Raw genomic sequence first — 57,671 nt, forward strand, 5'->3', positions numbered from 1 at the left:
ATAATTTCTGATTTTTGGCTACCTTAACCCACCGTCTAAAGCCAGTGGGATTGCGGTAGCCTTATTTCAAATCCATACTGATATACTCCCGCTTCGCAATGTAACGACCGGTCGTCTCCAACTCTTTTAACACATTTTCATGCTGTTTAGTCCAGACGGTAATATTCGACATACGCTCCCTCCTTTTTACATACCTTCATTTAAAACCCACCGTTCTGATATGCTCTTGCGATCACATAAGATGGCTCATAAAATGCACTGCAGTTATAATTGTCAATCACATTACAGAGTTCATTATTGTAAACTCGAAGAATCCCATCTACATAATCTTCCCCAAGCTGTAATGTATCTATAATCAACCTCTTATAAACTTTTCCCATTTCCAAAGGTGTGGGGATAATCTCCGCCAGTTCTCTGTCAACATCCGTGATGTCATAATCACCTTCCTGAAGATGGTATTCTTCAATCCAATCATCTTCAACTTGCAGCGGATTTTCGCAGTGTAGTACATTTGCCACACTAATCAGATGTTTTAATGCATCTCTTCCAATTGTATTTACCACATATTTATTCTTCTGATGAAGCTTTCTCGCCACGCGCTCTATCATATAACAGATAAAATAGAGGTCGTTGTCTGTTATCTCTTCGTCTGGAAAATATATATTCATCATAACGTTTCACTCCTTTCAAAATGTAACGTCTTCAACGCGTCCTCTGTACAAAACACAATCTGATGTGTTGGATATTTAAACTTAATAAGTTCCCAGAACGCTGCCTTAGAAATCTTGCCGGACATATAGTCTTCTACATAATCCCAAATCTGATCGTCTGCCATAGGTCCTTCTACAATATCAAATGCATGCTCGATTCCTCTGCGGCAATTCACTACAAATTGCAGCCATTCTTCTGTTGTTGTCTCAAATTGAAGCACTTTTAAACTTTCATTTTCTGTATAAGAATAGCTATTGATAATGGATGCACCTTTTTTAGTCAATGCCCAACGCGTTGCCTGTCTTTTTATATTTGTACAATAAAATCCATACCCAAAATCTTTATAATATCCGTTAATCAAAATCTTAGGTTTTGATACTGTTACATTACTTCCATGAAATAAAATGTTATTCTTCACGAACCATGCTCCCCTGCTATAAATATTTTTTTGCAAAAAGCCTCATCTTATATGATAAGGCTTTTCTACTATACTACCTCTACTTAATAGTATAGCAATTTTTCTATTAATGACAACTTGTTTTTCTCAGACTTTTTCCATGTCTTCATTGATTTTAATACTTCCAGAAATCTTCGATTTTTTCCAGCTTTTTCTTGTAAATTCTTCCAGAAAATGCCAGATGTGGAAGTTCATAGAACTCACATTTTTTCGAACAGATCGGACGGTACAATGGATCTGCTGCTATGATATCTGCATCTTTTAAAGCTTCTTCCATGTCTTCCTCTCCAAGAACCTTCCGGCTTGTTCGAAACAATAAATCTTCCGTCTCCTGTAACGGGCATAATACATGAACTGATATTCCATATTTCTGTTCAATAGCCAGAGCCAGTGACTCTGTCGTGACCGGTTCACCGATCAGCATAACTTCTTTATCGTTTTTGCCGCTTCCCGGCTGCTCCTTATCCAAATTTTCTTCACGTAATCTTTTATATGGGTATCGTTCTTTCTTCTCCAATGCCTGTACGATTTCTTCTGTAAATGTTCCTACCGGCGTCCCAACTACATATGGCATTTTATATTCTTTTTCCAGATATTTTGCGGTGCGCAATCCCACGGAAGATACAACAAGATTTACTTCTGCTTCCAGTGCATGGCTCAATACTTCAAGATCATCTCCCATCGCCCAGGTTGATAACACCTTCCAGCCACATTTTTCCAGATTTTTTTTCATATATCCGGCACGGCTATATGCTCCAAAATCAAGTGGCGTGACACCAAGAAGATTAACCGTATGTGGCTGTATATTTTTCTCTTCGCAAACTGCCTTTGCAGACACAAACTGCCTTGCAATCTGCTCCAGAGCTAGTCCTGCACCATATACATAGTCGTGCATACCATTGGTCGGTACAGAAAATGTAGGAATCCCAAGTTCCTGTTCCAGCACTTCTGCCAGTGCCGGAAAATCCGTTCCGTTCATATATGGAATCGGCGATCCGGCAAGTGCAATAAACCTCGGTTTTAATTCCCGTGCTGCATCCATGATATCATTCAGGAACTTTTCATCATTTCCCATAATCGCATCGATTTCAGTAAGTCCCGAGATGTAGATCAGGCTGTCCTGGTCATACCAGCGGATCTCATCATGTGTATTATAAGTAGAATTACAGCCGGACGGATCATGCATCACTGTCATACCGCCCAGTTCATAAAGTGCAGAACAGACCCCCGACACATCCGCCGTGTAAATTGGTATCATTTTGTATGTCTGTCTCATATGCAGCTTTCGCACCCCCATCCTTTTCGCACAACCAGATCCTCCACTTCTTTTTCTTCTTCGTAAGCCCGGATCATAAGTTCTGCCATTTTCCGGATTCCATCAAATCCATACCACCCTGCACCTTCAACTACATTCACAAAATATGGGCTCTGGGTGAACCATGCTGCTTTTTGTCCCAGTGCCAGCATTTTTCCTTCATGATTTCTTGGAAGCACGCGCATCTTTGGCTGAATGGTCGCGCGAAGCTCCAGTTTTGGCGCATGTTTGCTAAGCCAGTAAAATTCCTGTTCTTCCTCCGGGCTTACACCATCCAGATAAACAGCTTCCACACAAAATCCATGTTCTAAAAGATATTTTGCCAGTCCAAGCGGTCTCGGATGCATGAGATAGTCGATGACGATTGGTGTATCTCCAACAACTTCTCTTACTTTTTTAATAGTTTCTTCGCAAGCTTCAACCTCTTTTTCGTAATAGGATTCTTTTTGTGCATCTATCAACACATTTAATGTCTCTATCTGTTCTTCAGACGTCTGAATTATCTTAGATACCAGTGTCTTTTCCAGTATCTCTGCCAGTCTTTCCATCTGCTGCTTTATCTCTTCATAATCAAAACTTGCCGGCATATAAATGTGTTCTCGTCCCAGTCTTTTTGCCAGCGTCTGCGCCCCGTATTTTGCTGTCGGATAGATAGAAAGAAATATATTTGCTTCACCAAGTTTCTCATACTTGTTCCATGTATCACAAGTCGTAATCTCTCTGAGTTCACAGCCACATTTTTTCAAGAATCGTTTGATGTCAGAAGTTTCGTCCAATGGGAAATTATGTCCAAGCAACGTGACGATATGTGGATCTGCTTTTTGCACTTTTAATGGATCATACATTGCTTTTCGCAGTTTCTGATCTGGTGTCAGACCAGTTTTTTGCATGATCGGATCCATATAACAGCGTACAAATGCAATTCCCGGGAAACGCCTGTCAAGTTCCTCATAGACCATCTTAAGATCACAGCCAAGAAAATGATGGAGGCACACGGTAAACAAGAGCACTGCTTTTGGTTTTCGTTCCAGTTTCTTTAATACATCTGTGACGCCTTCAATTGTGATATTCTCCAGATTCCCGTTCAACAGATCGTCTTCTTCGATGATCACGTATGAAAAACGATCTGCCGCATTCATCTCGGCCGCCGTCAATACAACACCACGCATACAGTTATCTGCACAGACATATATCTGAATGGTCTCCGGCATCAACATTCCGGTGTGTACAATATTCCAGTTTCCATGAACCGGAGAGTTAAACTCCAATCCCGGATGAAATGGTGCCGGATAGGACGCATCTTTTATTCTGATCATGGCTCCTTCCGGGGTTACATGGTTTTTCTCCATTTCCGTCTGTCCTACTCGTTTTAACATAAATTCCCTCTCTAAATTCTTTCCCACTACATTTCACATTTTGTTCAAAAATGCCCCGGCAGCTTAGTTCTTACATATCGCCAGAACCGCCTCACTCAGAGCACGGTATTCATCTGCCATCTCACTGTCAGGATAACACTCCATCAACGTTTTTTTCTGCTCTTCAGCTGACATTACAAGCTCGCTTCTGGAGAGGTACCCAATAGTACCACTATGGAAATCTTCTGCCAGTTCCTGCACTTTTTCTTCTTCTCTTGGCACATTTCTCCGATTCAGAATAAATCCGCCAAGTTTTGCATATCCGCGATTCTGGAAGCGTTCCAGCGCCATTGCAATGTTCGCTCCGGCATGAATGGACATATTTTCTCCCGAAGTTACAACAAATACATAGTCTGCATACCCACTCCGCATAGGCATGGAAAATCCGCCACACACTACATCGCCAAGTACATCGTAAAGGACTACGTCCGGTTTGTAGACTTCATATGCTCCGGTCTCTTTTAGTTTCTCCAGTGCAGTGATAATTCCGCGTCCTGCACAGCCAAGTCCCGGGGTCGGTCCTCCTGACTCCACACAGACAACTCCTTTGTATCCGATTCTTGTAATCTCTTTCAAAGTCACATTGCCTTTTTTCTCATTATAGATATCCAATACTGCCGGCATAGGTTCTCCATCGCGCAAGGCAATCGTAGAATCTGCCTTTGGATCACAGCCAATCTGCATAACTGATAATCCTTTTTCAGCCAGTGCGACCGCCATATTGGATACTGTCGTAGATTTTCCGATACCGCCTTTGCCATAAACTGCAATTTTTAACATGATAATTCCTCCGGTTTGGTGATGACATTGGAGTAAGCAGTCTTTGCCGACACTCCCTTAAGACGCCCTATTTTTCCAGAAAGCGCACTGATCACATCCTGCGGTGCATCAATCGCAATACTGATAATATGGATTCCTTTTTGACGGTACGGGATTCCCATTCTTCCAATAATATATTTTCCAGACTCATGCAGATATTGATTCAACTGCTCCGTCGCCTCCGGGTTTTCTACAATAATAGAAATCACTGCTACTCTTGTTTCCATACTTTCTCTCCCTGCTCTTATTCTAAGTAATCTGATCTTAGCAGATTCTCGGCAATAATTCTCCGCCTGGCTGTGGCAATAATGCCTGGGTTCCAATCTCCGTCATCATTACGACTTTTCCCGGCTGTTCTTCTGTAATTTCACCAATAATAGCAGCATTTTCTGAATATGGGCACTGACGCAATGTCTCCACAATCTTCGCTGCTTCTTCCTTCGGTGCAATGATGACCATAGTTCCTTCACATGCAAGATACAATGGTTCCAGTCCCAACATGCCACAGACACCCCTTACTTCCGGCTGAACCGGAATATTGGCGCTGTCAAGCTGTACGCCTACCTGGCTCTGCTTCGCAATTTCATATAATACAGTTCCCACGCCGCCACGTGTCGCATCACGAATAACATGCAGATCGTGTGTCCTGTTCATCACTGCTTCCACCGTCTTCCAAAGGGGTGCACAATCACTCTTGATATCGGCCTCAATTCCCAAATCTTCTCTCTCAAGCAGGATTGTACAGCCATGGCGTCCGATATCTCCTGTTACAATAACCGCATCACCGGGTTTCGCAAGCTCGCCGCCGACTTTAACTCCATCTTCAATCTGTCCCATTCCTGTTGTTGTGATAAATACTCCGTCCACCTGCCCTTTTCCGGCTACCTTTGTGTCACCGGACACGATGTGAACACCTGCTTCTTTGGCTGTTTTTCCCATTGCTGACGCAATTTCTTCCAGTTTGTCCATTGGAAATCCTTCCTCAATGACAAATGCACAGGTCAGATACAGTGGCTTTGCTCCCATACACGCCAGATCATTGACTGTTCCGCAGATAGACAGTTTTCCGATATTTCCTCCTGGGAAAAATGCAGGTGATACGATAAATCCATCGGTAGACACTGCCATTTTTCCAACTGGCGGATTTAACACAGCCGCATCATCCGCAGTCAGATCCGGATTTGCAAAATGTGCCGCAAATATGTTATCGATTAATTCTGATGTCTGACGTCCTCCGGCACCGTGTGCCATGGTGACTGTCTGATCTTTTATTCCATTATTCATAATATATCACTCCCAGCTTTTTATTTCATTTTCTCTGCTTCGCCGTACATATAGTACGCGGAACATGCACCTTCTCCTGACACCATGCATGCGCCAACCGGATGCTGTGGTGTACAGACCTTACCAAATACCTTACAATCAGAAGGTTTACATTTTCCCTGAAGAACATCTCCGCACCGGCATGCAGGATTTGCTTTTCCCTGAATCGGCGGAATCTTGTATTTCTTCCGTGCGTCAAACGCGCTCCATTCCTCTTGAAGTCTCATTCCTGAACCTTTGATTACGCCAAGTCCTCTCCATTCACTATCACAAGGTTCCATCATCTCTTCTACCAGCTTCTGCGCCTGTGGGCTTCCATTCTCTGTTACTACACGCGGATAACAATTTACAAAAAATGGCCTGCCTTCCTGAAACCGTGCCAGTGCCACTGCCAGCGCTGTCAAAAGTTCTTTTGCTGTAAATCCTGCTACCACACCGCTGACTCCTTCTTTTGCCAGTTCTTCACACAGCTTCGTCCCGGTGATCGCATTAACATGTCCCGGATACAGGAAAATGTCTGCGCTTCCCTTCAATGCTTCATATGCCTGCGGCATCGTTTTATTCGCTGTCAGAATCGAGTAGTTCGTCAAGCCCTCTTCCCTTGCTTTTTTCACAGAAAGACAAGCAGACGGAGTGGTGGTCTCAAATCCGACTGAAAGGAATGTAACCTGCTCCTTTGGATGTTCTTTGGCATACTCCTTCGCATCTACTGGAGAATAGACAATACGGATTTTCGCACCCTTTTCTCTTGCCCCGGCAAGACTCATATTCGTTCCCGGTACACGTACCAGATCACCAAATGTACAGATTGTCACTTGCCTTTCCAGTGCCAGATAAATTGCTTCGTCAATGAATCCGACCTGTGTTACACAGACCGGACACCCCGGTCCCGAAATCAGTTCCACCTGTTCTGGCAAAAGTTTCCGGATTCCAAGTCTGAAAATCTCATGTGTATGGGTTCCGCACACTTCCATGATCCGCACCGGAGGACCATCATAGCCTTCGATGATCTCTCTGGCTGTTTTCTTTTTTTCTTCCATTATAATAAATCCTCCATGAGCTGATCTGTCTCACTTTCATCTTCATCCGTAATCTTCGCGATTGCAACTCCTGCATGTACCATTACATAATCTCCCGGCTCCAGTTCATCCAGAAGTTCCGCAGAAACCTCCCTCTTTGCTCCATCAGCATCTACCACTGCCATGCCTTCATTTATTCGCACTACCTTTGCTGATAATCCAACACACATGCTCTTAACCTCCCATAATCTATTCTTTTTATCTTTCAAGATCTGTTTTTACTTTACATTTTTACTATCTGTCTGCTTCTTTTTATTCAGATATGCCATGCCGTAAACTGCCTGGCCAAGCCCGATACCGCCATCATTTGGTGGAATCAGATGATGCCGCAATACCTGGAACTTTCGATTTAAAAGTTCCTTTTCCACGAGTTCCAGCAATAGACGGTTCTGAAATACGCCGCCACTTAACGCCACCTGATTACATTTCTTCTGCGTTCGTACATTTTCGCAGGCAGCGCAGATCTCCATTGCAAGCAACTGATGAAATATATACGCAAGCTTTCCGACATCTTCCCCTTGTCTTCTGCCCTCGATCATCTGCCAGACAATTGCATTCGTCTGCAAGAAAATATGTTCATGCTCCTTAACATCTGTATGCTTACCATTCTTAGCATTTGGGGCATTCTTGACATTCTCGGCATTTTTGGCATTTTTGGTATTTTCCTTATTCTTTGCCTCATGTTCTTTCTGCCATGCCTCTGCTGCGAATTCCAGTGCCATGGACGCTTCCCCTTCAAATGTAGAGCTTTTTTGAATCCCCAGGATCGCACTTACTGCGTCAAACAGCCTTCCTGCACTTGTAGACTCAATTGCATTCAAATGTCGCTGTGCCATAGTAAGAATCACATTTGCTTCTGGTTCGGTACATAATTCCAATTCTTTTATGATATTTTTTGCGTTTTCTTTCTCCCTCACAAGTCCACCAATGATGGAGACTGCAATACGAAATCCTTCCTGGGAAGCAATGTCTCCGCCTACATGCCAGAATGACTCAATACTGCCTATTCGTTTGAAATGTTCATAATCTGCGTACAGAATCTCACCGCCCCAGATAGTACCATCCGTTCCATATCCGGTTCCATCAAAGGAAACGCCAATAACTGGACCTGCGCAGTCATTTTCCGCCATACAGGATAAAACGTGCGCATAATGATGCTGCACTTGTATCATTGGCAGCTCCATTTCATGCGCCACCATTGTGGAATTGTACTTCGGATGCAGATCTGCCACTACAAGCTCTGGCTCTACTTCCAGCAAAGCAGTCAGTCGCGTGATCGTCTCCTGAAGCGCTTTCACCGTCCGAAGATCTTCCAGATCTCCTACATACGGCGCCGGATAAAACCGGTCATCATGTCCAATACAACATGCATTTTTCAATTCTCCGCCCACAGCAAGTACCTGCCCTTGCCACGCTTTTGAAAGCATATATGGGAGTGGTGCATACCCCCGGCTTCTTCGGATCATATACGGTTCTTCCCGGTAAAAATCCATCACGGAATCGTCTGCACGGATACGGATCTTCCGGTCATGAGAAAGTATGCAGTCGCATAAATGTGACAGTTCCTCTTTTGCTTCCCGGTCATCTCTGCAAATTGGTGCACCGGAAATATTTCCACTGGTCATCACGAGAAAATCCGGCATCTGAATGCCGTCATCATACTGAAATAACAATAGTTGAACCGGTGCATAAGGAAGCATGATCCCCACCTTCGGATTAAAAGGAGCTACCGATTTTGCAAGTTTGCTTACGCCTTCTTTTTTATCCAGCAACAGTATCGGTTTTTGATGCCCGGTCAGTATCTTTTCCTGTTCTTCGCTAAGTTCACATACACGGCGCACCGCCTCTTCGTTACGTGCCATCACTGCAAATGGTTTGACCGGACGTTTTTTTCTTGTCCGCAAAAGTTCCACGGCTGATTCCTTTGTCGCATCACAGCACAAATGAAACCCACCGATTCCTTTGACTGCCACAATTTTGCCTTCCGCGATTACGCGTCTGGCGTAAGTAACCGCGTCTCGTCCTCGTTCGCTTCTTTCTGCCAGATACACCTGTGGTCCACAATTATTGCAGCAAACAGGCTGTGCGTCAAATCTGCGGTCCTCTGGATCATGGTATTCGTGTGCACAGTCCTGGCACATTGGAAATTCTTTCATACTGGTACGTTCCCGGTCATACGGAAGTGCATCTAAAATAGTCAGTCTCGGTCCGCAGCATGTACAGTTAATAAATGGATGCAGATACCGTCTGTTCCCCGGCTGATACATCTCTTCCTTGCACTCTTCGCAGATTGCAATATCCGGAGAGACAAAGATTTCCCCTTTCGTCTTTTCGCTCTCAACAATCTGAAAATCTTTATAAATTTCCGGATTTTCAACGTCTTCTATATTCATCTTCAAGATTGCTGCACGTTTCGGAGACTGTTCACGGATCATGGTCACAAATCTATCCACCTGTGCTTCTGGCGCCTGTGCGAAAATCTCTACATAAGGACCTTTGTTACTGACGCTCCCATGGATATTACAAGTCGTTGCGTGACGGCTTACGGTTGGACGAAAACCGACTCCCTGAACAATTCCGTAGACACGGATTCGTCTGGTCACTGTTTCTTTCATCTCTACGCCTCCCGCTTTTTCATTTCCTCAAGCAATTTTCCTGACACGGCAAAATGTGTGGCATCTATAAAAATTCTTTTTCTTTCCGTCTCATGTGCATCTGCCACATAACCTGTTCCAGCCATTTTATAAGCATCTTCAGTCATGCGTTTCATCATCGGATCTGCAAAAACAATGTCGTAATCCTCTTTCTTGATAAGCTCCATATAATCATCTTCTTCTCGAAGTGAAATGTCACCTTCTTCGGAGAGTTCCTGCTTCATCATGAACCAGCTTGCTACCGTAATAACTGCATTGTTATCAACAGCTGGATCCCCATTTACTTTCTGGCATCTTCGTCTGATTTCTGCACGCATTGCATTTCCAATAACCTGCTGATGCACGATCAGAATTTTCTTTCTCCGATAATCCATATCCGGAACCAGCTCTTCTACAATTGGGTAAGTGACCTCATAAGGTGTGCCAAATGTTTTTTCCAGATATTTCGCAGCTGCCAGAGCCGCCGTGGAAACTACAATATTTTTTTCAACCTCTCCTGCTGTTCGATGATTATCAAGACCATCCGTGCTCCGGCAGACATTTTCTCCCATGCAGTAGCAGATTGCTTCTTTTCCTTCTTTTTCCTGGTAATATTCTCGAATCTTCTTTGGTGCCTGAAGGTCACTTATGTCCTGCGGCGTTAATCCAAGAACTCCGATCTTTCCCTGTTTTTTCTCAATATCCAGATTCGGCTTAGCTCTTTCACTTGCCTCATCAATCATTTTCTTTTCTGCAAATGTCCGGAAAAGCTCCAGCCATGCTTTTTCTTCGCCCACATCATATAATTCCATACCATCTGTATCAATGGTAATAACAGGCATATTTAATTTTTTCTCACACATTCTTCCAAGTGCCTTGTAATCCGTTCCGATTACTGCCGGAACCGGTGTCCCGATGATTGCTACAAACTTTACATCGAGCTTTGAAGCTGCATTCACCAGCTTCTCCACCAGACGGTCATCTCGTCCGAGAATTGCGTCCATATCACGCAGTCCCGCACTGAACAAGGCACTTTTTTGTTCAAACCAGCGCGGCTCATCAAAACCACATACATTTCCTGTACATCCGCCGGCGTCACAGATTACGATCAGTCCCCCAAGTTCATATAACACGGACACCGCACCAGACTGATCCGGTGCAAATGGTGTCAGATATTTTCTAAGTCCTCTCACTATACTACCTCCAGTAATTGTTCGAATAATCTTCTCACTCCTGCATATCCATATGGCTGTTCTTCCCCGTTCCACATGACATATGGACAATCCGGATGATAATAACAGGCATCTTTTCCGATTGCCAGATTCACATCGCTTTTCGCCGGGTCATAATAAATCATCGTTGGTTCCATATTGGAAAATACTTTCGTCTCTGGACTTATTTTTGCCAGAGAACGAATGTATGTGAAGTTCTCCACCGTGATTGTCCCGTAAATTTCCGGTACAGAAAATCCGTAACGTATCAAGGCTAATGATAGTTCAAATGGATCAGCGTTCAGGCATTCTCCGATTGCAAAAGAAGCATCCGGACACTTCTGCCGGAATTTTTCCAGTGCATCTTCTGCCTGCTTTTTATATTTTTCATCATAAAATGCAACACCGAGTGCATTACCAAGTGCATGATACTGGTTTTCAATCTTGTCTATCTGATAGAGTCTTCGAAGCTCGATAAATGGAATTTGAAGCCGGTTGTGAAAATCTTCTGCTGCAAATCTTGCTTCGTGGTGCAGTACCAGATTGAAATTTGCTTCTGACATAGTCTGATATTCCATATAATCCTTACATCTGGAAATCTCATGAATCGTCTTCACTCCCGCACTGTGCAGCAGATCATAAATCTCACAGTCATCCACAAGCGGCGAGAAAAATCCCAAAAGATTGACTACATTGCCTTTCTTTTTTCCCGGCTCAAGCAGTGAATATAAGGACTGCCTTACATGTACCATCGGTGGTTTTCGGCCTTCTCTTGTAAGTGCATACATATAACAAGGTCTGACCGGAATCTCTACCCGTTCTTCCGCCTTTTTGCACACCCGCTCCATATCCGTTCCAAGAAGGGCATCCACACAGGTAATGCAGATCATAACGACCGACGGTTTTTTCGGACAGACACTGCAGATCTCCTCTACTGCTTTTGGAATTTTTTTCAAATGTCTTCCTGTCACAATATCGGTCTCGTCCATCATCAGATAATAAAACCGGTCATTATATTCTTTCATAGAACTGATCAGTGAAGTATTCCTTCCACAACACCCCGGAGCTACGATCAACATAATGGAATCTGGTACCGCAAGACCGGCACGCTTCACGCCAAAGCCTTCTGCCCCCGGTGAATTGAATGCCAGTGTAGCCGGCGAACTGTAGATCAGATGCTTATGTGACTGAAACTGTGTCGGAATCTGTTCCAGGCCAAGCCTGCTCAGTTCCTTCGTTGTACAGAAAAATGCTTCTTTTTCCACTTTCTGGTTTTCTACTTTCATCTTCGTAATTCCCACCATGTCCTTACTCCTCGCTTTCCAGTAATTTTTTTGCAAGGTCATAGAATCTTCCACTGATCTCTGACTCTGAATTTCCTTCAATCACCGTCTGCCCCTGATCTTCGTAACGGATGATTTCATTGCTTCTTGGAATCTCTCCCACGATTGGAATTCCGCTTTCCTTAGAAAATGCCTGCACTTTTTGCACCTCATTTTCCACGTTTCTGTGATTCAGCACAATGCCAAACACCCGTGCATAGCTTCGGTCTTCAAAATTACGAACTGCGCTGGAAATGTTATTAGCCGCATACAACGCCATCTTTTCTCCGGACGTTACAATCAATACTTTTTCTGCATAGCCTTCCCGGATCGGTGCTGCAAAGCCGCCACACACAACATCTCCGAGAACATCGTAGAGCACTACATCCGGCTTGTATGTCTCAAAAAGTCTCAAATCTTCCAGAAGCTGGAATGTTGCAATAATACCTCTGCCAGCACATCCCAGTCCCGGCGTCGGGCCGCCTGTCTCTATACAGAGTACGCCGCCAAATCCTTCCTTTGAAATATCTTCTAATTTCTCCGGTTCCTCGTCTTCCTCCCGCATATAGTTCATGACCGGACGAAGAGGCTTTCCTTCCAGCAGATTAATTGTAGAATCTGCTTTCGGGTCACAGCCTATCTGAATGACTCTTTTCCCCATTGTAGCAAATGCTGCCGCCAGATTCGAAGTTACTGTGGATTTCCCAATTCCACCTTTTCCGTAAATCGCTACCTTTAACATGTCTTTCTCCCAATTTTCCCCAACGAAAAGGACCTTTCTCCTTCCGGAAAAAAGTCCTTATATCTGCCACTAAAGTAGTATTCACCCTGAGAAATCTGTACAGATGCGATTTCTGCATGATGGATTCTTGTACAAGTAAGATGCACTTTCCCCAACTGCATCTTCCCTGTGTCTGATATATTCGACTATTCCCGCTCGGATCACCTTGCCGTCAGAGTCTTTTTTAATTATTTTCTTTTAAATTATCTTTGTTTATTATAACCTGCCAAACTACTTTTGGTCAACATATGCTATTTTATTCACAAAATTATTATTTCTTTTTCGGCAAAAACAAACTCAACAGCAGAGATACCACGAACACACCTGCCACTGCATTTCCATTGAAGATATCTCCCACCTCATGTGGAAATGCACTGAAGAAGTTGCCGGATGTCTGTGTCAGTCCTACACCGATTGCAAATGCCAGTGATACAATGACCATCGTCCGGTCATCGAACTCACATTCTTTGAGCATCTTGATTCCTTCATACATAATAGACCCGAACATCATAACTGTACAGCCACCAAGAACTGCCTGTGGCAGGGAATTAAAAAATGCTCCCAGCGGCGGGAAAAGTGATGACAAAATCAAAATAAATGCTCCCATCAAAATCGCAAACCGGTTGATGACCTGCGTCATCGTTACAAGTCCCACATTCTGGCTGAAAGAAGTCAACGGCAGACATCCAAAACAGCCGGAAAGTGCACTGGAGAATCCATCTACAGCAAGTGACCCCTGCAATTCTTCCATCTTGATCTCGCGATCCAAAGCACCGGTACATACGGCGCTTGTTGCACCAGTTGTCTCTGCCGCAGATACAAGAAATACAATAGCAATTGTCAAAAATGCTCCCAGATCAAAGATTGGTTTATGGCTGGTCAGAAAGACCAGCTTCGGCAGACTGAAGACTCCAACTTCTTGTACAGTCTTTGTAATTCCGGAAAAGTCTACCATCGGCGCAATGCCTGCAACTGTAAAAATGATCGCCAACAGATATCCAAGAATCAATCCCACCAGGACATTCAAATTCTTATATACCCCTTTCAGTAAATATCTGGCTACCAGGCATACAATCAGGGTAAATGCTCCAACAACCAGATGATACCATGCGCCAAAATCAGCAGCTCCGCTTCCGCCGCCCCAGGAATCCATACCTACGGACAATAACGAAAGTCCGATTGCGATAACTACACACGCGGATACGACCGGTGTCAGGAAGCGCTTCCAGTATCTGGCACTAAGCCCCACCAGTCCTTCGAAAATACCTCCTAAAATAACAGCACCAACCATCCCTTCATATCCAAGTTCCGGATTGGTACAGATTACTAACAGACTTCCAAGAAACGTAAAGCTGACTCCCATAACTATCGGAAGCCCCGACCCGATCTTCCACACCGGATATAACTGCATACATGTTCCGATACCTGCCACGAACATCGCACATTGTAAAAGCTGGGTGATCTCTGCAGAAGTCAAGTGTTCCCCTGTTCCTCTTACAAGCGCGGCACTGCAAACGATCAGCACCGGCGCCAGGTTTGATACAAACATAGCCAGTACGTGCTGCAGCCCGAATGGAATTGCTTTTTTCAGTGGCACTCTTCCGTTCAGCCGGTAAATATTCTCCGTGCTGACATCTGCCACTTTTTCTTCTTTGTTTGTTGTACTCATTGTTTTATCCCTCTCAAATCCTTTTTCTTACTTTTATTAGTCCGGTCTACTCAACCTTCCCAATCTCACTGAACGGCCAGTAGCGGAAAACGGCCTTTGCAAGAATCGCATCTTTTTCTACGAAATGATTCTTCCAGTACCTGGAATCCAAACTGTTATTACGATTATCCCCCATCATAAAATAGCAGTTTTGTGGAACTTCATATGGTCCGAAATCTCCGATCGGTACTTCGTTGCAGAAACTATCATCCAATGGCTTCTCTGATCCATCTATGTACACTTTTCCGTCTTTCACTTCCACAGTCTCCCCAGGCAGACCAATGACTCTTTTTATAAATATCTTAGATGGATCATCCGGATATTTAAAAATGACGATATCAAACCTCTGCGGATCTTTTGATTTATATGCAAGCCGGCTGCCGATGATCCGGTCTCCCTTCATAATTGTTGTCTGCATAGATTCAGACGGAATCACCGCATTGATATAGACCAGTTTATTTAGTGCAAACACGACCAGAAAAATGATAAGAAATGTCTTGGCATAATCCCATATCGTTGCAAGTACCCCTTCTTTTTCCGGTTCATGTTTCCCTTTCTTTCCACTCATATATATATCTTCCCTTCTACTTGAACATTCTCTTTTCAAAACATCATGTGTGATAGCTCACAAGATGTTTCTATTCTACCACACATTGCCCTATGCAGGAAACTAATTTCTATTTCTATTTTTCAATGCTTCCAGTTATGGCAAAAATGGCAAAAATCACATTTTCATCTTGCTTTTACGTTTTTTCAGGTCTATAATAACTGGTAAATCGGAACGCCCCATACAATACATATCATTCTATGGGCATTCCGCAAATTACATGCGGGGAGCTGGTGAAAACCGGCTGAGAGGAAGCGTAATTCCGCTTCGACCCATAACCTGATTTGGATAATGCCAACGTAGGGAACATATCTTAACGCGATAATTAAGGAAGATGCTCTACGCATCTTCTTTTTTTATACAAGCGATACATTGGGGACACCACCTTGTACCGCTATAGAAAAACTCAGACAAAAAATGAAAATGGAGGCAAAATGAACATGAGAAACTACACTACACAAATGGATGCAGCCAGAAAAGGAATTCTCACGCCTGAAATCAAGACCGTCGCTCAAAAAGAGCATATGTCCACTGACGAGATGATGAAGCTCGTTGCTGAAGGCAAGGTTGCAATCTGTGCCAACAAAAACCACACATGTCTGAATCCGGAAGGCGTCGGCAGTATGCTTCGCACGAAGATCAACGTAAATCTCGGAGTCTCTAGAGACTGTAAAGATTACGATATCGAAATGCAGAAAGTGATGAGTGCTGTAAATCTCGGAGCAGAGGCCATTATGGATTTATCCAGCCACGGCAACACTCAGCCTTTCCGGCAGAAGCTGACACACGAATGTCCGGCAATGATCGGAACTGTTCCGGTCTATGACAGCGTCATCCACTATCAGAGAGATCTTGCTACTCTGACTGCACAGGATTTCGTCGATGTAGTACGTCTTCACGCTGAGGACGGTGTGGACTTTGTAACACTGCACTGTGGAATCACCCGCAAAACTATTGAACAGATCAAAAAACACAAACGTAAAATGAATATCGTAAGCCGCGGAGGAAGTCTTGTATTTGCATGGATGTGCATGACCGGAGAAGAAAATCCGTTCTATGAACATTTCGACGAGATTCTGGATATCTGTGAAGAATACGATGTTACCATCTCCCTTGGTGATGCATGCCGCCCGGGATGTCTGGCCGATGCCACAGACGTATGCCAGATTGAAGAGCTTGTACGCCTCGGCGAACTGACAAAACGTGCATGGGCACATAATGTACAGGTCATGGTCGAAGGTCCTGGACATGTACCACTTGACCAGGTCGCAGCCAATATGAAAGTTCAGCAAAGCATCTGTATGGGCGCTCCATTCTACACACTTGGACCACTCGTCACAGATATTGCTCCTGGATATGACCATATTACTGCTGCCATTGGAGGCGCAGTTGCTGCCATGAACGGTGCTGCTTTCCTTTGCTACGTAACACCTGCCGAGCATCTGGCACTGCCAAATGTCGACGATGTAAAACAAGGCATCATCGCTTCTAAGATTGCCGCCCACGCCGCTGACATTGCCAAAGGTATCCCTGGTGCAAGAGATATTGATGATAAAATGGCGGATGCACGCCAGAAACTGGACTGGGAAGCACAGTACGCCTGTGCTCTTGACCCGGATACTGCAAGAGCGATCCGCGACAGCCGCCGTCCGGAGGATGACCACAGTGATACATGCAGTATGTGTGGCAAATTCTGTGCCGTACGAAGCATGAACAAAGCACTTGCCGGCGAATACATCGATATTTTATAATTCACCTGCCACTTATAGCAGGAATCTTCTCAGGAGATAGAATACATAAGAAAAAGGAATACACAGAAAAAGCTTCCAGATACAAATACATTTCATCTGGAAGCTTTTTCTCTAAAAACCGTTTTATTTATTTTCCTTTTTCCATCTCTTATGAATGTCATTCAGATACTTTTTATTGTACGCAGCCCATTCGTACTGTGACATATACTCCCCTTTATATGCATTCATAATCTCTGCATCTTTTTTATTGAATTTGTAATAGTCACAGTCGATCATCTCCGGAACAATGGCAATATTATTGTAGCTTTTCTCTATTACGTCTTCTGCTTCCAGCTCCTTCAACGTCTGTTGCAGTGATGACAAAATCTTCTGAATATACCACTGTTGTTTTTTATCATAGGGTTCATTTTCAAATAAAACTGCTGCCAGTTCCTTCACTGAGCAGGAAGAACCGTTGCGATCCACCAAATATGCCATTACCTCTTTCGCCTTCGATCTGCTGAAATGTGCCGGCTTTCCAGTTCTGTCATATACTTCAAAATTGCCAAAGCACTGAAATTTCAGTCTTGGTTCATTTTCAGCCGGCAATGGATAGCGAAGATCTTCCGTCTCTTTTCTGATTTTCCCAGCCGTTACTGGTTTTTCAATATAACCGCTGGCATGTATTGCCATTGCGTCTTTTGTGTACTCATCATATCCTGTAACAAAGATAATATTAATGTCCGGAATAATTTCTTTTAACTGTTTTGCCACATCGATGCCGCTCACACCACGCATACAGATATCTAAAAATGCGATTTTGCATCTCGTCTCCTTTGCAAACTCCAGTAATCTGGACGGTTTGCTAAATGGGTAAATATTTGCTTTCGGGCATACCTCCCGGACAGCTTCGCACGTCATCTCCAATGCCAATGGTTCATCATCTGCTATTATAATGTTCATGATTGTCCCCTTTCGGTAAATTAATTCGTATTTTAGTTCCTTTTCCCTTCTCACTGTAAATATCTACAGTTCCATTGCACATCTTTTGAAACCGGATTCTTGCGTTACGGACTCCTATGTGCTGTCTTCCATCACTTTGCTCTTCCATCTTTGATATATCAAACCCGACTCCGTCATCTATGATGCAAAGTTCAATCTGTTCTTCATTCTCTCTTGTCGTAATTCGAACAGCTCCCCCATCTTCTTTCTGTCCAACTCCCCAGTTTATTGCATTCTCAACAAAGGGCTGCACAGATAACATTGGCACTTTAAAATCAGTTTTCTGCAGATCATATTCTACATGCAGATCATCTCCAAATCGAAGCTGTTCCAGATATAAATATATTTTAACATATTTTAGTTCTTCTTCAAATGGAATTGATTCTTTTTTGTCAATTGCGTTTATATGATTGCGCCAGTAATCCGCAAAATTGATGATTGCCTTCTTCGCTTCTTTTGGATTTTTGCTGCAAAGCTGCGCCAGTGCTGTCAGCGAATTATATAGGAAATGTGGCTGGATCTGGGCAATCATCATTTGCATCTGATTCATGGACAATTCATGTTCCTGCTGTATCAGAATCTTTTCCTGTTCTACGATTCGATCATACTGTGCCATATGGACACTAATGCAAATATAGATCAGCGCCAGCGTTGTCGCCAGATTAAATGTGGTTGATTTCCAAAGCATTTGTGCCGGAATCGATGCAATCGGTATCAATCCGTACATAAGAAGGCTTAACACATCATGTCTGACAAGTGCTTTCCTGTGTTTTAACAAAATCACAATGTTTCCACACATCACAATAATACAATAAAACTGACACAGCCAATAAATCGAACCTTGTGTATAATCCCCCTGTGTGTCCAGATAATAAAACTTCCCACTGATATCACTGGAGATCCATAATATGATTGCAATCACTGTTGACAGCATGACCAGATACACGTAAGTATTTCCAATCTTCTCGTGTTGATAGATTGTCTCTTTTACATAATAGGTATAGACCATACATTCCAGAGAGAGACAGGTAAATGTCAGATTCAACATAAATAGAAGCCACACTTCATTCTTTCCGAAATCCATAGCGGTCCAGCTCAGTACATCTGCCGTAAGTACGATCATGTGAATCACAAGCCAGATGATCAGAATATAATCTAATGTATTCCTCTTTGCTTCCTTCGATGTAACATGTTTGATTCCACGTTGCATTTTAATCTTTGCAATACATGCAAACAGCAATACGAATGTAACTAATGCTGCAAAACTTTCCAAAGCGGTATTGGCAAAAGCTATTTCATCCGACATAAAAATCCCTCCATTTTTATTATCCGTATAATTTTTATGTATCATTTGACATCTTGTAATAAGAAAAGGATCCTTCTTTCTCGAAGAACCCTTATATGCACATCTATATAAAAAAGAAGCTGGAAATCGGACTTGAACCGACGACCCCTTCATTACGAGTGAAGTGCTCTACCAACTGAGCTATTCCAGCAAATGTTGTGATTGACGTACGACAACCACAACTACTATTATATCGAATCTTCTCAGATTTGCAAGAACTTTTTTAGTTTCTGAAGCATTTCTGAAGCATTTTTTACTTCTTGCTTCTTATCAGTTCTCTTTTCCCATCTGGACAGTCAGATGCGGATATGCCATCTCAATCTCATTCTCATCCAGTTTCAGTTTGATTTCTTCCAGAATCCTCCATCTTGCATTCCAGTAATCTTCATTCTTCACCCATGCACGGGCACCAATGACTACCGAACTTTCTGCAAGTTCATGGACAAATACCAGAATTTCTTCATTCTTGATGGTCGCATCGTCCTGTCTGATAATCTCCTCAATGACCGCCTTTGCTTTTCGCAAGTCCGCTTCATAAGCAATATCTACTTTCAGATCCAGCTTTCGCTCCGCCTTAGCCGTTGCATTCGTCAGACTGTTATTGGTCAGCATTCCATTTGGGATCACAATCGTTTTATTATCAACGGTCGATAATTTTGTATAAAAAATCTGAATTTCCTTTACCGTCCCTTCGTTGTGGTTTGTATCCTCAATAATATAATCTCCCACTTCAAATGGTTTCAGAAGCAGAATCAATACTCCGCCTGCAAAATTAGAAAGGCTTCCCTGCAGAGCAAGACCGATTGCTACACCGCCAGAAGCAATAATCGCTGCCACTGAAGTTGTATCAACTCCTAATTTTGCTGCAATCATAAAAATCAACAGAAAATATAAAGAAAATTTCAAAACAGAGTCTACGAACTGCTCTACTCCTTTATCTGCACTGGACCTTGCCAGCGATTTTCTCACAATTTTCCGTATAAATTGGATCAGAACACGCCCGATCATAAATACTGCAATTGCGATCAGCACTTTCACTCCAAATCCGATCAGGTCTGAAAGATGCTCCTGCAGATACTGCGTTGCCTGATTCATCTCATTCACTGCATCCTGCGTTGCATCTGTCACTCCTTTTGTCGCATCTGCCACCCCTTGTGACACATCCCCTGAATCCACTTTTAAGGATGTCCCCTGTGTGGTTGCCAATTTTAACAACATGCTATTCATATTATTGTCTCCTGCTTTACTTTCTAGTTTACATTTTCATATCCAGTCTCTCTATTTCTTCAGGGCAAGAAATGCACTCAATGTTCCGCGTTCATTTCCTGTTGTTCTGTGTGAGAACAAAATATCCGGGTTGCAGTGTGTACATACATTGGTCACTGCAATATGCTCCGGAAGAATTCCTGATTCTAAAAAAACAGACTCATTTGCCTTCCATAAATTCAACTGATATTTTCCATTTTCTTTCTGATAAAAAATTTCAGGCCAGAGATTTTCGTCATAATTCTCACAGAATTTTTTAATAACATCTTCACTGACTTCATAACAATCCTGACAGATAGACGGTCCTACCGCTCCTAAAATATCTGCCGGATCACAACCAAACTCTTCCTCCATCTTTTCCACAGTTACTTTTCCAATCTTTCCAACTGTTCCTCTCCATCCAGAATGGCTCAGTCCAATGACTTTCTTCACCGGATCCACAAAATAAAGTGGTACACAATCTGCATAAGAAGTTACAAGACAGATTCCCGGCACGTCCGTAATCATTCCGTCTGTCTCAGGAAAGGACTGTCCCCTCTCCCTGGCGTACACGCGCTTTACATTCGTCGTATGTGTCTGCTGCGTATAAGTAAAATCTGCCACTTCTACGCCGATTGCCTGCGCAATCAGTTCACGATTCTTTTTCACCGCCTCCGGATTATCTCCTCTTGTCAGGCTGATGTTCATAGAACTGAAGCACCCGGTACTGACTCCACCCAGTCTGGTAGAAAATCCGTGGTTAACGATTCCTGTATTTTCCAAAAGCGGATAGGACAGATACGGCACACCGCCGCGCTGCCGCTCTACAAATATCTGCTCATTATTCTTATATTTTAATCCAAGACTCATATATTTCTCCTAACTTCATCTGTCCATACTTCGTTGCTGCATTTACATATCTTCAAATCCAAAAGCTACATTAACTACATCAGTGTAAATGCATCTTTATATAGCGTGATTTCTTCCTGACCCTCAGCTCCGGCTATGGCAACCACGTCGAATCTGCATGGTACGTCATCGTTCCCCTGCTTCATCAGAAAATGCATGGCACATTTTGCGATAGTCTGTTGTTTACGGGCATCGACCGCCTCTGCCGGATAGCCGCTTACACCCGTAGTTCTGTATTTCACTTCTACAAATACAAGGTATTCTCCGTCTCTTGCAATCAGATCGATCTCTCCCAGCCTGCAGCGATAATTATATGTCACGATCTTGTATCCCAAAGATTCAAGATAAGCACCTGCTTTCCTTTCATAGCCGGTGCCTGTCCTGCGATTATTCTTCTTATACATAATTATGTATGAAAGATCTTCTGTGGATCGGTGTCGGTCCCAGTTCTTTTAACCCTGCAATATGCGCTTTCGTTCCATATCCTTTATTACTTTCAAAATCATACCCCGGCAGTACCTTGTCATATTCCACCATCAGCCGGTCTCTCGTCACTTTTGCAATAATACTCGCTGCCGCGATAGAAATGCTTTTCGCGTCACCTTTGATGATCGGCACCTGCAAAATGTCTACCTGTGGAATCGTCACTGCATCATTTAACAAAATGTCCGGACGCACTTTCAAATTATCAATTGCCATACGCATTGCTTCATAAGTGGCCTGCAAAATATTAATTTCATCAATTCTCGCAGGACTTGCCATACCAATCCCCGTTGCTACCGCGCGGTTCATGATCTCGTCATACAGCATTTCACGCTTTTTTTCGGACAGCTTTTTTGAATCATTCAGATACAGGATCATATCATCTTTGGGCAGAATCACAGCTCCTGCCACGACCGGACCTGCCAACGGTCCTCGTCCGACCTCATCAATCCCGCAAATGTACGGATAATCCTTGTATTCTTCTTCAAATGTGCTCATTGCTTTTGTTCTTGCAATCTCTTTTTCCAGACGTTCCTGCTGTTTTTTCAGCTTTTCTTCTTCCCGCTTATTCATGCCTGATCACTCCCATCTTGTCAAATGGATAGATACGCACCCACGCTTTTCCCATGATCGTATCTTTCTTCACTTCTCCTACACTCGGGTCACGGCTGTCCTGACTGTGATTCCGGTTATCGCCAAGTACAAAATATTCATCTTCTCCAAGGGTAATTGGCTGCGATGCCGCCATCGGATCGTCCATCCGTTCATTTCCATAAATGTCTGATTCCAAGCGGCTGCCATTGATATAGACATAACCGTCTACTACCTGTACCGTCTCTCCCGGCAACCCGATAATACGTTTTATATAGTAAGTATTTTCCTCATACTGATATGGAAATACAATAATATCAAAACGTTTCGGATCTTGGAACCGGTAAGACAGCTTGTCCACCAGAAGCTGATCTCCATCGCTTAGGGTCGTCTCCATGGATGACCCGCTGACACTTGTTCTTTGTCCCACATAAGTAATGATGACATATGTTAAGACAAGAATGACTATAATATAAAAAATCCACCCTAATATCTCTCTTATAATTCCCGGCTCTCTCCTTCTTCGTCTTCTTGACATAGAAAGTAAGTTCCCCTTTCTGATTTCTATTTACCTTTACGCTTCTTCTGTCTGTGGATACTCAAGCGTAAGTCGTCCAAGCTTTCCTTCCCGGAAATCATCCATCAAAAGCATGGCTGCCTTCTCCGTATCCAGTTCATTTCCACGGACAAGGCAATGTCTGCTTTCTGCAATACGCCCAAGCATTACATATGGGTCTTGGGCAGATGTAATGGTATACTTATTCTCCAGTACACCCGGATAATTTGCTGCCAGAAAACGGATCAGCTCTGCTGCCAGCTCTTCTGTCTGTAACACCTCATCCTTAATCGAACCGATCAGCGCAAGCCGCAATCCTACTGTCTGATCTTCGAATTTTGGCCAAAGAATTCCCGGTGTATCCAGAAGCTCTACCTGTTTGTTCAGGCGGATCCATTGTTTTCCTTTCGTTACACCTGGCTTGTTACCGGTTTTAGCGGCTGCTTTTCCGGCAAGTGAATTAATAAATGTAGACTTTCCTACATTCGGAATTCCAACGACCATGGCACGAACCGGACGGTTCAGAATCCCACGCTTTCTGTCGCGCTCGATTTTCGCCTTACATGCCTCCTGGATCACGCTTTGTACGGATTTTACTCCGCCACCTTTTCTTGAATTCACTTTCACAACATGGAATCCTTTTTTCTTAAAATATTCGGTCCATGCCTCATTCCATCTTTCCTCTGCCAGATCTGATTTATTCAAAATGATCAGTCTCGCTTTATTCTTACCAAGCTCATCAATATCCGGATTCCTGCTGGATAACGGAACCCTGGCATCTACAAGCTCAATGATCAGATCAATCAATTTAATATTTTCCTGCATCATACGCTTTGCTTTTGTCATATGACCCGGATACCACTGAAAATGCATATTTCTACTCCTTTACAAATCCAAAGTGTGTTTTTGGCGAGATGACAAACCAGGCTTTTCCGTAAATGTAGCTGTATTTCACATTTCCTACATTGGCATTACGGCTGTCTTCACTGTTCTGCCTGTCGTCACCAAGAACAAAATATTCATCACTGCCTAATTTTATCTTTTCATTTACAATGCCTACATCATCAATCTTGGAAGTCTCATAATCTTCTTGCAGCTTTTCACCATTGATGTAGACTGAATTTTCGATAATCTCCACGCTCTCTCCTGGAAGAGCAATGATCCGCTTAATATAATAATGGGAATTTTCATTTCCCTTTGGTTTAAATATAATGACATCGCCACGCTTCGGCTTGCTTGCATTATACACAATCCGGTTGGCGAGCACAATATCCCCGTTTTCAAGAACCGGCTTCATCGAATCTCCGACAACACTCACACGCTGTCCGAAATACCATACACACACAAATGCGATCAGTATTGTCAATGCAATCTGAAAAATCCACTTTCCAATAACTGGGATTAAAGACCAGTCTATGCTTCTTAACAGCTTTACAACTTTTTTCTTTGTCGGCTGCTGCATTCTCTTCTGCTGTCTTAAAAGTTTTCTTCTCTTAGCTTCCCGCTGTTTCCGGCGTTTCTTTGCCGCCCTTTTTCTGGCATTCTCTCTGCCCGTAAAATTACCCCTTATCGAACTTTTTTTCATAGATTTATCCCTATATCAGAAAAAGGACAATTACATGTATGTAGTTGTCCTTTTTTACTCTGTTCTCTTCGTTTAATTATTTTACCAGCTCTTTAACTTTAGCTTTCTTACCAACGCGGTCTCTTAAGTAGTTAAGTTTAGCTCTTCTAACTTTACCTCTTCTTACTACTTCAACCTTCTCTACGTTAGGTGAGTGAACTGGCCATGTCTTCTCAACGCCGATTCCATTAGATGTCTTTCTAACTGTAAATGTCTCTCTTGAACCGCCACCCTGTCTCTTAAGAACAGTTCCTTCAAAAATCTGAATTCTCTCACGGTTACCCTCTTTAATCTTACCGTAAACCTTTACAGTATCTCCAACTCTGAATTCTGGAGCCTGCTCTTTTAACTGAGCTGCCTCAATATTCTTAATAATATCGTTCATCTGTGTGACCTCCTTGTTTAATTGGACGTTCTTAATACAAAATGTACCAGAGGACCATCTCGTTTTTCTTCACAACATGCTATATTTTATCACAAACTTCTTTATGTTGCAAGAAGTTTTTAATTTTATTTTTTCATTTTATTTTTTTATTTATTTTTCCGGCAATCCTTTCAATGTTTTTAATCTTTCCAGATTGTAAATTGAAAGTTTTCTAAATTCTACTGTCCTGTAGCTTCAAGCATAATTTCTTTCGCCAGCTTCTGCTCTTCTTTTGTCAGTTTGGCTTTTTCAATCAGATCCGGACGGTTCTTTGCTGTGCGGATCACAGACTGCTCTCTGCGCCATTTTTCTATATTCGCATGATGACCGGACAAAAGTATGGCTGGCACCTGCTTATCATGCCAGATCTCCGGTCTGGAATACTGTGGGTACTCAAGAAGATTATCCTGAAAACTCTCGAATTCTGCGGACACATCATTATGCAGAACCCCCGGCACCAGTCTGGAAATCGCATCGATCATAATCATAGCCGGAAGCTCTCCGCCAGTCAGGACATAGTCTCCAATCGACACATAGTCTGTGACAACTTCATTTAATACCCGTTCATCAATTCCTTCATAATGTCCGCACAAAAATACCAGATCTTCTTCCTGGGCAAATTCCTCTGCCATCGTCTGGTTAAATGTCTTTCCCTGTGGAGACAGATAAATCACACGCGGGCTTTTCCTGGTACCCGGATTGCTTAGCAAAGCTTTCGCTTCTATTTTCTTTTTCACAGCCTCATAGCACTGATACACAGGCTCTGCCTGCATCAGCATACCTGCTCCCCCACCATAAGGATAATCATCTACGCTGTTGTGTTTGTTAAATGCATAGTCTCTGATATTTACCGCTTCTATATCCAAAAGTCCTTTTTCCATGGCACGTCCGATAATACTTGTATTCAGACCGTCCATCACCATGTCCGGAAATAATGTCATAATATAAAACTGCATGATTACACTCCTTAAATCAGACCACTCATCAGATGAACAGTAATGATCCCACTTTCCATGTCTACGTTCAGGACACATTCTTTAATTGCAGGCATAAGAACCTCTCCATGCTCCTTTGAATCAATCACATAGACATCATTCGCCCCTGTTTCCATCACGTCACTCAGTGTTCCGAATTCTGTTCCATCTTCTGTTATAACTTTCATGCCGATCATGTCTGCAACAAAATACTCATCTTCTTCCAGCGGCACAGCATTTTCTCTCGTCACGAGCAGCGGACAGCGTTTATAACGCTCAATATCATTAATATTGTCAAATTCTTTAAATTTAACAATAACGAACTGCTTAAAAAACTTCACATGTTCCACTTCCAGATCCAGCTTTTCTTTTCCCGTATCCAGAATTACTTTTTTCAGTTTCTTAAATCTTACCGGATCATCTGTAGTCGGAAAGACTTTCACTTCTCCGCGCACCCCGTGTGGCTGTGTGATGACACCTACCTGCAATAACTGTTCCATACATTCCTCCGCTTTTTCGAATCAATTCGTATATATCTATATCTGGTAACGTCCGAAGAACTTCCACTGTTCTGGCGGACACATTTCTTTCTTCATAAAGAGAGACAGGCCTGGTAAAACCCGGTCTGTCCCTATATCCATCCTGATTAATCCAGAATATCTACAATCACTTTCTTGTCTTCCTTCGCTGCCGCTGCTTTTACTACTGAACGGATAGCCTTGGCAATACGTCCCTGTTTTCCAATGACTTTCCCCATATCAGAATCTGCAACACGTACTTCCAGGATAGTTGTCTTCTTCTCCGTGCGTTCGTTTACCGTTACGCTTTCCGGATCATCGACAAGAGCTTTTGCAATGACTTCAACTAACTCTTTCATCTTTGTACCTCCAGGCACGAATTATCTATTTCTCAATTCCAGCTGCTTTAAAGATTTTTCCTACAACCTCTGTCGGCTGAGCTCCTGTATTTAACCATCTCTTAGCTGCTTCCTCATCTACAGAAATTCCGCTTGGCTCAAGGTTTGGATCATATGTTCCAATCTCCTCGATGAACTTTCCATCTCTTGGGGCTCTGGAATCTGCTACTACGATTCTATAAAAAGGTGCTTTCTTCTGTCCCATTCTTCTTAATCTGATTTTTACTGCCATTGTTCTTTTCCTCCATAAATGAAAATATTTATTTTTAATAGTTTTATTTATATAAAGTGCCTTGCACCATATACCATTTTTAGAAAGGCAACTTGAACTTGCCTTTTTTGCCTGGTTTTGCAAATGTCTTCATCATCTTCTTTGCTTCGTTGAACTGCTTGATCATACGGTTTACTTCACTGATGTCTACACCTGCTCCTTTTGCGATTCTGTGCTTTCTTGATGGATTTAAAAGATCCGGATCTCTTCTCTCAGCTGGTGTCATAGAATGAATCATAGCTTCCATACGTGCCATACCTTTTTCTGCTTCATCCATCTGCTCATCGCCAAGACCTTTCATCTTGCCCATTCCCATACCGCCAAGTCCCGGCAACATGTTCATGATATTTCCAAGTCCTCCAAGCTTCTTCATCTGCTTGATGCTCTCAAGATAATCATCAAAATCAAACTGGGCTTTTTTCATCTTCTTGGACATCTCTTTTGCTTTGTCCTCGTCAATGTCAAGTTCTGCTTCCGCCTTCTCAATCAGAGACAAGACATCTCCCATACCGAGAATCCGGTTTGCCATACGATCCGGATAAAATTGCTCCAGATCAGAAAGCTTCTCGCCCATACCGACATACAGAATCGGTTTTCCGGTTACTGCCTTAACGGATAACGCAGCACCACCTCTTGTGTCACCGTCCAGTTTGGTCACGATCACACCGTCTACACCAATCTTTTCGTCAAATTCTTTTGCCACATTGACCGCATCCTGCCCGGTCATAGCATCAATGACAAGAATTGTCTGATGTACAGTAACAGTATTCTTAATCTCTTCCAGCTCAGCCATCATATCTTCATCGATATGAAGACGTCCTGCCGTATCAAGGATCACCAGATTATTGCCATTCTTCTGGGCATGCTCAATTGCAGCCTTTGCAATATTCGCCGGTTTATGGTTGTCACCCATGGTAAATACTTCCACACCCTGCTTTTCCCCGTTGATCTGTAACTGCTTAATTGCTGCAGGACGATAAACATCGCAGGCAGCCAAAAGCGGTTTCTTGCCTTTTAACTTAAACTTACCGGCAAGCTTTGCTGTTGTAGTCGTCTTACCTGCTCCCTGAAGACCTGCCATCATAATCACTGTAATGGCACTTCCCGGCTGAAGCTTGATCTCGGTTGTCTCAGATCCCATCAGATTACAAAGTTCTTCATTTACAATCTTAATTACCATCTGACCCGGATTCAGACCATTCATAACATCCTGGCCGACCGCTCTTTCCTGAACAGTCCTAATAAAATCCTTTACAACCTTGAAGTTTACATCTGCCGCCAGAAGCGCACGCTTAATCTCCTTTAACGCTTCCTGCACATCTGCTTCCGTAAGTCTTCCTTTACTTCTAAGATTCTTAAATACATTCTGCAGTTTTTCTGTCAGACTGTCAAACGCCATACTATAACTCCTCTATGATTTCTCCGGACAAGATTCGAATTCCGCTTAAAATATCTTCCCTGCGTTCTTTCTCATACTCATCCAGCAATTCATCAATCTGTTTTACTTTATTCTTCACGGTCATGAACTTCTCAACAAGATGAAGCTTTTCTTCATATCCTGCCAGTGCCTGTTCACACCGCTTTACAATATCATGTACTCCCTGTCTGCTGATACCGGCATCCCTGGCAATCTCCCCAAGGGAGAGATCCTCTAATAGAAACTGTCCGTATATCTCTTTCTGATGATCTGTCAGTAATTCTCCATAGAAATCAAACAGAAGAGCCTGTTTTAGAATCTCGTTCACATTTATCACCTGTGTTATCATACACGATACGCCTCATGGTGTCAAGTATTTTTTCTTTACACTTATATTTTTATTGTATTTTCTCGCATACAATCCCTGTTCCTTCCTCTTTAGACTTCTAAAGTTTCAGAAAATCGCGGATATTCAACATTCCCCACCCCTGTTCGCCTGCTCCGGGTAAATGTATGCACGTCTCCCTGAGTCTTAATTTCACCTCTACATTGGTAATCCTCGGATATTTTTCCATCAATAAAGCAACCGCACCGGACACGACCGGAGTCGCCATGGAACTTCCACTTTTTACCGTATACGCATCTTTCTTTCCGTGTATCTGACTGTTGCAGGAAATAATCTGGTATCCCGGTGCTATTACGTCCGGTTTCACTACACATTCTTTCGTAGGACCGGATCCCGAACAACTCCCCTTCTCTGCTTTTTCTGTTTTTACAGCACCGACCGTAATCACTTTACGACTGTTTCCCGGAATTGCAATGGTTCCTTCTCCCGGTCCGTTATTTCCAGACGACACCACAACAACCAGACCTAAGTTCCAGAGATGTTCTACAGCTTCGATCAACATTTTTTCTTTCCCGGGCTCCAGATTTTCCCCAGCTCCTGCTGACAGATTCACAATCCGTATCTTATATTTTCTGTGATTCATTTCCACCCACTTAAGACCTGCAAGAATACTCGCTACATTTGCCTCCCCTTTTTGATCCAACACTTTTACAATAACAAATCGACAAAGCGGAGCAATTCCGGACAGAATCCCACCGGACATCTGTCCACTTCCACCTAAGATTCCTGCCACATGAGTTCCATGTCCATTATCATCATAACATTTTTCTTTCCTATATATACAGTCCCGCCAGCCGACAACCCTGCTCTTGAAATCCGGATGCGGCGCAAGTCCGGTATCCAGAACCGCAACCGTCACCCCTTTTCCGGTAAGCCCTGCTTTTTTTATATCATCACACCAATAATGCACCATCTTTTTTACACGATCCATAAATGTCTCTCCAAAATATTTCCTTTAAAAATAGAATATTCGACGAAATAAAAATTGATTTCTTCACGCATTTGTCGTATGATATTCTTGCTAATTACTGGGGAGTAAATAGTGACACCATAAGGGGAGGAAATTTATGGAATCCAAAAACTATTATGATATACTTGAAGTTTCCGTAAAGGCGTCCGCACAGGAGATTACACTGGCTAAAAATAAACTGGCCAAGCGTTATCACCCGGACGTCAATATGAGGAACGGAATTGATACAACTGATAAGATGCAGGAAATTCTGGAGGCTTACCTTGTTCTTTCCGATCCGGTAAAGCGTGCCGAATATGACCGGGAAATCCGCGGAAACCGTCCTTCGAAAATGCAGACATTTAATCTCTATGAAGAATCTGAAGAAGTTGAAGACCCAGATCATCCTACATTTGTAACTTACTGGAAAGCAGCCGGTGCCTTATATGACATCATCGAGCAAAGCAATGCCCTGTTCCGCCAAAGAGAAAACGCCGCCAAACTAGGTGAACTTGCGATCCAGGCACTGCATCATATCATTCTGCTGCGCGAAGCAAAAATTCCGGAGCGCTACTGGTATCCGGATATTATGAACTGGCTTCTGTTCAAATGGTATCAGAACCGGAATTATAATCTTGCATATCTTTTGAAGCTTTATGACGAGCATGAAAAGAATGATATGAACAAAATTGAAAAGTTAAAACTGCAGAACCGGGCTTACCGCTATCAGCATTCTGTAAAGAAGTTGCTGCGCTATTAAAGTCTAAAGCATTATTAAAATGTTATGTTATGACTCACAGCTTTCCTGTAAAGTCTAATGTAATGCGCAATATTAAAAGATATAATTTATTCACACATTTCCCCTCCAGACATAGGATATAGTGTAAATATTCTTTATGCGGAGGAATCAACATGAGCGATTTAAGCGCAACAAACTGTGGCTGTGGATGCGATGACGGAAGAAGAGGAAATGGCTGCGGATGCGGTAATGATTGCGGATTTGCAAATAATAGCTGCCTGTGGATTATCTTATTGCTTATCTGCTGTGGCGGATGTGGCAATGGCTGTGGCGGATATGGCAATGACAGTTGCCTGTGGATCATCTTATTACTCATCTGCTGTGGCGGACTTGGAAATGGCTGTGGCGGATGTGGTGGCTGCGGTGGATGCGGCTGTGGCAACGACTGCTGCTAGTTCACATCTTTCAAAGCAATTGCGTAGACTGTTTTATAAAGTCAAAATGAGGGAGATTCGGTTGAATCTCCCTCGTTCTATTTTTCTTCTCTCTCATATATAAATCTGATTTCTTCATAGATTTCCGCAAAATCCACCTTGCATTCTCCTCCGAATATTCCAACCGGAACCTGCGTATCAAATCCATAGATTTTCGGAATTTCTTCCTGTTCAAAATCATAGACGATCACTTTTTTCTTTTCCGGATCAACAAGCCAGTACTCTCGTACCCCGGCATTTTGATACTTCATTAATTTCAGGTAAGAGTCTTTCTTCTTTGTACTTTCAGATAAAATCTCTATCACAAAATCCGGCACTCCGTAAATCCCACGTCTCGTAATCTGATTTCTGTCACACACAATTAAAATATCCGGCTCTACTATTGTCTTATCATCTTTATCCAATTGCACACCTATTGGTGCAAAAAACGGAATACATGATCCGCCTTTTTTCTCTATGTATCTTGCTAAATATCCATGTATTTTAGCCGACAGCAACTGATGTACGCTTAGAAGCGGTGCCATATCATAGATCACACCATCAATCAGTTCAGCCCTCACATCTTCAGGAATGGCATAGTAATCCGAGATGGTATACTCTCCCTGCTTCTTTTTCTCTGCTAGATAAGTCACTGCCTCTGCCACTCTGTCCGGCTGCATCATGTTTTCTACGTCTTTTTTCATCTTCTTCGTTCTCCTTTCTTTGACAAATGTAATATGTCCGAAAGAAATATATAATTATATTATCTCATATTCAAAATATATTCAAGATATATTGCTATAAACATATTATTGTCACTTATTCACCACTTTGGAATATTACCTGATTACTATTAGGCTCCGAAATGATTGAAATTTGCAGATACATTTTGCGGATGATAAAGAAGCATCATCCGCATGTCGATAGATTACCATACTATTTCAGGAATTGCCATTACAGATTTCTTACAATTCTGTTACATTTTTCCGAATGTTACAACTACCCTTGCCGCATCCTGAGCATACGTTTATATTCGTTCAAATTCTCCTGAGTTCTTCTCCTCTCTTCCATCTGGTTCTTTTCCGTCTGTACATCTTCCAGTCTCTTTTTCAGCATACAATTTTCATCCAGTTCGTATACGGCATTTCCATCTATAATCAACTTTCTACTCATTTTTAATCTCCTTTCATATGATGCCTTAAGATTGCTTCCTTCTACGCACTTCCACTAGCACCTTAAAATATCTTCTTACTATAAAATATGCCCGTTTTTCATAATTTCCATTCAAATCACATATATATTTACAACGATAATTTAAGGAGCGCTTATGGATCAGAAGCCCAAATTAATGACTCCTTTTGACATGCTTGTTACTTCCTCTTCTCTTTATACACTAAAGCTGATGCTGCCTTTTGCACCTGCTTCCATGCAGCGCTCCTTAGCTATCTACATAAAATTTTCGGAACTGAAAGCTACGCTGGAACATTTCTATGGATTTCTAAATACAGACCATCCTAGTTCCGTCCTGGAGCAGTTAAAATCCTGTTTAAGCCCGGAAGAACAGACGCAGATGTCACAAATGGAAGATCTCATGAATATGATGGAAATGATGCAGACTATGAATTCTGATTCCGATGGGGAAAATGGTTTCTCCCCCATGGATTTTATGAAAGGAGTTTTCGACAATGAATGAATGGTTGAACCACCCGGCACTGAAAAATATGGATCCCGTGAAACTGGAGCTGATAAAGCTTGCTGCGAAACAAACAGAGGGGAAAAACGGGAAATCACTCGCCCCGGTCATGATGTCTCTGATCAGCAGTGCCCATAAAAAGGGAATCACTTTTTCTCCGGAGGAAATGTCCTTTGTTCTGGAAATCTTAAAAGATGGAAAATCAAAGGAAGAGCAGGCACAGATTGACCGCATGGTCCGGATGGTTTCCGGATATGCTAAGAGAGCCGGGAAATAATCCCAGCTCTCTTATCTCTTTTATCATTCAAGAATGCCTCGGCATTCTTGCTGCGAGGTGCGCGTCATGCAATTGCATGACATACTTCTACTGCGCACCTCTGCAATCCTGCCGGAGGCTATATCAGCTGGGGAATTGACTCCCAGCTGATATAAAATTACAGTGATTTTCTAAGTTCTCTGCGTCGTTTTGACTCTTCCCATTCTGCGGCTTCATCTTCTGTTGTAAGTTCAAGCCTTGGCACTGGAATCGGATGGTCGTTTTGATTCAGTGCTACCACTGTCAGATAAGCATGATTAATCAATGTTCTTGTGCCATCCATGGATTCTACATAGCTATCCACCTTAATGTCCATGGAGGTACGTCCCACATAGACAAGCTGGCCAATGATCACAACACTGTCACCTGAATAAGCTCCTTTTAAAAAACTTAAATTATCCACACTTGCAGTCGTCACATTTGTGTGGGTATGACGTTTTGCCACAAGTGCAGCCACCTCATCAATCCACTGCATGAGCATGCCGCCAAACAGACGTCCTGCTGCATTCAGATGGTTTGGTCTTACAATATGAACGGTCTCTACTCTGGAATCCGATACTTTTCTGCTTTCTACTTTCATATTAATATTCTACTTCCTGTAAATACAGTCCCTTCGGATCACAAGGATTTCCAACTGTCTTTTCTCCGTTAAAAATTGCCTCAATATCTTCTTTCTTTCGAAGTCCAAACCCAATATCCAGAAGTGTTCCGATCATAAGTCTTGCCATGTTGTGCAGAAAATCGTCTGCCTGAATGAGGATCTGCATTTCCTCATTATCTCCATAAATGTCAATGTCGTAGACCTCACGTGTCGTGTTCTTGCTCTTCTTTGCAGTAGAGAAATTACGGAAATCATGTTCTCCGATAAATAAAAGAGCAGCCTGCTGCATTGCCTTTTTATCCGGTGTCTTAAAGCAATGGTAAGTATGCTTACGCTCAAAAACACTTGGAACATCCATAATCGTCATACGGTAAACATAAGTTTTTGATACTGCATTCAACTGGGCATGGAAACGATCCGGAACCTCTTCAACTTCCGTAATTGCAATATCCATTGGCAGATACCGATTAAGATAATGCTGAATATCTTTTGTACTCAGATTAGAAGAAGTCTTAAAATTCGCCACTTGTGCGTAAGCATGTACACCGACTTCTGTACGGCAGCCACAATTCAGCTCAATATTCTTTTCACCAGTCATTTTCCCTAATACATCCATAATCTTGGCAGATATTGTGTTGTTAGATTCATCTTTTCCAAGTCTTGTCCAGCCTTGATAACGGCTGCCATCATATTCAATTGTAATTTTTATATTTCTCATAATCTTATACTCCCTGTATTTAAACTGTAATGATATTTTATCCTATCATCATACGATTTTAGTATAACAAATTCCATCATATAATAAAAGAGCCTGTTGAGGTTTCTTTTCATGAATGCCTCCATCAGCTGGGGGGATTGACTCCCACCACTGAAACCAGCTTATTTCTTACCGCCTATAGAAGTGGGAGTCATCTCCTAGCTGATATAATAGAAAATGCAATTCTCACTATGATACAAAAAAACTGCAACTCAATCTTACAAGTTACAGTCTTTTCATCTCTACATATTAAATTTACTTTTTAGTCTTCGTCGTCATTCTGGACTGTGTATGTCTGACGTTTTCTTGCCATCTCATCACTTTCCAGATATTCGTCATATGTTGTTATCTTGTCAATCATCTTTCCGCCCGGAACAATTTCCATGATACGGTTTGCAGTTGTCTGAACAATCTGGTGGTCTCTTGATGAGAAGAGAATGACACCTGGGAATTTTGTCATTCCATTGTTCAGTGCAGTGATACTTTCCATATCCAAGTGGTTCGTAGGCTCATCAAAAATCAGTACATTTGCACCGGAAATCATCATCTTGGATAACAGGCAGCGCACTTTCTCTCCTCCGGACAGAACTTTCACTTTCTTTACTCCGTCATCTCCGGCAAAAAGCATACGTCCGAGGAATCCACGTACATAAGTCGCATCTTTCTCTTCAGAGTACTGTGTCAGCCAGTCTACAATTGAATAATCATTCTCAAACTCACTTCCACTGTCTAATGGAAAATATGCCCGAGAAGTTGTGATGCCCCATTTGTATGTTCCCTCATCTGGCTCCATCTCTCCCATAAGGATCTGGAACAGTGTTGTCTTGGCAAGCTCGTTGCTTCCGACAAATGCGACTTTATCATCATGTCCCAATGTAAAAGAAATGTTGTCTAATACTTTTTCTCCGTCAATGGTCTTGCTCAGTCCTTCTACTGTTAATACTTCATTTCCAATCTCACGGTTCGGGCGGAAATCAATGTATGGATATTTACGGCTGGATGGCTGGATATCATCAAGCTGGATTTTCTCCAATGCACGCTTTCTTGAAGTAGCCTGCTTGGATTTTGAAGCATTTGCACTAAACCTTGAAATAAATTCCTGCAGCTCTTTGATCTTCTCTTCCTTCTTCTTGTTCGCCTCTTTCATCTGGCGGATGAGAAGCTGGCTGGACTCGTACCAGAAGTCATAGTTTCCGGCATAGAGCTTAATCTTACCATAGTCAATATCTGCAATCTGTGTACAGACTTTATTCAGGAAATAACGGTCATGTGATACAACGATGACTGTGTTTTCAAAGTTGATCAAAAATTCCTCAAGCCATGCGATCGCATCCAGATCCAAGTGGTTCGTAGGCTCGTCGAGAAGCAGGATGTCCGGATTACCAAATAATGCCTGTGCAAGCAGAACCTTTACTTTCTCAGGACCATTTAAGTTCTTCATCATCTCATAGTGAAGTTCTGTTCCGATTCCAAGACCATTTAACAATGTTGCTGCATCAGACTCTGCTTCCCAGCCATTCATGGTCGCGAACTCTGCTTCCAGCTCACTTGCCTTGATACCGTCCTCGTCTGTAAAATCTTCCTTTGCATAGATTGCTTCTTTTTCTTTCATAATTTCGTACAGTCTCGCATTTCCAAGCATAACTGTATCAAGAACCGGATACTCGTCATATTTGAAGTGATCCTGCTGTAAGAATGAAAGTCTCTGTCCCGGAGTGATGATGACTTCTCCGTTGGTCGGCTCAAGCTGTCCGGAAAGAATCTTTAAAAATGTAGACTTACCTGCACCATTGGCACCAATCAGACCATAACAGTTCCCTTCTGTAAATTTAATATTAACGTCTTCAAATAATGCTTTTTTCCCAACTCGTAATGTAATATTACTTGTACTGATCATTATATTTGCTCCTTTTTATCTATCAATCACGTCTTAGCTCATACGAAGAATATCTTACCAAAGATACGTCAAAATAGCAAGCCGGGAAACCACTGTTTTTCGGCACTTTACGCACTTTTTCTATTTCCGTCGCATCTTTTTACTGCTTTTTTATCTACTTCCTGCATTTTTAACTGATTTTTTGTAAAAAGGCATTTTCATGATTCTATTTTTCGTTATATAATATCACTTAGAAAATGTTTCCAAAGTCAGGAATCCCTGTCTTTGAATCATGTTTCACCGAAAACTATTATCGAATTATTACAAAACAAGAGGTGTTGATTATGATAAATGCAACAATCGTACTGGAAGGCGGTGCCACCAGAGGTGTATTCACTTCGGGAGTTTTAGATTATCTTATGGAACAGGATACTTATCTCTCCCACGTTATTGGTGTTTCTGCAGGAGCATGTAATGCCGTGGATTACGTGTCAAAACAGATTGGGCGTACACGGAACTGTATGATTGTGGAAGATAAAGAATACAACTATCACAATAATCTTCGTGATTTCATGCGTGAAAAGAGTCTTCTGGATATGGACATGGTTTTTGACAAGTACCCACGCGAAATCTTTCCATTTGATTTCGAAACATTTCAGAAATCCTGTGAACAAGGCGTGGTCTGCGAGCAGGTCACAACGAACTGCATTACCGGAAAAGCAGAATATATGATTGAAACACAAGATTTTGACAGACTGTTGCGTATCTGCCGGGCATCAAGCAGCATGCCTCTTCTGTGTCCTATGGTTAATATTGACGATGTACCTTATCTGGACGGCGGACTTGCAGATTCCATTCCAATCCGACATGCATTGCATCAGAACAATGAGAAGATTGTTGTGATTCTGACTCGCAATCCGGGATATCGCAAAAAGTCAATGACAAAAGGCATGGCAAAGTTATATCGCCGCGCTTATGGCAAATATCCGGAGGCTGTCAAGACTATGATCCGCCGGAATTATATGTATAACAAAGAAATGGAGCTCATCGAAAAATTAGAACATGAAGGACGGATTTTCGTACTGCGTCCACTCGTCCCAACCGTATCAAGACTGGAGCAGGACTGTGACGTTCTAAGAGAATTTTACGAACATGGATATCACCTTATGAAGCGGAACTATGAGAATCTGATGAGGTATTTAGAAATATAGTGTTATTTGTAAATAATAAGCCTGGACTATGGCATTCTTGAATTCTAAATATCTGTGTGCTACTAACTTTTTAAGTGAATTAAACAAATATATACCAAAATTCTTCTAATCGTCAGAGTAGTGATGAGAATTAAAAATCCCAAACTATAATGGATTGAACGGTAGAAGGATTTTCCGAGCATCAGTGAGTAGAGTTTTCGTGAATATGTACTGTCTGAGCCTGTTTTTAGGCGAGTTTACATATTCACGAAAAAATAAACGACGCAACTGATGCCGAAAAATCCTTCGTGTTCAAGACGCTATAGTTTGGGATTCTATTTATATTTTCACACTATTCTACCGCGCCCAATCCGGCACCTCATCTTCGTAATATACCTGATTTTCGGACAGTATCTGCATTTCTCCGTCTTTGATTTCTACTTCTGTGACTGCGCAGTTTTTATGAATGCTGCCAGCCCAAAGTTCGGATAATGGTGCTTTTTTTATATTATTGAGTAATGTTGCCAGCGCAACTCCGTGTGTGACCAAAAGAATATTTTTATCTTCGTATTCTTCCTGTCCTACAAGCCATTTAAGGAAATCATCTGTACGTTCTTTTACTTCTGCAAAGGATTCTCCACCCGGTGCTCCTGCAAAATGTTCCGGATCATCGTAGAATTTCAGGAATTCGTCCGGAACTTCCATCTGGTTTCTTGCTACACTTTTTCCTTCCCATTCACCAAAGGCAATTTCTTTCAGTCTTTTATCCATAATAATTGGAACTTTACTGCTTCCTTCATCTAAAATCAGATTAGCCGTCTCCAGTGCTCTTTTTAAGTCACTTGAAAAACAAAGATCGAATCTGACATTGCGAAGACCGATCCCTGTCTCTTTCGCGAGATGTCTTCCAAAATCATTTAACGGAATGTCTTCCTGTCCCTGTAGTCTTTTTTCTTTGTTCCAGTCTGTCTGTCCATGCCTGACTAAATATAACTTCATAATCTGTCACCTGTTCCCTAAAATTCTATTTTGCAAAAACAAATTTTGCATTTCAATCTCGCATTTTTCTAGCATATCCATCTGCCAGATGTTATACTGATATTATTGTATTGATGCATATTCTAATGTTCCAATACAATAAATCACAATGAAAAGGAGTATTTTATTATGGAAAAAATCACAAGTTTCACCATAAATCATCTGAAACTGTTACCTGGAGTCTACGTATCTCGCGTAGATTATGTTGCAGGCAATCCGGTTACAACTTTTGACCTTCGTATGACTGCCCCGAACCGCGAACCTGTTATGAACACTGCAGAGATGCACACCATGGAACACCTTGGCGCAACATTCCTCAGAAACGATCCGGAATTCGGTGAAAAAGACATCTACTTCGGACCTATGGGCTGTCGTACTGGTTTCTACCTTGTACTTGCAGGTGAATACAAGTCTCGCGACATCGTTCCTCTAATGAAGCGTATGTTTACATTTATCGCTGAATTCGAAGGCGATATTCCTGGTGCCGCTGCCCGTGACTGTGGCAACTACCTGGATCAGAATTTAGGAATGGCCAAATACCTTTCCAAAAAGTATCTGGCCGAAGTCCTGAACGATATTACTGATGAAAGATTGATCTATCCTGAATAATCTTATTCTTCATTTTCAATCTGAATTTGACATGTCTTCATGACTGCCAGTGCATTCTTATGGCCTTCTGGTGTTGATCCGGCACAGCATGCTGCATCAACGATAATCGGTTTATCCGGGAAGAAGGCTTTAAGAATCATTGCATTAGAAATCACACAAATATCTGTACAGACACCAATCAGTGTAATACTCTCCACTCTTTCATTCTTAATGACACGAAGATTACTTCTGTAATCATTCAGCTTAAATCCAAGTTCAATACTTCCAAATGATGATTTATTTAAAATATCTCCTTCACAGAGTACATCAATTTCCGGAGTCAGTTTCCATCCATCTGTACCACGGATACAATGTTTAACCGGAAGATTCTTTCCTTCCTGTGTCTCCAGATATTTTTCATCGTGTGTATCACGGGTATAGAACACCTTTCCATCAAAATTCTTGATCTTCTCTGCCACTTTTGGCACAATCGCCTGAGCTTCTTTTGTTCCAAGCGCACCGTCAATAAAATCATTCTGCATGTCAATTACGACTAATATCTTCATAATCTATAACCCTCCAATACTTTTTTCGACATTTTGCTCTCTATTTTCTATATTATATAATCTTTGTGAATAATGCAAGTGCAGTTGTAGATAAAAAAACAAAAAAAAGAGAACAAAATATATACATCTTGTCCTCTGATTTATTCTTATTCAAATAAGTATTCTTAATTTAATTAAGCGATTTTGCTTTTAGCAAGCTCTGCAAGTGTTGCAAATCCTTCTGCATCATTAACAGCCATCTCTGCAAGCATCTTTCTGTTGATATCTACACCAGCAACTTTAAGTCCGTGCATCATCTTGCTGTAGGAAAGTCCATTTAATCTGGCTGCTGCGTTGATACGAGCAATCCAGAGCTGGCGCATCTGACGTTTGCGCTGTTTTCTTCCTGCATATGAAGATGTAAGAGCTCTCATTACAGACTGTTTTGCAACTCTGTACTGTTTAGAACGTGCTCCTCTGTATCCTTTTGCTAATTTTAAAGTTCTATTGTGTTTCTTTTTAGCGTTAAGTCCGCCTTTAATTCTTGCCATGTCTTATTTTCCTCCTTCAATCTATCTGCTGAAAATCTTACAAATATGGTAAGATTTTCTTCATGTTCTTTACGTTTGTCTCGTCTGCGATTGTAGCGTGTCTTAAGTTTCTCTTTCTCTTAGTAGACTTCTTTGTTAAGATATGGCTCTTGTAAGCTTTATTTCTTTTTAATTTTCCTGTACCTGTCTTTTTGAAGCGCTTTGCTGCTGCTCTGCTTGTTTTAATTTTTGGCATGATATAGTTCCTCCTTTAATGAAATTACATGTAATTATTTTTAACGTTTTTCAGTTAAAACCATGCTCATACTTCTACCTTCCAGTTTGGCCGGCTTCTCTACTACTGCAACCTCTGCCAGCATCTCGGCAAAATCGTCAAGAATATGCTTGCTCTGCTGCATATGTGCCATCTCACGACCACGGAAACGTAATGTAACTTTTACCTTGTTTCCTTTTGCGATAAATTTCTTTGCATTGTTTACCTTCGTGTTCAGGTCGTTGGTATCAATGTTAGGTGAAATTCTTACTTCTTTCACCTCAACGGTTTTCTGCTTCTTCTTAGCCTCTTTTTCTTTTCTTGCAAGCTCATATCTGTATTTACCATAGTCGATAATCTTGCATACAGGTGGCTGAGCCTTTGGAGCAATCTTGACCAGATCTAATTCAGCTTCCTGAGCCAGTTTCATGGCTTCCTTAACCGGCATTACACCTAACTGATCTCCGTTCTCTGCAATTACTCTTACTTCTTTGTCTCTGATCTGTCCGTTAATCATTAAATCGCTAATTGTCGTGCACCCCCATCATAAAAATAAAATAAGTGAATAGTTCGAGACTATCCACTTATATCTGCATCATAATCCTGTTATGGTTATCAGCTCAATATCTGACCAATAGTCACCCGATTGTGCTATGGTGAGAGTGGATACTCTACTTTGTTTTTGTTTCACACAAGTGATAGATTAACACATCAATCCTGTAGTGTCAACAACTTTTTTGACTTTTCCTGAAATATTTTTGACTTTTTGACATTTCAACACTTTCCTATGCTGACCTTACAGCTTTACTTCTCTTTTATCTCCCATACAGAATACTGCTACAACACCCGGACCGGTATGTCCTCCGATAACAGTTCCGATATTGTTAATATAAATGTTCTGGATTCCCATTTTTTCCTGAACTCTTTTTGCAACATACTCTGCATCTTCCGGGCAATCACCATGTGTGATCATTATGATCTCATTTTCATATCCCTCCGCCTGCTTTGCGGCCATGTCTACGATCTTGTTCAAAGACTTCTTTCTGCCACGCTCTTTGCCAACTACTTTCAGACATCCATTATCATCCATAATGATGATTGGTTTAATCTGTACCATTGTTCCAAGTACAGCACTTGTCTTGGACACACGTCCGCCTCTATGCAGATGATTCAAATCATCCACTGTTACATCATGGCAAATATGAAGCTTATTCTCTTCTGCCCACTTTGCAGCCTCCTCAATCGTTGCCCCGTTTTCCTTTTGTTTTAATACATAATATAGAAGTAACGCCTCTCCCAGACATGCACACAGTGTATCAATTACAATAATCTTACGTTCTGGATACTCCTCTTGAAGTTCCTCTGCCGCAATTTTCATACTGTTGCATGTTCCACTTAATCCAGATGAAAATGAAAGATGCAAAATATCTTTTCCTTCTTTCAGATATGGCTCCAACGCCTCACGTGCTTCGTCCGGATTGATCTGGGAAGTAGTAGACATTTTTCCTTCTCTTAATTTGTCAAAGAATTCTTTTGAAGACAGACCTTCCATATCCGAATATGTCTGTCCATCAATTGTATATTTCAACGGAATATACGGCACGCCTCTCTCGGTCAGCCATTCTCTCGTTGTATCTACGGTACTGTTTACAGTAATAATATAGTCGCTCATCGCAAGTCCTCCTTATATAACCGCTTTTTGGCAGTGTATAAATGCTATATTCACCTATGCAATATCATACCATGTTTATAGGAAGGTTGCAAAATTTTTCTTATATTTTCTATTAACTTGCTATTAACTTCAAGAATGCCTCAGCATTCTTGCTGCGAGGTGCGCGTCATGCAATTGCATGACACACTTCTACTGTGCCCCCCTGCAATCCTACTGGAGGCTATCTCACACAATTCTAATGCTTTAATTCAATCTGATATTCAAATAACTCCGTCCGGACAGCGTTTTGTTAAAGCAGATGCTGCAGATCACAATCACCGTTCCTGCCAGAAATCCAATCCAGTTAAATACCGCAGTCAGTACCAGTAATTCCAGTCTCATAAATTTTAACGCATATCCAAGCTCAAAATTAGGCTGCGTATAGTTCGCAACTGCCACAAATGCCATGTACAGCATGACTTCTGCGTTAAACCATCCGGACTTCACGGAGAACTCTCCCATAACAAGACCGGCAATCACACTCAAAGGCGTACTAAGCATGCTCGGGGTGTTCAGCGCTGCAAGCCTCAGACCATCAATAGCCACTTCCAGCATCAAAAGCTGAAAAATAAGCGGAATGTTGACGGTATCTTTTACCGCCACAAATGCAAAAATTTTCGGCAGCCAGCTCAAATTCTGCATAAATAACAAAAACACTGGTGTCAGAAAGATGGTCAGAAATGTAATAAGCGCCCGGGATATTTTCAAATACATGCCCGTCAATGTCGGAAAATAATAATCATTTGCTTCTTCAATAATATCCAGAATTGACGTTGGCAGAATCATTGCAGACGGTGAATTGTCCACCAGGATCACGACTTTCCCTTCCAGCAGACAGGCAGCCGCGGTATCCGGCCGCTCTGTAAATTTAAATTTCGGAAATGGATTGTACCATTTCCGTTTAAACAGGCACTCTGCCAGACTTTGCTGATTCATGCGAAGATCATCCACTTTGATATCCCGGATTCGGTAATTTAAATTCTTTAAAAGTTCCTGATCTACCCGGTCTTCCATATAACAAAGTGCCACATCCGTTCTGGAACTTTCTCCAACCTCCAGCATTTTCATAACAAGATGCCGGTCACGGATACGCCGCCGCATGAGGGCGGTATTAAATACGATTGTCTCCACAAACCCGTCCCTGGAACCACGAAGAGATTTATCCTTGTCCGGTTCATCCACACTTCTCGCCGGATATGTTCTGCAGTCGATGGCAAGGCAAGCCTGATATCCGTCAATGAACAAACACGTGACTCCTGACAAAAGATTCCGGAAAATCTGATCAAAATCCCCGATCACGTCCACTTCCACATAGGGAATGCAGGTCGTTGCGAACGCCGCTGCGTCCTTTGGCATATCTTCCTCTTTGATATTAAAAAAAGAGTCCATGATTTTTAACATAGACTCATCTTTCGTAAAACCATCTATAAAGTAAAATGTAGCGTCTTTTCCTCCAATCTGTATATCCCTTTGAACGATATCAAAACTGTCTTCTACTGGCAGCATCTGATTCATATAGTCTACATTTTTATCTCTTTTTGAAAAAACTTTTGTCTTGTCAGCCATACATTTACCCTCATCTTCTAAAATTCTACTTACATTTTCTTTTCGTTGTTTCATCTGTTAATCGGTATATCTTGAAAAGTAATAATAAGTCAAAATCTATGATAATAGTATGTCTGAAACTTGCAGTATCATACTTGATGCCCTGACATTTTTCAGTAATCCTTCTAATTATCTCTGGGATGTACTTCCGAACCCGCCATTTCTCACAGTTGTTACATCATCATCCATTGTAATTCCGTATTCCACAAAGATTCCCTGCATAAACCCACTTCCTGCTTCCAGTTCTACAGTCTTTCCTTCATTGGAATCATTCGTAAGTTTTGCAAAAATGTGTCCTTCATTGTCTGAGTAAAAATAATCGCTATCGATAATTCCTACCGTATTATTAAGCTGCAGACGGTACTTAAATCCAAGTCCGCTTCTCGGGTAGCATTTTAACACCCAGTTTTCCTGCATCTCCACACGGATTCCAGTCGGAATCTTTACTGTTTTCCCTGGTGCGAGCACAATCGGGATCGGTGTATAGAAATCATATCCGGCAGATCCGGCCGTTGCACGTTTCGGAAGCTTGATTGACTGATAGATTTCCTTTAATTCCCCTTCTTTCATTTCTCCGAAGGTGTCCTGAAATCCTTCTGCGAACTGTTCAAAACTTACTTTGTGAAACTGTGCGATTCTCTTTGCCATCATATGTTCTCCTTTTTTCCCTTACATTTTTTTGAAATCTCCCGTATTAATTGCCACATTCAATACTGATTTCATTAAATAAGGTAAGAATATCATCGATTGCCATATCTTCTTTCTCTTTGCCTTTTTTGTCCAGTATCATGTGACCATTATGCATCATTACGAGGCGATTCCCATATTCTACTGCATAGCGCAGATTGTGTGTGACCATAATCGTTGTCAATTGTTTTTCTTTTACAATCTTATCAGTGAGCTGCATGATCAGCTCTGCCGTCTTTGGATCCAGTGCTGCTGTATGTTCATCAAGGATCAGAAATTCAATCGGTGTCATAGTGGACATTAAAAGTGCCATTGCCTGTCTCTGACCTCCGGATAAAGAACCGACTTTCACGTCCATCTTATCTTCCAGTCCGAGACCAAGCTGGGCAAGCTGCTCTCTGTAATATTCTATCCGAGCTTTATTCGTCCCACGTCCAAGACCATATAATTTTCCTTTATTGTCTGCCAGTGCCATATTTTCCAGAATTGTCATACTCGGACACGTGCCCATGGACGGGTTCTGATAAACACGGCCGATTCTTTTATTTCTCTTATATTCTTTTTCTTTTGTAATATCTGTATCCCCGATCAGAATCTGTCCAGACTCAACCGGGATACTTCCACAGATAATATTCAACATGGAAGTCTTTCCGGAACCATTGCTTCCGACTACGGAAAGGAATTCTCCTTTTTCAATATTCAGATTAAAATCCTGAAAAAGACACATCTCATTGACGGATCCTACATTATAATACTTTGAAATTCCTTTTAATTCAAGCATTTCCTTTCACCTTCTTCTTTCCACCCATGCTGATTACAAGAACAACCAGAAATAATATTGCTGTAATAAGCTTCATTGCCTGTGGCTCAAAGTTACGAATTGCCACTGCCACGCATGCTTTGTAAATAATCGAGCCAACCAGAACTGCCGTTGTTGTCTTCACAAATGAAATCTTTTTAAAGATACTCGTTCCAATGATGACGCTCGCAAGTCCAATGACCATTGCTCCTGTTCCCATAGAAATCTCAAACACTCGCTCCTCCTGAGCAAATACACAGCCTGCCAGAGAGACAAGTCCATTTGAAATAGCAAGTCCGAGAATCTTTACATTTCCCTGGTCTTTTGCAAGAGAAGTTACAAGCACATGATTGTCTCCTACTGCTCTTAACAGATAGCCTGATTTTGTCTGCATGTAAAGATCCAGAAGGATTTTACAGATTATCGTCAGAACCAGAATCAGAATCAGAGTCATATATGGTTTTATTCCTGACGGAAGTCCATTTATAAAATCATTTTTAAAAATACTCTGCTGTGAAAACAGCGGTACATTTGCCGTTCCTGCAATATACAGATTCATGGTCCACAGGGCTGTCATCATAATAATACCTGACAGAAGATCACGTACTTTGCATTTTACATGGATAAGCCCTGTACAGATACCTGCCAGCACACCGGCTGCAAATGCCACCGGAAGCGTCAGATATGGATTCACTCCTCTTGTAATGAGGGCTGCTGTTACAGCCGCCCCCAGTGGAAAGCTTCCGTCTACTGTCAAATCTGGAAAATCCAGTATTTTATATGTAATGTAAAGTCCAAGTGATAAAATTCCATAGATAAGACCTTGTTCTAATATGGTTACGATAAGATTCATGAAAATGCCTCCGTTTACTTGCTCTGTGTGATCTCGTCAAATGCTTCTACTGCATTGTCTGAAAGATCTGTTGGAACTGTAATTCCAAGGTTCTCTGCCACTTTATTGTTCACATAGAATCCTGGAGTTGTAATTGTCTCAAAATTAAGTTCTGATGCTTTTTTCTCACCCTTTAATACCTGGGCTGCCATTTTACCAGTCTGTTTTCCAAGAGAAATGTAATCGATTCCCTCTGCTGCAAGGCATCCGATCTTTACCTGCTCAATCTCACTTCCGAATACCGGGATTTTCTTGTCATTCGCTTTTTCAAGTATCGTTGGAAGAGAAGCAACAACTGTATTATCTGTCAGGTTTGTAATGCAGTCTACTTTACTTAAAAGATCATCCGCTGCGAGAGAAACATCTGCAGTTGTTGCAATTCCTTTTGTCACAAGTTCAAAATCATATTTACCTACAAGGCCTTCATATTCTTTGATTGCTGATACAGAATTTGCCTCACTTGTTGTATACATGATTCCGATCGTCTTTGCCTGCGGAAGCATCTCACGGATCATCTTAAGCTGCTCTTCTACCGGAAGTTTATCAGATGTTCCTGTCACCTCCCCTGCCGGGGTTCCATCTTCTGATGCAAGCTCTGCTGCAACCGGATCTGTAACTGCTGTATAAATGACCGGAATTCCAGCATCCATTGCTGCGTTGTATGCGCTTTGTGCACTTGGTGTTGCAATTGCACAGATCAGATCTACTTTATCAGATACAAAACTATCGGAAATCTGTCCTGCTGTTCCCATATCTGCTGCTGCATTCTTCGTCTCAACTTTTAGGTTATCTCCTTCTTTGATTCCTTCTTCTTCCAGTCCCTGTAAAAATCCCTCCCGGCAATTATCTAAGGAATCATGCTCTGCAAACTGTTCAATTCCAATCGTATAACTTTCTTTTGCATCACTGCTCTTGTCACTTCCGGATCCTGCACATCCTGTCAGTAATGCTGCCATCATTGCTCCTGTTAATAATCCTGTTACTAATTTTTTCTTCATAATTTTGTCTCCTTTTCTTTGTTTAAATTTTTCCTGTCTGCAGTCTGCATATCGCCAGCCGACTGACCACTTGTTAGGAGAGAAAATGTTCTGAGGGATTTATCTGGATATAAAGAAAACCGCCTCAAACAAACTGTTTGAGGCGGTAATATTATCTATTATCGCGGTACCACTCAACTTGACATAATGTCCACTTTTCTCATGTACTAACATACACTCCTGATTGATAACGGGTTCGGTTCCCGACAAACCATAATCTTCTGTATTCAGAATTTCCGGCTGCCCTCGAAAGTCCATTCAATCATCCACTTAGTACGGCAATCACACCACCTGCCGCTCTCTGAAACTTCGTCAAATCATTTACTCCTCTTTCTCAACGGTTTCTATAAATATTTGTTTTTATTTATGTTCTATACTTTAACGTGTTAAACTTGTTTTGTCAAGTTCTTTTTTTGCAATTTTTCAGTATTTTTCGTATCTATTGCAAAATAATCTTATTTTTCTCCTGACTTTCTAATGCCTCATATGCACTTTCATAGAAGAACTCCTGTGAATTAAGCGGTGCCTCTTCTCCCGGTTGTAATCTCGTATATTTTCCGCTGCTGTTCAGTTCTCTTGCCTGTACATTGTCACTGAGCATCGTGATAAACATCTCGTTCAGACGCAGCTTCAGATCCGGATTCTCCACCGGTGCCGCCACTTCGACTCTATGTACCGTATTTCTTGTCATCCAGTCTGCAGATGCTATATAAATTTTCTGTTTTTCTTCTTTTCCAAATATGTAAATTCTGGAATGTTCCAGAAAACGTCCTACAATACTGATGACCCGGATGTTTTCTGTATACCCTTCCACTCCCGGGATAAGGCAGCAGATTCCACGTACAATAAGTTCTATCTCCACGCCTGCCTGAGATGCCTCAATCAATTTATCCATCAGCTTTTTATCAGTCAGAGAATTCATTTTCACACCGATATAAGCTTCTTCGCCTCTCTTTGCATGGCGGATCTCTTCCTCGATCATATCAAGTAATCGGTTCTGAAGACAATTTGGCGCTACCAGAAGTTTTTTGCTGACCTGAACCGTTTCTCCCATAAATAATGCCTGGAAGATTGCTGCTGCCTCCTCACCAATCTCCTGATCATACGTCATAAGAGACAGATCTGTGTACAGTCTTGCTGTCTTCTCATTATAATTTCCAGTACCAATTTGTGTATAATACTCGATTTTTCCATTCGTCTTTTTTGTAATCAGACACAATTTTGAATGAACCTTATATCCGTCCAGACCATATATGACTGTACAACCAGCCTCTTCCAGTCTTCTTGACCATTCAATATTATTTTCCTCATCAAATCTTGCTTTTAACTCTACAAGAACCAATACTTCTTTTCCATTTTCCGCCGCATCGATCAAAGCTTCCACGACCTTGCTCTGCTTTGCGACACGATACAGTGTCATCTTGATTGATACAACTTCATCGTCATTTGCAGCCTCAGAAAGCATATCTAGAAACGGACGTATACTCTCATATGGATAAGACAATAATTTATCTTTCTCCTTAATCTGCTCCAGAATCGATCTTTTGCTGTCAATCTGTGTAGACTTCTGAGGCACTCGTTTCTCATAGAACAATTCCGGATGATTGCGCAGGCTGTCCTGGATCTGAAATACAAAAGACAGATCAAGTGGTGAACTTCCACGGAATACATATTTGCCATCCAGATCCAGATACTCGCAGATCTTATCCACGATATCTCCATCCAGTTCTCTGGAAAACTCCACTCTTACCGGAAGCAGACGCTTTCTTTTCTTGATGATTCCTTCCATAAAATCGCGGTAATCCAGATCTTCATCATACAACGCATCTGCATCTATATCCGCGTTTCTCGTTACGCGGATCAGAGATTTTGCCTTCACAAAATAACCTTTGAATACTTTCGAAATAAAGTGGAGGATCAGCTCTTCTGCCAGCATGTACGTTTCTTCTTCCGCCGGCACCTGCACAAGTCTCGGGAATACACCGGAATTACACGGAATAATTCCAAGTTTTTCTTTTCCGTTTTTCTTCTCCAGTACGACAACTGCATAGATACCTTTATTTTTCAAAAATGGAAACGGCTGTCTTTTTCCGACAACAATTGGAGAAATGAGCGGGGCAATCTCTGCATCGAAATACTGTTCCAGATATTTTCCTTCTTTTTTGCCAATTTTACGGAAATCCACAAGGCGAATCCCTGCCTGTGCAACTTCATCCATCAGATTTTCATAGACTGTATCTTTTCTTCGGTTCAGCTTTGCGACCCGTGCCAGGATTGCCTGAATCTGTTCTTTTGCTGTCATTCCAGTCTTATTGTCTTTTACATTTTTCGAAACAATCATCTGATCGATCAAAGATCCTACACGCACCATGAAAAATTCATCTAGATTACTCTGGTAAATTGATGCAAATGTCAGTCGTTCACAGAGCGGATTTTTCTCACTTTCTGCTTCTTCCAACACTCTTTCATTGAATTTCAGCCAGGATAATTCCCGATTCATAAATATCGTTTCATTTGTCATTTTACTTAATTTTCCTCCTTTACAAATGCTGTAAATTCATTTAAATCAGACTGCGCAAGTACAGCATCTGCAATATTTACACAACAGTTTCCCATTCTTCCGATATTCTGAAGAACATGGTTAAACGGTACCGTCAGCTTACTGGAACATTTTCCCTTTCCTACACGCTCGACATGGGATTTTCCCATATGTATGGTGAGATCCAGAACCTTTTCTTTTTTCTTCACAATTTTTTTTGCATTCTCTGTACTGCCCGTCATAAGTACCTGAATTGCCTCCCGGTACATACCCTGAATCTGCTCCAGACTATTCGTCAGATCACGCATGGCTTCTTTGGAGTATTTGTACTTCTGTTCTTTCTTCTCACGGACAGCTTCTGCAATCTCCATACTCAGACCATTGACGCGGTCTACATCTCCAAGCATATACATAAGCCCTGCTGTCTGGGTAGTCTGCTTCTCTGTCAGGGAACCGGAAGAAAACATATTTGTCAGATACTCATTAATCTGCTCTGTTAATTTTCCTACGTCATGTCCCTGTTCCATCACTTCTTCCAGTTGTTCCCTGGTTTCCCCTTTCACAAGATTGATCAATTTCTGGAGTGTTTCACCTGCCATCTCACTGCATCTTGTAATCTCTTTTCTCGCAAGGCTCAGTGCAACTGTCGGTTGTCCGATCAGTTTATCATCAAGAAACTGCGGACGTGAAGGCTCTCTCTTTTCACTTGTCTTTGCGTCCGGAATGATTTTCATAACAATCTTCACCATCAGCCAGATCAGCGGAATCCAGATCAATGTCATCACAATATTAAAGCTTGTATGTGCATTTGCAATCTGTCGGGAAATCACCTGAACCTCCGGTCCCTTAGGTGAGATCATCTGGATCACATATGCGAATGGTTTGATAAGCCAGATAAAGATCAGTGCACCGGACAGGTTAAAAACACAGTGTGCAACCGCAGTTCTCTTGGCATCTCTTGGCTGTCCGACACTGGCAAGAAGTGCCGTAATCGTTGTTCCGATATTGTCTCCTAAAAGAATCGGGATTGCACCGGTCAGTCCCAGAATACTGGTTACACCATCCGGACCTGCCTGAGATGCAAAATTCTGCAGTACTGCGATGGTCGCACTACTACTCTGTACAACCAGCGTCATCGTCGTTCCAACTACAACACCAAGCACCGGCATATCTGCAACTTTTGCAATTAAGTCTACGAAAAACGGACTGGATGCCAGTGGCTTCATAACACTTCCCATAGTCTCAATTCCAAGGAACAATAAACCAAATGCAAAAATAGTCTGTCCGATACTCTTTGCTCTTTCTGATTTTACAATAAATGAAATAATAAATCCAATAAATATAATGATGTAAATATAATCACTCAACTTAAATGCGATAATCTGAGCTGTCATTGTCGTACCGATATTTGCACCTATTATAATCGAAATCGCCTGTGGCAGATTCATAAGTCCTGCACTGACAAAACCAATTGCCATAACTGTCGTTGCACTACTGCTCTGAAGCACTGCTGTTGTAAGCGCACCTGCCAAAACACCAAGGATCGGATTCTTTGTAAGTAATGCAAGAATCGTCTTCATTTTCTCTCCTGCTGCCTTCTGCAGACATTCGCTCATCATATTCATACCATACAAAAATATTGCAAGACCACCTAGCAGGCCAAATACAATCTGTAACTTTTCATTCATCTTCGAATTCTCCTCTTTCTCTTTTTCATACGCTACTTACTGTAAGTCTTCCCAGTTCTTAACGCCACCGGTATATATACTTTTCAGCATATATAATGTGATATCAGATAGTGGATTTTTCTGGTTTACAATCACTGCAATTTTGTCTTTTGCCACCGTATTATAGTTCAAAAGTTCTTTTTCATAATCTTTTAAATCTCTTGATGACATTGCCATGTCACAATTTCCTAACATAACACTGTTCAGACCCTTTGTAGAATCCGTTGCCGTAACTTGAATAGTTGCATGTGTATTAATCTTCATATATGCATCTGCGATTTCCTTCATCAGTGCAGCCATTGATGTTGAACCTTCGATTCGTATTGTTCCTTCTGACTGGTTCGATAAAAATGTCGCATTCTTCGCAATTGTTTCATAATGCCCACTTACAATTTCCTGTCCTGCACTTTGAACATATGTCATAAAATCCTGTTCCACATCATTAAGTGTTCCACTGTAGGCAAGATAGAACGAACGAGTCAGCGGATATTTCCCCTTATTATCAGAAAACGCTTCTCCATTGATTTCCAAAGTCTTTACACCCTCGATCCCGGTAGTTCCCGCTGACACATAACCGATCGCAGATGGATTTTTATTCACAGTTTCAATGACGGAGTCCATACTGTCAGCAATGGTAGCTGTATTCACTGTTTTGTCTATACCATCAGCTCCGTCTTTATTAAATCCTGTAAGCGAAGCAAATGTATCTCTTGTCCCTGAGCCTTCTTCCCTGGAAATCACCTGAATTTGCCCGAGTTTATTAAGTTCTTCATTATTATTTTTATCTACCTGAGAGTTTTTCTGTCCGCAGCCAATTAAAGCAGTCACCAGACAGACTGTAAATAAAAATGACCATTTTTTTCTTGTCATTACATGTTCCTCCTCATTATCAAAATCAGTGTAACGTATCTTCGTAAAATCTATGTTAAGTCAAATGTTAAATGTATGTAAAAAGTAATTTTAAAAAGAAAAAAGCCTCAGTAGTTTTTTTCTTAACTACTGAGGCTTCCGTCTCTTTCTTGTATTCAGTTGTCTATGCCGTTCTTTCATCAGCATAATCATTCTATCAGGATAAAGTTCATAATTAATAGCTTCCATCTGCCAGCATATCCAGGCACTCTTTAAATGAGTGTTTACTATTATTGATTATTCCATTTTTTATATTCATCAAGTCTTTGAATGTACCCGGAAATTTGTTCTATGCAACGCCGCAATTAATGATCCCAACTGTTCTTGCTTCATATATTGTATTTCATCAATAAAAAAACAAATCGGTGTTTCTGTTTTTAAAGCCGTCTCACCTATCGTAGTAAAGACATCTGTCAAACTTTGCGTCAAGTTATTTGATACGTACAATTCTCGGTCTTGAACAGATAGAGAGAATCATTCCATTCAAGAATGCCTCGGCGAACTTGGTCCACTAGTTAACACCTAAGCAAACCTTGATAATTCTATTTCCAGTTCTCCATTATATATAGCAACCGGTATCTTCTGTGTAAAATCATATTCAAACATCTTATCATTTTCAAAATCAAATACCGTGACCTTCTGTAACGGCTTATCAATCACCCAATATTCACGCACTCCGGCAGTCCGATATTTAAATTGTTTTACAACATAGTCCATTCTCTCACTACTCGGGGATACAATTTCAATAATCCAGTCCGGTGCACCATGACAGCCTTTTTCATCAATCTTTGATAGATTGCAAATCACTGATAAATCCGGCTCAACATAATTTCTATCGTCATCATTCAAAAAAAACGGCAAATGGAGCCATTCCCACTTGACATGAGCCTTTATGATTCAATATAAAATCACGTATACTGTAATGTAAATCTCCAAGCATGAATGGATGTGTTGAAGTTGGCGGTGCCATATCATAAATTTTCCCATCTAAAAGTTCTGCACGTTCTACTCTGGCAAAGCATAAATATCATCAACCGTGCAACCATAATTTTCTTTTGGTAATGGCATATTTAAGACCTCTCTTTCTATGTATCTTTCATAACATACAGGGGTTACCTGATAAACGTAGTAATTTAACCAGTTACTTACTGTTATTATATTCTAAAACCGTGCAGTTATCGGCTTTTCCAGACTTTTTGTCTCCAAGTAATATTATAATACCACCAATTTGTCTCCACGGAAACTTATTTTATATCTTTTTCTTTCATATTTTATGCATAAAGAAAGCCTTCCAGTATGCCCACTGGAAGACCTTCCTTATTTGAATAACTTCGTATATTCAGTTCTCGTATCCGCAATGTGATAAATATATACTGTGTTCTTGATTACTCTGTAAATTGACACATGTTTACCGCTTATCACCATTCTATAGCCTTGTTCGTTCAGCCAGTCATCAGGTGTCCTTGATCCAGAATCCGGAAAGTCCCCTAACCTTTCGATTCCGTCTAAAATATGGTCACTGACTTTTATTGCTGTCTCCACATCAAAATTGATTAAATGCCAATCTTCAATCTTCTTTAAATCTTCCCATGCTGCTGGGGGAATCTCTACTTTATACTTCATTTGCCCGTTCTCTCAATCGTCTTCTTGCTTCTGCAACACTCATGGTCGGTTGTCCTTCGATACGCTCCTGCTCTGCCTTCAGAACTTTCTCTCTTAATTCCAGCATCTGCTCTCTTTTCTCAAATGCTTCTATATTCATAACAACCAAATCACCGTCACCATTCTTTGTAATATAAATCGGCTCATTCGTCTCTTTCGCAAGATTGGATATTCCAGCATAATCATTTCTCAACGCTGTTGATGCTTTTATAATCATCATATCACCTCCATTTATTATGATATAATTTTACTATAATTATGATAGGTTGTAAAGGCTGTATCTGAAACAGAATCCATATCATAATTACACAACCAACGAATCACCAGGAAATGTAATAATGCTGTTCTTCTTTTCTTGCTTGTATCTTGAATCAATAATCTCTTCTCCTGACTCTGAGAGTTTTTCCAATTCATTATCCAGCTTATCAATTTCATTCGAAAGATGCTTTGGCAACTGATAGTATTGCTCGAATATTCAGTCCGTATTATCCGTCTTCTTCCGCAGAATCCTTCTGAAACTGCGTAAATGCTTCTAAATCCGGGGTTCCGTCCAAGTCATACGGAGTTACCTGATAAACGTAGTAATTCAGCCAGTTTGTGTAAAGATTGTTCGCCTGTGCACGCCATGTCAGAAGCGGACGATTGTCCGGATTATCATCTGGATAATAATTCTTCGGTATATCAATCGGAAGTCCTTTTGAAAGATCTCTCTTATACTCCTGATCCAGTGTCATGCGATCATACTCTGGATGCCCCATCACAAAAATCTGACGTCCATCCTTTGCCATAGACAGAAATGCTCCTGCTTCATCAGATTCTGCCAAGATTGTAATTCTGTCATCTGCACGCAGTTTCTCAACCGGCACATCTGTATGTCTGGAATGCGGCGCATAGAACACATCATCAAATCCACGTACAAGCGGAATTCTACGGTTCAGGACGCGGTGTCTGAACACTCCAAATAATTTATGGTCTAACTGTTCTTTCTGAATTCCATAATGATAATACAATCCTGCCTGAGCTCCCCAGCACAGATGGATGGTAGACATAACATGTGTCTTGGTCCACTCCATAATCTCTTCTAACTCTTTCCAGTAATCCACTTCTTCGAATGGTATTTGTTCTACCGGTGCTCCGGTAATGATAAATCCATCAAATTTCTGATCTTTTATATCTGAAAATTTCTCGTAAAATTTATTCAGATGGCTGGACGATGTATTCTTAGATTCATGACTGGATACAGCCACAAATGTTACATCAATCTGAAGCGGTGTATTGGACAAGGATCGTAAAATCTGCAGTTCTGTATCCTCCTTAAGCGGCATCAAATTCAGAAGTCCAATTTTTATCAGACGGATATCCTGATGTGTTGCACGATGTTCATCCATCACAAATATATTTTCTTTTTCCAGTATCTCTTTTACCGGAAGGTCATTTTGTACACGAATTGGCATAATTTATGCTCCCTTCTGCTTTTCTTTTATTTTTCCTCTGCTTTACTCTTAATCTCTTCTGAATGGATATACTCTCCCGAAGAATCCACATAACTCCATTCGTCATATGAATCTGACCGGACAGGCAGTTTCTTTTTCTTTAACTTATTATCCAAAATCATATCTACAATATAATAGATGACTGCAAATGTCGGGACTCCCATAACCATACCGACAAAGCCAAACAATCCGCCACCGAGCAAAATAGATGTTACGACCCAGAATGCTGACAGTCCGGTAGAGTTTCCAAGAATCTTCGGTCCCAGAATATTCCCGTCAAACTGTTGTAAAACCAAAATAAATATCAGGAAATAAACTCCTTTCATTGGATCTTCCAATGCGATCAATATCGCACTTGGAATCGCTCCGATATATGGCCCAAAAAACGGAATTACATTTGTCACTCCTACAATCACACTTACCAACATTGTATATGGCATATTCAGAATTGTCAGGCCAATAAAGCACAACAGACCGATAATTGCGGAATCCAGAATCTTGCCGATCACAAATCCTCCGAAGATCTCATTACTTTTTGTTGTAATATGAAGAACCATATTGGCACGATCTGCACGGAACAATGCATAAACCGCTTTCTTACACTGTCGTGCAAATATTTCTTTACTATAAAGTATGTAAACAGATACAATTACACCAATCAGCATGTTAAAAACTTCACTGATAGCATTGAAGATTCCGACTGTCAGGTTCGACATCAGACTGTTCACCTGCGTCATCAGATCAGTACGCAGCCAATTTGTCAACATTGTCGTTCCTTCTTCCAGCGCATTTTTCAAAATAGCAACTGTTGTACTGTCTTCCAGTTGGATAGAATTAATCTTATCCCGTGCATCATTGACCTGTTTTGGCAATGTCAGTACCATATTACGGATACTGCTGTAGAGTTCCGGTATCAGCATATTTAATAATACCGTAATCAACACAATTAATATGATTAACGATACGAAGATACCGACACTTCTGGATACCTTTTCAGCCTTCTCCGGCTTTTTCATGCGTTCCTGAAGCTTGGGAATCAAAAATGCATCTACCCTTTTTACAATCGGATTTAAGAGATATGCAATAGCACACCCGTACAATACCGGTTTTAATACATCTATAATTTTAAAAATCACATCCGAAATATGTCCTAATCTTAAAAGCGCAAAATAAAACAGAATACAGGCTGCAACAATTACAAATACTGTCATTCCCCGGTTAATCTGCTGCCGTATTCTGGAGGGTCTGCGTCCTCCAATCTGCGGCGCTTCCTCGTAATAGGCTTTTTCACGTTGTTTTTTTTCTTCTCGAGCTTTAATTTCTATATTACCCATATTCTTCTCTTCTTTCCTAAGCATGTATAATTATTATACCCTCAGAAATATACCCCGTCAACTGCGAAACTTTGAAGAAATTCTAAAGAAAATATAGAACAAAGAATGTGCCTTGGCACATTCTCGCGCCGAGCGCGGTCGCTTGCGACATAATTCTTATTCGCGCGAGTGCGCATCCTGCCGGAGGCTTTTTGTATAATAGGAAATGCAATTTCCTATTATACAAAAAAAAGAGAGGCCTTGCCTCTCTTTTTCTAATCACATATATTCATTTTTAGCTAATGACAGCCACAACTAAATGTTGCGCATTCTGTCTCCTGACATCGACTGGCATTTCCGCCTTCCACACTGATTTTTCCGGCATGACAGTGACACTGTTCATTGTACATACATTCTGTAGCCTTACAGTCAATCTCACTCTTTGGAGATGCCT

Annotated in this window: 64 protein-coding genes, 1 tRNA gene, 2 pseudogenes, 1 riboswitch and 1 other annotated feature (1 of these 69 running past the window's edge); of the genes and pseudogenes, 7 read left to right on the plus strand and 60 right to left on the minus strand. The window is 41.5% G+C overall.

The genetic code is table 11. The features are described from left to right. Positions 1-64: 64 nt before the first annotated feature. The 16 genes and pseudogenes from G593_RS19480 to lepB (G593_RS0110345) form a co-directional block, all read right to left on the minus strand. Positions 65-172: pseudogene (locus G593_RS19480) on the minus strand (DUF3841 domain-containing protein); the annotation flags it as partial. 28 nt (positions 173-200) lie between these two features. After that, on the minus strand, positions 201-671 hold the full coding sequence (locus G593_RS0110270) for a hypothetical protein (RefSeq protein ID WP_005336170.1): 471 nt from the start codon (positions 669-671) through the stop codon (positions 201-203). Further along, positions 668-1,129, minus strand: coding sequence for a DUF3990 domain-containing protein (locus tag G593_RS0110275; protein ID WP_005336169.1), 462 nt, complete (start codon positions 1,127-1,129; stop codon positions 668-670). The genes G593_RS0110270 and G593_RS0110275 overlap by 4 nt, the downstream gene beginning before the upstream one ends. Before the next feature lie 154 nt (positions 1,130-1,283). Continuing rightward, positions 1,284-2,444 carry a nitrogenase component 1 gene (locus G593_RS0110280; protein WP_029731632.1) on the minus strand — a complete coding sequence of 387 codons (1,161 nt, stop codon included), beginning with the start codon at positions 2,442-2,444 and terminating at the stop codon, positions 1,284-1,286. After that, on the minus strand, positions 2,441-3,859 hold the full coding sequence (locus G593_RS0110285; protein ID WP_029731633.1) for a nitrogenase component 1: 1,419 nt from the start codon (positions 3,857-3,859) through the stop codon (positions 2,441-2,443). Before G593_RS0110285 ends, G593_RS0110280 begins: the two co-directional genes overlap by 4 nt. Before the next feature lie 63 nt (positions 3,860-3,922). Beyond that, positions 3,923-4,678: a nitrogenase iron protein NifH gene (locus tag G593_RS0110290; RefSeq protein ID WP_005336164.1), complete on the minus strand. Its 756-nt coding sequence runs from the start codon at positions 4,676-4,678 to the stop codon at positions 3,923-3,925. Then, on the minus strand, positions 4,672-4,944 hold the full coding sequence (locus G593_RS0110295) for a TM1266 family iron-only hydrogenase system putative regulator (RefSeq protein ID WP_005332971.1): 273 nt from the start codon (positions 4,942-4,944) through the stop codon (positions 4,672-4,674). Before G593_RS0110295 ends, G593_RS0110290 begins: the two co-directional genes overlap by 7 nt. 37 nt (positions 4,945-4,981) lie before the next feature. Continuing rightward, on the minus strand, positions 4,982-6,001 hold the full coding sequence (gene hypE, locus G593_RS0110300) for a hydrogenase expression/formation protein HypE (protein ID WP_029731634.1): 1,020 nt from the start codon (positions 5,999-6,001) through the stop codon (positions 4,982-4,984). Between the two features lie 20 nt (positions 6,002-6,021). Beyond that, entirely contained in the window at positions 6,022-7,080 is a 1,059-nt protein-coding gene (hypD, locus tag G593_RS0110305) for a hydrogenase formation protein HypD (protein ID WP_022279111.1), read from the minus strand. Then, a complete protein-coding gene (locus G593_RS0110310; RefSeq protein ID WP_005336157.1) occupies positions 7,080-7,289 on the minus strand; it encodes a HypC/HybG/HupF family hydrogenase formation chaperone in 210 nt (69 codons plus the stop codon). The genes hypD and G593_RS0110310 overlap by 1 nt, the downstream gene beginning before the upstream one ends. A gap of 48 nt (positions 7,290-7,337) precedes the next feature. After that, complete coding sequence (gene hypF / locus G593_RS0110315; RefSeq protein WP_029731636.1) at positions 7,338-9,734, minus strand: carbamoyltransferase HypF; 2,397 nt, start codon at positions 9,732-9,734, stop codon at positions 7,338-7,340. Positions 9,735-9,736: 2 nt separating this feature from the next. Next, a complete protein-coding gene (locus G593_RS0110320) occupies positions 9,737-10,945 on the minus strand; it encodes a nitrogenase component 1 (RefSeq protein ID WP_029731637.1) in 1,209 nt (402 codons plus the stop codon). After that, complete coding sequence (locus tag G593_RS0110325; RefSeq protein WP_196801967.1) at positions 10,945-12,267, minus strand: nitrogenase component 1; 1,323 nt, start codon at positions 12,265-12,267, stop codon at positions 10,945-10,947. The genes G593_RS0110320 and G593_RS0110325 overlap by 1 nt, the downstream gene beginning before the upstream one ends. A 4-nt stretch (positions 12,268-12,271) precedes the next feature. Then, a complete protein-coding gene (locus tag G593_RS0110330) occupies positions 12,272-13,027 on the minus strand; it encodes a nucleotide-binding protein (RefSeq protein WP_005336137.1) in 756 nt (251 codons plus the stop codon). A 310-nt stretch (positions 13,028-13,337) separates the two neighbouring features. Continuing rightward, positions 13,338-14,735 carry a uracil-xanthine permease family protein gene (locus G593_RS0110340; RefSeq protein WP_029731639.1) on the minus strand — a complete coding sequence of 466 codons (1,398 nt, stop codon included), beginning with the start codon at positions 14,733-14,735 and terminating at the stop codon, positions 13,338-13,340. 46 nt (positions 14,736-14,781) lie between these two features. Then, positions 14,782-15,342, minus strand: coding sequence for a signal peptidase I (lepB, locus tag G593_RS0110345; RefSeq protein WP_005336132.1), 561 nt, complete (start codon positions 15,340-15,342; stop codon positions 14,782-14,784). A 252-nt stretch (positions 15,343-15,594) separates the two neighbouring features. Next, positions 15,595-15,705, plus strand: a riboswitch (TPP riboswitch). A gap of 116 nt (positions 15,706-15,821) precedes the next feature. Here lepB (G593_RS0110345) and thiC point away from each other — a divergent pair. After that, on the plus strand, positions 15,822-17,132 hold the full coding sequence (thiC, locus tag G593_RS0110350; protein WP_005336130.1) for a phosphomethylpyrimidine synthase ThiC: 1,311 nt from the start codon (positions 15,822-15,824) through the stop codon (positions 17,130-17,132). A 123-nt stretch (positions 17,133-17,255) separates the two neighbouring features. Here thiC and G593_RS0110355 read toward each other — a convergent pair whose 3' ends face one another. From G593_RS0110355 to G593_RS0110440, 18 genes are all read right to left on the minus strand, one after another. Further along, positions 17,256-18,074 (minus strand): LytR/AlgR family response regulator transcription factor, encoded by an 819-nt coding sequence (locus G593_RS0110355; protein ID WP_029731640.1) that lies wholly within the window; start codon positions 18,072-18,074, stop codon positions 17,256-17,258. After that, the gene (locus G593_RS19485) at positions 18,052-19,419 is read right to left on the minus strand and encodes a sensor histidine kinase (protein ID WP_029731641.1); all 1,368 of its coding nucleotides are present in this window, start codon (positions 19,417-19,419) and stop codon (positions 18,052-18,054) included. Before G593_RS19485 ends, G593_RS0110355 begins: the two co-directional genes overlap by 23 nt. 117 nt (positions 19,420-19,536) lie before the next feature. Then, positions 19,537-19,609: transfer RNA gene (locus tag G593_RS0110365), tRNA-Thr, on the minus strand. Between the two features lie 119 nt (positions 19,610-19,728). Beyond that, positions 19,729-20,685, minus strand: a complete 957-nt coding sequence (locus tag G593_RS0110370) for a mechanosensitive ion channel family protein (protein ID WP_005339340.1) — start codon at positions 20,683-20,685, stop codon at positions 19,729-19,731. Positions 20,686-20,736: 51 nt separating this feature from the next. Next, entirely contained in the window at positions 20,737-21,573 is an 837-nt protein-coding gene (gene pgeF / locus G593_RS0110375; RefSeq protein ID WP_029731643.1) for a peptidoglycan editing factor PgeF, read from the minus strand. Between the two features lie 74 nt (positions 21,574-21,647). Then, positions 21,648-22,016, minus strand: a complete 369-nt coding sequence (locus G593_RS0110380) for a YraN family protein (RefSeq protein ID WP_005332992.1) — start codon at positions 22,014-22,016, stop codon at positions 21,648-21,650. Further along, complete coding sequence (locus G593_RS0110385) at positions 22,009-22,668, minus strand: ribonuclease HII (RefSeq protein ID WP_022279103.1); 660 nt, start codon at positions 22,666-22,668, stop codon at positions 22,009-22,011. The genes G593_RS0110380 and G593_RS0110385 overlap by 8 nt, the downstream gene beginning before the upstream one ends. Continuing rightward, positions 22,661-23,224 carry a signal peptidase I gene (gene lepB / locus G593_RS0110390; protein ID WP_005339330.1) on the minus strand — a complete coding sequence of 188 codons (564 nt, stop codon included), beginning with the start codon at positions 23,222-23,224 and terminating at the stop codon, positions 22,661-22,663. The genes G593_RS0110385 and lepB (G593_RS0110390) overlap by 8 nt, the downstream gene beginning before the upstream one ends. A gap of 36 nt (positions 23,225-23,260) precedes the next feature. Continuing rightward, a complete protein-coding gene (gene ylqF / locus G593_RS0110395) occupies positions 23,261-24,115 on the minus strand; it encodes a ribosome biogenesis GTPase YlqF (protein WP_029731645.1) in 855 nt (284 codons plus the stop codon). 4 nt (positions 24,116-24,119) lie between these two features. After that, positions 24,120-24,827, minus strand: coding sequence for a signal peptidase I (gene lepB, locus G593_RS0110400; protein ID WP_005339328.1), 708 nt, complete (start codon positions 24,825-24,827; stop codon positions 24,120-24,122). A 76-nt stretch (positions 24,828-24,903) separates the two neighbouring features. After that, a complete protein-coding gene (gene rplS / locus G593_RS0110405) occupies positions 24,904-25,251 on the minus strand; it encodes a 50S ribosomal protein L19 (protein ID WP_005333002.1) in 348 nt (115 codons plus the stop codon). 218 nt (positions 25,252-25,469) lie between these two features. Continuing rightward, positions 25,470-26,246 carry a tRNA (guanosine(37)-N1)-methyltransferase TrmD gene (trmD, locus tag G593_RS0110410; RefSeq protein WP_005339327.1) on the minus strand — a complete coding sequence of 259 codons (777 nt, stop codon included), beginning with the start codon at positions 26,244-26,246 and terminating at the stop codon, positions 25,470-25,472. 11 nt (positions 26,247-26,257) lie between these two features. Next, a complete protein-coding gene (rimM, locus tag G593_RS0110415; RefSeq protein ID WP_029731646.1) occupies positions 26,258-26,764 on the minus strand; it encodes a ribosome maturation factor RimM in 507 nt (168 codons plus the stop codon). A 146-nt stretch (positions 26,765-26,910) separates the two neighbouring features. Next, positions 26,911-27,141 carry a KH domain-containing protein gene (locus G593_RS0110420; RefSeq protein ID WP_005333013.1) on the minus strand — a complete coding sequence of 77 codons (231 nt, stop codon included), beginning with the start codon at positions 27,139-27,141 and terminating at the stop codon, positions 26,911-26,913. 25 nt (positions 27,142-27,166) lie between these two features. Beyond that, the gene (gene rpsP, locus G593_RS0110425; protein ID WP_005333014.1) at positions 27,167-27,412 is read right to left on the minus strand and encodes a 30S ribosomal protein S16; all 246 of its coding nucleotides are present in this window, start codon (positions 27,410-27,412) and stop codon (positions 27,167-27,169) included. A 79-nt stretch (positions 27,413-27,491) separates the two neighbouring features. After that, the gene (gene ffh, locus G593_RS0110430) at positions 27,492-28,850 is read right to left on the minus strand and encodes a signal recognition particle protein (protein ID WP_029731647.1); all 1,359 of its coding nucleotides are present in this window, start codon (positions 28,848-28,850) and stop codon (positions 27,492-27,494) included. A 1-nt stretch (position 28,851) separates the two neighbouring features. Further along, positions 28,852-29,217 carry a YlxM family DNA-binding protein gene (gene ylxM / locus G593_RS0110435; protein WP_005333016.1) on the minus strand — a complete coding sequence of 122 codons (366 nt, stop codon included), beginning with the start codon at positions 29,215-29,217 and terminating at the stop codon, positions 28,852-28,854. A 97-nt stretch (positions 29,218-29,314) separates the two neighbouring features. Beyond that, positions 29,315-30,205, minus strand: a complete 891-nt coding sequence (locus tag G593_RS0110440) for a S8 family peptidase (protein ID WP_029731648.1) — start codon at positions 30,203-30,205, stop codon at positions 29,315-29,317. Positions 30,206-30,341: 136 nt separating this feature from the next. On the opposite strand from G593_RS0110440, the gene G593_RS0110445 reads away from it, so the two are divergent. Both G593_RS0110445 and G593_RS0110450 read left to right on the plus strand, forming a co-directional pair. After that, entirely contained in the window at positions 30,342-30,983 is a 642-nt protein-coding gene (locus G593_RS0110445) for a J domain-containing protein (protein ID WP_029731649.1), read from the plus strand. A 152-nt stretch (positions 30,984-31,135) separates the two neighbouring features. After that, the gene (locus G593_RS0110450) at positions 31,136-31,417 is read left to right on the plus strand and encodes a hypothetical protein (RefSeq protein ID WP_029731650.1); all 282 of its coding nucleotides are present in this window, start codon (positions 31,136-31,138) and stop codon (positions 31,415-31,417) included. Between the two features lie 77 nt (positions 31,418-31,494). On the opposite strand, the gene G593_RS0110455 is transcribed toward G593_RS0110450, so the two are convergent. Together G593_RS0110455 and G593_RS20510 are read right to left on the minus strand one after the other, a co-directional pair. Then, on the minus strand, positions 31,495-32,139 hold the full coding sequence (locus G593_RS0110455) for a Uma2 family endonuclease (RefSeq protein WP_029731651.1): 645 nt from the start codon (positions 32,137-32,139) through the stop codon (positions 31,495-31,497). Between the two features lie 295 nt (positions 32,140-32,434). Next, on the minus strand, positions 32,435-32,608 hold the full coding sequence (locus G593_RS20510) for a hypothetical protein (RefSeq protein ID WP_005339299.1): 174 nt from the start codon (positions 32,606-32,608) through the stop codon (positions 32,435-32,437). Positions 32,609-32,762: 154 nt separating this feature from the next. Here G593_RS20510 and G593_RS0110465 point away from each other — a divergent pair, with 154 nt between their 5' ends. After that, positions 32,763-33,128, plus strand: coding sequence for a hypothetical protein (locus G593_RS0110465; protein WP_005339295.1), 366 nt, complete (start codon positions 32,763-32,765; stop codon positions 33,126-33,128). Next, entirely contained in the window at positions 33,121-33,405 is a 285-nt protein-coding gene (locus G593_RS0110470) for a hypothetical protein (RefSeq protein WP_022279094.1), read from the plus strand. Before G593_RS0110465 ends, G593_RS0110470 begins: the two co-directional genes overlap by 8 nt. Positions 33,406-33,562: 157 nt before the next feature. Here G593_RS0110470 and G593_RS0110475 read toward each other — a convergent pair whose 3' ends face one another. The 3 genes from G593_RS0110475 to G593_RS0110490 form a co-directional block, all read right to left on the minus strand. Then, positions 33,563-34,024 carry an acyl-CoA thioesterase gene (locus G593_RS0110475; protein ID WP_005339288.1) on the minus strand — a complete coding sequence of 154 codons (462 nt, stop codon included), beginning with the start codon at positions 34,022-34,024 and terminating at the stop codon, positions 33,563-33,565. A 1-nt stretch (position 34,025) separates the two neighbouring features. Further along, the gene (truA, locus tag G593_RS0110480) at positions 34,026-34,763 is read right to left on the minus strand and encodes a tRNA pseudouridine(38-40) synthase TruA (RefSeq protein ID WP_005339286.1); all 738 of its coding nucleotides are present in this window, start codon (positions 34,761-34,763) and stop codon (positions 34,026-34,028) included. Between the two features lie 301 nt (positions 34,764-35,064). Continuing rightward, positions 35,065-36,699 carry an ABC-F family ATP-binding cassette domain-containing protein gene (locus G593_RS0110490; protein ID WP_022279091.1) on the minus strand — a complete coding sequence of 545 codons (1,635 nt, stop codon included), beginning with the start codon at positions 36,697-36,699 and terminating at the stop codon, positions 35,065-35,067. 323 nt (positions 36,700-37,022) lie between these two features. On the opposite strand from G593_RS0110490, the gene G593_RS0110495 reads away from it, so the two are divergent. Then, positions 37,023-37,889 carry a patatin-like phospholipase family protein gene (locus G593_RS0110495; protein WP_029731652.1) on the plus strand — a complete coding sequence of 289 codons (867 nt, stop codon included), beginning with the start codon at positions 37,023-37,025 and terminating at the stop codon, positions 37,887-37,889. 336 nt (positions 37,890-38,225) lie between these two features. Here the strand turns inward: G593_RS0110495 and G593_RS0110500 are convergent, their stop codons facing one another. Next, positions 38,226-38,867 (minus strand): histidine phosphatase family protein, encoded by a 642-nt coding sequence (locus G593_RS0110500; protein ID WP_022279090.1) that lies wholly within the window; start codon positions 38,865-38,867, stop codon positions 38,226-38,228. Between the two features lie 168 nt (positions 38,868-39,035). On the opposite strand from G593_RS0110500, the gene G593_RS0110505 reads away from it, so the two are divergent. Further along, positions 39,036-39,515, plus strand: coding sequence for an S-ribosylhomocysteine lyase (locus tag G593_RS0110505; RefSeq protein ID WP_022279089.1), 480 nt, complete (start codon positions 39,036-39,038; stop codon positions 39,513-39,515). A gap of 2 nt (positions 39,516-39,517) precedes the next feature. Here G593_RS0110505 and G593_RS0110510 read toward each other — a convergent pair whose 3' ends face one another. The 20 genes and pseudogenes from G593_RS0110510 to G593_RS0110610 all read right to left on the minus strand — a co-directional run. Further along, entirely contained in the window at positions 39,518-40,060 is a 543-nt protein-coding gene (locus G593_RS0110510) for a cysteine hydrolase family protein (protein ID WP_022279088.1), read from the minus strand. 173 nt (positions 40,061-40,233) lie between these two features. Continuing rightward, a complete protein-coding gene (gene rplT / locus G593_RS0110515; protein ID WP_005333053.1) occupies positions 40,234-40,590 on the minus strand; it encodes a 50S ribosomal protein L20 in 357 nt (118 codons plus the stop codon). Between the two features lie 37 nt (positions 40,591-40,627). Beyond that, the gene (gene rpmI / locus G593_RS0110520) at positions 40,628-40,825 is read right to left on the minus strand and encodes a 50S ribosomal protein L35 (protein WP_005333054.1); all 198 of its coding nucleotides are present in this window, start codon (positions 40,823-40,825) and stop codon (positions 40,628-40,630) included. A 40-nt stretch (positions 40,826-40,865) separates the two neighbouring features. Beyond that, the gene (gene infC / locus G593_RS0110525) at positions 40,866-41,360 is read right to left on the minus strand and encodes a translation initiation factor IF-3 (protein WP_005333055.1); all 495 of its coding nucleotides are present in this window, start codon (positions 41,358-41,360) and stop codon (positions 40,866-40,868) included. A 279-nt stretch (positions 41,361-41,639) separates the two neighbouring features. Next, the gene (locus tag G593_RS0110530) at positions 41,640-42,515 is read right to left on the minus strand and encodes a DegV family protein (protein ID WP_022279087.1); all 876 of its coding nucleotides are present in this window, start codon (positions 42,513-42,515) and stop codon (positions 41,640-41,642) included. 243 nt (positions 42,516-42,758) lie between these two features. Continuing rightward, positions 42,759-44,120, minus strand: coding sequence for a spore germination protein (locus G593_RS0110535; RefSeq protein WP_005339277.1), 1,362 nt, complete (start codon positions 44,118-44,120; stop codon positions 42,759-42,761). 168 nt (positions 44,121-44,288) lie between these two features. After that, positions 44,289-44,807: a deoxyuridine 5'-triphosphate nucleotidohydrolase gene (locus G593_RS0110540; protein WP_029731653.1), complete on the minus strand. Its 519-nt coding sequence runs from the start codon at positions 44,805-44,807 to the stop codon at positions 44,289-44,291. Positions 44,808-44,853: 46 nt separating this feature from the next. After that, a complete protein-coding gene (locus tag G593_RS0110545; RefSeq protein ID WP_005339276.1) occupies positions 44,854-45,627 on the minus strand; it encodes an ABC transporter ATP-binding protein in 774 nt (257 codons plus the stop codon). Continuing rightward, a complete protein-coding gene (locus G593_RS0110550; protein WP_022279086.1) occupies positions 45,620-46,498 on the minus strand; it encodes an ABC transporter permease in 879 nt (292 codons plus the stop codon). The genes G593_RS0110545 and G593_RS0110550 overlap by 8 nt, the downstream gene beginning before the upstream one ends. A gap of 14 nt (positions 46,499-46,512) precedes the next feature. Next, positions 46,513-47,535: an ABC transporter substrate-binding protein gene (locus G593_RS0110555; protein WP_029731654.1), complete on the minus strand. Its 1,023-nt coding sequence runs from the start codon at positions 47,533-47,535 to the stop codon at positions 46,513-46,515. Between the two features lie 135 nt (positions 47,536-47,670). Then, positions 47,671-47,921: a binding site (T-box leader), on the minus strand. A 92-nt stretch (positions 47,922-48,013) separates the two neighbouring features. After that, positions 48,014-50,095, minus strand: coding sequence for a polyphosphate kinase 1 (ppk1, locus tag G593_RS0110565; RefSeq protein ID WP_029731656.1), 2,082 nt, complete (start codon positions 50,093-50,095; stop codon positions 48,014-48,016). Between the two features lie 5 nt (positions 50,096-50,100). After that, complete coding sequence (locus tag G593_RS0110570) at positions 50,101-51,801, minus strand: Na/Pi cotransporter family protein (protein ID WP_005339271.1); 1,701 nt, start codon at positions 51,799-51,801, stop codon at positions 50,101-50,103. A 36-nt stretch (positions 51,802-51,837) separates the two neighbouring features. Next, positions 51,838-52,710: a substrate-binding domain-containing protein gene (locus G593_RS0110575; protein WP_005339269.1), complete on the minus strand. Its 873-nt coding sequence runs from the start codon at positions 52,708-52,710 to the stop codon at positions 51,838-51,840. 561 nt (positions 52,711-53,271) lie between these two features. Further along, positions 53,272-53,817, minus strand: a pseudogene (locus G593_RS21485) (Uma2 family endonuclease). Positions 53,818-54,066: 249 nt separating this feature from the next. Then, on the minus strand, positions 54,067-54,372 hold the full coding sequence (locus tag G593_RS0110585; RefSeq protein WP_029731658.1) for a type II toxin-antitoxin system RelE/ParE family toxin: 306 nt from the start codon (positions 54,370-54,372) through the stop codon (positions 54,067-54,069). Beyond that, entirely contained in the window at positions 54,362-54,628 is a 267-nt protein-coding gene (locus G593_RS0110590) for a type II toxin-antitoxin system prevent-host-death family antitoxin (protein WP_022279080.1), read from the minus strand. Before G593_RS0110590 ends, G593_RS0110585 begins: the two co-directional genes overlap by 11 nt. An 87-nt stretch (positions 54,629-54,715) precedes the next feature. Continuing rightward, positions 54,716-54,865, minus strand: a complete 150-nt coding sequence (locus G593_RS20125; protein WP_155961794.1) for a hypothetical protein — start codon at positions 54,863-54,865, stop codon at positions 54,716-54,718. 31 nt (positions 54,866-54,896) lie between these two features. Continuing rightward, positions 54,897-55,865 (minus strand): homoserine O-acetyltransferase MetA, encoded by a 969-nt coding sequence (gene metA, locus G593_RS0110600; protein ID WP_022279079.1) that lies wholly within the window; start codon positions 55,863-55,865, stop codon positions 54,897-54,899. Between the two features lie 26 nt (positions 55,866-55,891). Further along, positions 55,892-57,238 carry an AI-2E family transporter gene (locus tag G593_RS0110605; RefSeq protein ID WP_242827080.1) on the minus strand — a complete coding sequence of 449 codons (1,347 nt, stop codon included), beginning with the start codon at positions 57,236-57,238 and terminating at the stop codon, positions 55,892-55,894. 278 nt (positions 57,239-57,516) lie between these two features. Then, positions 57,517-57,671, minus strand: the 3' portion of a protein-coding gene (locus tag G593_RS0110610; RefSeq protein ID WP_005339256.1) for a DUF1540 domain-containing protein. Its footprint extends 169 nt past the window's final position; the window shows 155 of its 324 coding nt (coding positions 170-324); its start codon lies beyond the right edge, outside the window; it ends in the stop codon at positions 57,517-57,519.

Source organism: Dorea sp. AGR2135 (genome assembly GCF_000420885.1).
GTDB lineage: Bacteria > Bacillota > Clostridia > Lachnospirales > Lachnospiraceae > Dorea > Dorea formicigenerans.

Coding starts and splice junctions, on each gene's coding strand:
- G593_RS0110270 (WP_005336170.1), bottom strand. CDS start 671: ATGATGAATATATATTTTCCAGACGAAGAGATAACAGACAACGACCTC.
- G593_RS0110280 (WP_029731632.1), bottom strand. CDS start 2,444: ATGAGACAGACATACAAAATGATACCAATTTACACGGCGGATGTGTCG.
- G593_RS0110285 (WP_029731633.1), bottom strand. CDS start 3,859: ATGTTAAAACGAGTAGGACAGACGGAAATGGAGAAAAACCATGTAACC.
- G593_RS0110290 (WP_005336164.1), bottom strand. CDS start 4,678: ATGTTAAAAATTGCAGTTTATGGCAAAGGCGGTATCGGAAAATCTACG.
- G593_RS0110295 (WP_005332971.1), bottom strand. CDS start 4,944: ATGGAAACAAGAGTAGCAGTGATTTCTATTATTGTAGAAAACCCGGAG.
- hypE (WP_029731634.1), bottom strand. CDS start 6,001: ATGAATAATGGAATAAAAGATCAGACAGTCACCATGGCACACGGTGCC.
- hypD (WP_022279111.1), bottom strand. CDS start 7,080: ATGGAAGAAAAAAAGAAAACAGCCAGAGAGATCATCGAAGGCTATGAT.
- G593_RS0110310 (WP_005336157.1), bottom strand. CDS start 7,289: ATGTGTGTTGGATTATCAGCAAAGGTAGTGCGAATAAATGAAGGCATG.
- hypF (WP_029731636.1), bottom strand. CDS start 9,734: ATGAAAGAAACAGTGACCAGACGAATCCGTGTCTACGGAATTGTTCAG.
- G593_RS0110325 (WP_196801967.1), bottom strand. CDS start 12,267: ATGGTGGGAATTACGAAGATGAAAGTAGAAAACCAGAAAGTGGAAAAA.
- G593_RS0110330 (WP_005336137.1), bottom strand. CDS start 13,027: ATGTTAAAGGTAGCGATTTACGGAAAAGGTGGAATTGGGAAATCCACA.
- G593_RS0110340 (WP_029731639.1), bottom strand. CDS start 14,735: ATGAGTACAACAAACAAAGAAGAAAAAGTGGCAGATGTCAGCACGGAG.
- lepB (WP_005336132.1), bottom strand. CDS start 15,342: ATGAGTGGAAAGAAAGGGAAACATGAACCGGAAAAAGAAGGGGTACTT.
- thiC (WP_005336130.1), top strand. CDS start 15,822: ATGAGAAACTACACTACACAAATGGATGCAGCCAGAAAAGGAATTCTC.
- G593_RS0110355 (WP_029731640.1), bottom strand. CDS start 18,074: ATGAACATTATAATAGCAGATGATGAACCATTGGCATTGGAGATGACG.
- G593_RS19485 (WP_029731641.1), bottom strand. CDS start 19,419: ATGTCGGATGAAATAGCTTTTGCCAATACCGCTTTGGAAAGTTTTGCA.
- G593_RS0110370 (WP_005339340.1), bottom strand. CDS start 20,685: ATGAATAGCATGTTGTTAAAATTGGCAACCACACAGGGGACATCCTTA.
- pgeF (WP_029731643.1), bottom strand. CDS start 21,573: ATGAGTCTTGGATTAAAATATAAGAATAATGAGCAGATATTTGTAGAG.
- G593_RS0110380 (WP_005332992.1), bottom strand. CDS start 22,016: ATGTATAAGAAGAATAATCGCAGGACAGGCACCGGCTATGAAAGGAAA.
- G593_RS0110385 (WP_022279103.1), bottom strand. CDS start 22,668: ATGAATAAGCGGGAAGAAGAAAAGCTGAAAAAACAGCAGGAACGTCTG.
- lepB (WP_005339330.1), bottom strand. CDS start 23,224: ATGTCAAGAAGACGAAGAAGGAGAGAGCCGGGAATTATAAGAGAGATA.
- ylqF (WP_029731645.1), bottom strand. CDS start 24,115: ATGCATTTTCAGTGGTATCCGGGTCATATGACAAAAGCAAAGCGTATG.
- lepB (WP_005339328.1), bottom strand. CDS start 24,827: ATGAAAAAAAGTTCGATAAGGGGTAATTTTACGGGCAGAGAGAATGCC.
- rplS (WP_005333002.1), bottom strand. CDS start 25,251: ATGAACGATATTATTAAGAATATTGAGGCAGCTCAGTTAAAAGAGCAG.
- trmD (WP_005339327.1), bottom strand. CDS start 26,246: ATGCAGTTTTATATTATGACATTATTTCCGGACATGGTGATGGACGGT.
- rimM (WP_029731646.1), bottom strand. CDS start 26,764: ATGGAACAGTTATTGCAGGTAGGTGTCATCACACAGCCACACGGGGTG.
- G593_RS0110420 (WP_005333013.1), bottom strand. CDS start 27,141: ATGAAAGAGTTAGTTGAAGTCATTGCAAAAGCTCTTGTCGATGATCCG.
- rpsP (WP_005333014.1), bottom strand. CDS start 27,412: ATGGCAGTAAAAATCAGATTAAGAAGAATGGGACAGAAGAAAGCACCT.
- ffh (WP_029731647.1), bottom strand. CDS start 28,850: ATGGCGTTTGACAGTCTGACAGAAAAACTGCAGAATGTATTTAAGAAT.
- ylxM (WP_005333016.1), bottom strand. CDS start 29,217: ATGATAACACAGGTGATAAATGTGAACGAGATTCTAAAACAGGCTCTT.
- G593_RS0110440 (WP_029731648.1), bottom strand. CDS start 30,205: ATGGATCGTGTAAAAAAGATGGTGCATTATTGGTGTGATGATATAAAA.
- G593_RS0110445 (WP_029731649.1), top strand. CDS start 30,342: ATGGAATCCAAAAACTATTATGATATACTTGAAGTTTCCGTAAAGGCG.
- G593_RS0110450 (WP_029731650.1), top strand. CDS start 31,136: ATGAGCGATTTAAGCGCAACAAACTGTGGCTGTGGATGCGATGACGGA.
- G593_RS0110455 (WP_029731651.1), bottom strand. CDS start 32,139: ATGAAAAAAGACGTAGAAAACATGATGCAGCCGGACAGAGTGGCAGAG.
- G593_RS20510 (WP_005339299.1), bottom strand. CDS start 32,608: ATGAGTAGAAAGTTGATTATAGATGGAAATGCCGTATACGAACTGGAT.
- G593_RS0110465 (WP_005339295.1), top strand. CDS start 32,763: ATGGATCAGAAGCCCAAATTAATGACTCCTTTTGACATGCTTGTTACT.
- G593_RS0110470 (WP_022279094.1), top strand. CDS start 33,121: ATGAATGAATGGTTGAACCACCCGGCACTGAAAAATATGGATCCCGTG.
- G593_RS0110475 (WP_005339288.1), bottom strand. CDS start 34,024: ATGAAAGTAGAAAGCAGAAAAGTATCGGATTCCAGAGTAGAGACCGTT.
- truA (WP_005339286.1), bottom strand. CDS start 34,763: ATGAGAAATATAAAAATTACAATTGAATATGATGGCAGCCGTTATCAA.
- G593_RS0110490 (WP_022279091.1), bottom strand. CDS start 36,699: ATGATCAGTACAAGTAATATTACATTACGAGTTGGGAAAAAAGCATTA.
- G593_RS0110495 (WP_029731652.1), top strand. CDS start 37,023: ATGATAAATGCAACAATCGTACTGGAAGGCGGTGCCACCAGAGGTGTA.
- G593_RS0110500 (WP_022279090.1), bottom strand. CDS start 38,867: ATGAAGTTATATTTAGTCAGGCATGGACAGACAGACTGGAACAAAGAA.
- G593_RS0110505 (WP_022279089.1), top strand. CDS start 39,036: ATGGAAAAAATCACAAGTTTCACCATAAATCATCTGAAACTGTTACCT.
- G593_RS0110510 (WP_022279088.1), bottom strand. CDS start 40,060: ATGAAGATATTAGTCGTAATTGACATGCAGAATGATTTTATTGACGGT.
- rplT (WP_005333053.1), bottom strand. CDS start 40,590: ATGGCAAGAATTAAAGGCGGACTTAACGCTAAAAAGAAACACAATAGA.
- rpmI (WP_005333054.1), bottom strand. CDS start 40,825: ATGCCAAAAATTAAAACAAGCAGAGCAGCAGCAAAGCGCTTCAAAAAG.
- infC (WP_005333055.1), bottom strand. CDS start 41,360: ATGATTAACGGACAGATCAGAGACAAAGAAGTAAGAGTAATTGCAGAG.
- G593_RS0110530 (WP_022279087.1), bottom strand. CDS start 42,515: ATGAGCGACTATATTATTACTGTAAACAGTACCGTAGATACAACGAGA.
- G593_RS0110535 (WP_005339277.1), bottom strand. CDS start 44,120: ATGGCTGACAAGACAAAAGTTTTTTCAAAAAGAGATAAAAATGTAGAC.
- G593_RS0110540 (WP_029731653.1), bottom strand. CDS start 44,807: ATGGCAAAGAGAATCGCACAGTTTCACAAAGTAAGTTTTGAACAGTTC.
- G593_RS0110545 (WP_005339276.1), bottom strand. CDS start 45,627: ATGCTTGAATTAAAAGGAATTTCAAAGTATTATAATGTAGGATCCGTC.
- G593_RS0110550 (WP_022279086.1), bottom strand. CDS start 46,498: ATGAATCTTATCGTAACCATATTAGAACAAGGTCTTATCTATGGAATT.
- G593_RS0110555 (WP_029731654.1), bottom strand. CDS start 47,535: ATGAAGAAAAAATTAGTAACAGGATTATTAACAGGAGCAATGATGGCA.
- ppk1 (WP_029731656.1), bottom strand. CDS start 50,095: ATGACAAATGAAACGATATTTATGAATCGGGAATTATCCTGGCTGAAA.
- G593_RS0110570 (WP_005339271.1), bottom strand. CDS start 51,801: ATGAATGAAAAGTTACAGATTGTATTTGGCCTGCTAGGTGGTCTTGCA.
- G593_RS0110575 (WP_005339269.1), bottom strand. CDS start 52,710: ATGACAAGAAAAAAATGGTCATTTTTATTTACAGTCTGTCTGGTGACT.
- G593_RS0110585 (WP_029731658.1), bottom strand. CDS start 54,372: ATGAAGTATAAAGTAGAGATTCCCCCAGCAGCATGGGAAGATTTAAAG.
- G593_RS0110590 (WP_022279080.1), bottom strand. CDS start 54,628: ATGATTATAAAAGCATCAACAGCGTTGAGAAATGATTATGCTGGAATA.
- metA (WP_022279079.1), bottom strand. CDS start 55,865: ATGCCAATTCGTGTACAAAATGACCTTCCGGTAAAAGAGATACTGGAA.
- G593_RS0110605 (WP_242827080.1), bottom strand. CDS start 57,238: ATGGGTAATATAGAAATTAAAGCTCGAGAAGAAAAAAAACAACGTGAA.